At 73.1% G+C, this 57,671-nt stretch carries 11 protein-coding genes (1 of these 11 only partly in view); 2 read left to right on the forward strand and 9 right to left on the reverse strand.

The features are described from left to right. Positions 1 to 59 precede the first annotated feature (59 nt). Positions 60 to 1,292, reverse strand: coding sequence for an MFS transporter (locus tag AB0D59_RS14495; RefSeq protein WP_362564741.1), 1,233 nt, complete (start codon positions 1,290 to 1,292; stop codon positions 60 to 62). A 264-nt stretch (positions 1,293 to 1,556) separates the two neighbouring features. Between AB0D59_RS14495 and AB0D59_RS14500 the strand changes: the two genes are divergently transcribed. Further along, complete coding sequence (locus AB0D59_RS14500) at positions 1,557 to 2,543, forward strand: methyltransferase (RefSeq protein ID WP_362564743.1); 987 nt, start codon at positions 1,557 to 1,559, stop codon at positions 2,541 to 2,543. Positions 2,544 to 2,683: 140 nt separating this feature from the next. Here AB0D59_RS14500 and AB0D59_RS14505 read toward each other — a convergent pair whose 3' ends face one another. Further along, a complete protein-coding gene (locus AB0D59_RS14505; RefSeq protein WP_362564745.1) occupies positions 2,684 to 3,970 on the reverse strand; it encodes a cytochrome P450 in 1,287 nt (428 codons plus the stop codon). A gap of 746 nt (positions 3,971 to 4,716) precedes the next feature. Beyond that, entirely contained in the window at positions 4,717 to 7,680 is a 2,964-nt protein-coding gene (locus AB0D59_RS14510; protein WP_362564747.1) for an AAA family ATPase, read from the reverse strand. A 204-nt stretch (positions 7,681 to 7,884) separates the two neighbouring features. On the opposite strand from AB0D59_RS14510, the gene AB0D59_RS14515 reads away from it, so the two are divergent. Next, on the forward strand, positions 7,885 to 8,529 hold the full coding sequence (locus AB0D59_RS14515) for a sigma-70 family RNA polymerase sigma factor (RefSeq protein ID WP_362564749.1): 645 nt from the start codon (positions 7,885 to 7,887) through the stop codon (positions 8,527 to 8,529). Positions 8,530 to 8,598: 69 nt separating this feature from the next. On the opposite strand, the gene AB0D59_RS14520 is transcribed toward AB0D59_RS14515, so the two are convergent. The 6 genes from AB0D59_RS14520 to AB0D59_RS14545 form a co-directional block, all read right to left on the reverse strand. Beyond that, positions 8,599 to 11,331 carry an AAA family ATPase gene (locus AB0D59_RS14520; protein ID WP_362564750.1) on the reverse strand — a complete coding sequence of 911 codons (2,733 nt, stop codon included), beginning with the start codon at positions 11,329 to 11,331 and terminating at the stop codon, positions 8,599 to 8,601. 97 nt (positions 11,332 to 11,428) lie between these two features. Beyond that, positions 11,429 to 15,442 carry a type VII secretion protein EccCa gene (eccCa, locus tag AB0D59_RS14525; RefSeq protein ID WP_362564752.1) on the reverse strand — a complete coding sequence of 1,338 codons (4,014 nt, stop codon included), beginning with the start codon at positions 15,440 to 15,442 and terminating at the stop codon, positions 11,429 to 11,431. A gap of 40 nt (positions 15,443 to 15,482) precedes the next feature. Then, the gene (locus AB0D59_RS14530; RefSeq protein WP_351710697.1) at positions 15,483 to 15,881 is read right to left on the reverse strand and encodes a YbaB/EbfC family nucleoid-associated protein; all 399 of its coding nucleotides are present in this window, start codon (positions 15,879 to 15,881) and stop codon (positions 15,483 to 15,485) included. Positions 15,882 to 16,064: 183 nt separating this feature from the next. After that, positions 16,065 to 55,349 (reverse strand): lonely Cys domain-containing protein, encoded by a 39,285-nt coding sequence (locus tag AB0D59_RS14535; RefSeq protein WP_362564754.1) that lies wholly within the window; start codon positions 55,347 to 55,349, stop codon positions 16,065 to 16,067. Between the two features lie 13 nt (positions 55,350 to 55,362). Then, positions 55,363 to 55,893 (reverse strand): hypothetical protein, encoded by a 531-nt coding sequence (locus AB0D59_RS14540; protein WP_362564756.1) that lies wholly within the window; start codon positions 55,891 to 55,893, stop codon positions 55,363 to 55,365. Positions 55,894 to 55,907: 14 nt separating this feature from the next. Next, on the reverse strand, positions 55,908 to 57,671 hold the 3' portion of the coding sequence (locus tag AB0D59_RS14545; protein WP_362564757.1) for a WXG100 family type VII secretion target. It continues 915 nt past the right edge of the window; 1,764 of the gene's 2,679 nt are visible here — the last part of the coding sequence; its start codon lies off the right edge, out of view; its stop codon occupies positions 55,908 to 55,910.

Raw genomic sequence — 57,671 nt, forward strand, 5'->3', positions numbered from 1 at the left:
TAGAACGTGTTACAGAAATTGGGAATGGCGACGCGGGTGCGTGACCCGGTCCGTTCCGGTCAGCCGTGGCCCCCGGCCCACCCCAGGTCCGTGCGGACCTCCTTCGGCGCCAGGGCGAGGACCGACACCGAGACGGCCAGGAACACCGCGGCGAACTGGGCCGGGCGGATGCCGATGGTGGCCGCGAGCGGGCCCGCGAGCAGCGCCCCGAAGGGCGTCGCGACCACCGAGCCGAGCATGTCGTACGAGCCGACCCGGGCGAGCCGGTCCGCGGGGATGGTCCGGGCCATGACCACGTTCCACTGGACCATCATCAGTTCCACCAGCACTCCCGTCGTGAACGAGAACGCGCAGATCAGCCAGAGCGGCAGCAGCAGCGCCATGGCGAGCGTGGGGGCGGCGACCGCGGCGCCGCAGAGCGCGACGAACCGCATGGGCCGCCTGGGCGTGAAGCGGGTCGCGGCGCAGCCCCCGGCGACCAGTCCGAGCGACTCGGCGACCAGGATCTCGCCCCAGGCCGCCGGACCGCCCAGGCTCGTCCTGGCGACCACCGGGCCGAGCACGCTGTACCCCCATGAGCAGGCCATGAAGACGAGCGAGTACTGCAGGACGATGACCCACAGCCAGGTGTGGGAACGGAACTCCCGCCAGCCCTCCCGGAGTTCGCGCAGTGGTTCCGGTGACCGGGCGGGCACCGCACTGGCGGTGCGGATCAGCAGGTTGGGCACGACCGCGGCGAGCATCCCGGCCGCGTCCGCCGCCAGCGCCCAGCCGGGGCCGAAGGCCGCCACGGCCACGCCGGCGAACGCCCCGCCGCCCACCGTCGCCGCGTTCATCACCAGTCGGCTGAGCGCGTTGGCCCGCTGAAGTTCCGCGTCCGGCACCAGACGGGGAAGCAGTGCCGTCGAGGCCGGGAGGAACAGGGCCAGGGCGGTGCCGGTGCCGGCCTCCAGCAGCATGATGAGCCACACCTGGGCCTGCCCGGTCAGCAGCAGGAGGGCCAGGGAGCCTTCGCAGCACGCGGTGAGCAGACAGGACGCGGCGATGACGTACTGGGCGCCGAACCGGTCCGCGACCACTCCGCTGACCGGCATGAAGACCAGCGCCGGGGCGATCTGGGCCGCCAGCACGTGCGACAGGTCCGTGACGGAGCCGGTGAGATCGAGGACGGCGAAGGAGACGGCGACCATCGAGACGGCCGTCGCGGCGGGGGCGAGGAGCCGGTCGAGGAGCAGCATACGGAAGCCGTGCAGGTGTAACAGGCGCTGCGGTGCGACCGGTTGGAGGGACATGGCGGTGTGGATTCCTCAGGTGTCGGTCCGCGGGAACGCGACGGCCCGCACCGGGGCTCCGGTGCCGCCGTGCGGCGGGACGGGGAAGCCCGTGAACCTGGGAACGTCACGGGCCCTGGGGTGACGACGGTCGTCACCGTACGGCCGTACCACGGGGACACGGACAGATCCCCGAACGTGGACCTGTCGGGCGCGGAGCGCGCGCTCCTACGTTTCCGACGTCGATCGCACGTGCCGACCCGCCGAGTTGGAGCCCCGCCGGTCATGACACAGCAACCCCACGAGATCATCCACGCGCACATCTACAGCGCCTACACCGCACGCTGCCTCCAGGCCGTCGCCGACCTGGGCATCGCCGACCACATCGACGACGACCCGGTACCCGTCGGTGAACTCGCGGCGGCGTGCGGCGCCGACCCCGACCCGCTGCACCGCGTACTGCGGCTGCTGGCCGCGCACGACGTGTTCGAGCAGCGGCACGGCGGATACGCGCACACCCCCGCCTCCCGTCTGCTGCGTGGCGATCATCCGATGAGCGCGCGTCCCCTCGCCCGTCTGATGGGACTGCCGCTCCACTGGCACGGCCTCGCCCAGCTTCCGCACACCGTCACCACCGGGGAACCTGGCATCGACGTGCTCGACCCCGCCGGACTGTGGGCCTATCTGCAGGGCCACCCCGAGGAAGCCGAGATCTTCAACCGGGCCATGACCTCGAAGGCCGCCGCCGACATCCCGGCGATCGTCGAGGCCTACGACTTCACGCCGTTCGCCACGATCGCCGACATCGGCGGCGGCCGGGGGCACCTGCTGCGCGCCGTCCTCGACAGCGTGCCCGCCGCCAAGGGCGTCCTGTTCGACCAGCCGAGTGTCATCGACCCGCTGTCCTTCCCCGACCAGCCACGGCTGACGCCGCGGGCCGGGGACTTCTTCAGCGCCGTGCCCGCAGCCGACGCCTACATCCTGATGCACGTCCTGCACAACTGGGACGACGAACGGGTGGCGCGCATCCTCGGTACGGTCCGGGACGCCGCCGCCACCGGTGCCACACTGCTCGTCATCGAGAACGTCCTGCCCGACGAGCGGCCGGACCCCACGGCGCTCTCGATGGACGTGATCATGCTCGCCCTCACCCGCGGCCGCGAACGCACGGTGGGCGAACTGTCCGTACTCCTCGAAGGCGCCGGTTTCCGCTTGACCGGTGTGACGGAGGCTTCGGGGTCCATGCGCATAGCCGAAGCGAAGGCGGTCTGACCGACCGGCCGGCGACGGCGCCCTGCCTCGGCGGCGGTCGAAGAGGGCACCCCGCTCCGGGCGGAGGTGCCGCAGATCGAGGCGGAGGCAGAGCGCGTCCTGGAGTGGCTCGTCAAACGGGGAAGGTGCGGGTCGGCCGCTCACCGACCGCCCTCGGTGAGCGGCCGGGCGGCCACCGAGGTGCCCGAACCGGCCGGCCGGTGCGCGGCGCCCAGCACGACGGGCAGTTCCACGACGTCGTTGCCCATGAAGGAGTGCTGGGGCTCCAGTTCGCCGGGGGCGATGGAGAGGGTGAGGCGAGGGAAGCGGTCGAACAGGGCCGGCAGGGCGACTTCGGCTTCGAGCCTGGCGAGCGGGGCGCCGAGGCAGTAGTGGATACCGTGGCCGAAGGCGAGGTGCTGCTTGTCGGCGCGGTCGATGTGGAAGGCGGCCGGGTCCTCGTGGACGCCCGGGTCGCGGCCGGGGGCGCCGAAGCCGATGAGGATGGCGTCTCCGGCCCGCACGGTGACGCCCTCGCCGAGGTCGATGTCCTCGGTGGCGAACCGCAACGGCAGGTGCATGATCGGCGGGTGCAGACGCAGCGTTTCGTCGATCACGTCGGTCCAGCGGGCCGGGTCGGCGAGGACGGCGGCGAGTTGGTCGGGGTGGGTGAGGAGTTCGCGTACAGCGGCGTCGATCAGGGCGACGGTGGTCTCGGCGCCACCGCCGATCACCGCGATGAGGGTGGAGATGAGCTCCGTCTCACTGAGCCGGTCGCCGTCTTCCTCGTGGGCGGTCAGAAGCAGGCTGGTCATGTCGTCGGCGGGCGTGCGGCGCTTGGCCTCGATGAGGGTGTGCATCACGCGGTAGAGGTCCTTGCCCACGGCCTCGGACTGCTCGGGCGTGACGTCGGTGGCGAACACGGCGCCGATGACGCGGAGCATCTCGGGCCGCTGGTCGGCGGGGACACCGAACAGGTCGCAGATGACTCGGCTGGGCACGCCGTGCGCGAACTCGGCGCGCAAGTCGACGCGTTCGTCGGCGTCACGGTCCTCCAGGGCGTCCAGGAGATCGGTGACGATGCCCTCCACCGCGGGCCGCATCGCTTCGATCCTGCGGGCCGTGAACGCCCTGCCGGTCAGCTGCCTCAGCCGGGTGTGGTCGTCGCCGTCGGACGTGAACATGCTGATCACGTCGACCCACGGATACAGCCACGGTATGGCGCCGGGCCGGTGTCCGGGCCACGACTTGCGCGCGTCCTTGGAGACGTGCGGGTGGACGAGGAGCTGCTTGGCGATGTCCCCGCGGGTGACCGACCACGCGACGACGTCCTCGGGCATGCGCACACGAACAGCGGGCCCGGCGGCACGGAGTTCGTCTGCCTGCTCGTACAGTCGTGCGCCGCCGTCGCCGTCGAGGGTCACGGCCTCGTTGTGGGTGCTGGTCACGCGGTACCTCCTGTGGGTGTGGCCGCTCTGTGGGCACGCGCCGCGGACTTGGGGCACGTGGGCGTGCGCGTCGTGCGGCCCGCTCCGGATGTCGCGTCGCCGCAGCACGGGGAACCGGTCGCCCCGGAGGAGTTCGGGCCCGCACAGGGTGACACCGGAGGGGGCTGGATGAGCGCGCCGTCGGCGCATCGAGTGCAACGACACCGTAGGCGGCGCCGCGAGGACGGGCACAGATCCCCGAACGGGGACCTGTCAGACCCGGGGCCGGGTTCCTACATTTCGTCCTACGCGAACCGCGGCCGTTCGCCGATCAGCCGACGAACCGGCGAGTGGCGCCGGTTCGGCTCTCCTTCGGCTCCGGGCGGCACCTGCGCGGAGACCCCATCCGGCCCGCACGCGCCTGAACACCTCACCTGTGATGCGGACGCGAGGACGCCCCTCGGCGCTGCTTCGCCTTGCCCGGCGAAGCGAGAACTCCGGAGAGGAAGAACACGCCCTGCGACGGAAACCATCGAAAGCGCACCTTCATGATCGCTGAGTGGCCCTGGGGCTGGGAGGGACGGACAAGCCCCTGGCACTCCCCCGTCGTTCACCGACACCCCGTACGCCCACCACTCGGTGGGGCGTCCGGCGCCGGAGTCGGCCGCCCCCTTCACCGAACGGGCCCCCACGTCCCTCGGCGTCCGCGGCTGAGGCGAAAGCCCGGCCGCGTGTTCCGCGACGGCTTGACCGCCACCCTCGCCAGGTCACTCGCGCTCCGCCGCACGGGGTGGTGTTCCCGAACCGGGGCGGTGGGTTCCGCCACCGGAGGAGAACCCGGGACGGCTCGTATCCGCAGTCGCCGCTGTGGCGGCCGACGAACCGCGGTGGTCCGGCGTCCCGGATCCGGATCCCGCGACGGCGTTGACCTCGCGCCGGGAGCGGACCTGGAGCTTGGTGAGGATGTGGGAGACATGGGTCTCCACGGTGCGGCGCGAGAGCAGCAGGCGGGCGGCGATGTCAGGGTTGGACAGGCCCTGGGCGACCAGGTCGGCGACGCGCCGTTCGGTCGCGGTCAGCGCCTCCCAGCCGGAGGACGGACGCAGGTGGGCTCCACGGCTGCCGGAGCGCAGGCCCAGGGGGCGCAGGCGGGCGGCGGCACGGCGTACGTCCCAGTCCGCACCCAGCTCGGCCCAGACCGCGAGGGCCTCGTCGAACGAGGCACGGGCCGCGTCGAGGTCTCCGGACGCGGCCTGGACCGCCGCGAGGTCCTCCAGGGCGTTGCCCAGATCCGGCGACCGGTCGGCGGTGCGGTGGTAGTCGATGGCGACGAGCAGCCGGGCCGGGTCCTGATCGAGCAGTCCGGAGCACCAGTCGGCGGCGGCCAGTGCCCGCGGCATCGGCCGGCGGTCTGCCTCCTGCCGGGCGGCGAGTGCCGCGGCGCTCGCCGTCTGCCGGTCGTCGGCGGCCAGCGCCAGCCGGACCAGGGCGGGCAGCCATTCCGGGTGGTTCCCGACATCGTGCGCGTAGGGGTCGGTCAGCAGCTCCGCGAGCACATCCACGGCCTCGGGGAGCCGGCTCGCGTGCTCGGCCACGAGACTGCGCGCCAACAGCAGGTAGGCGGCTGCCACGGGTCCCCCCGACGGAACCTTTCCGCCGCCCGGGGCGTCGAGGTGACCGGCTGCCTCCTGCCACTGACCGCGGCGGGCGCCGATCAGCGCCAGCAGGCCCTGGCGGGACAGCCGCCAGAGCGGCGGGAGGTCGGTGACCTCGTCCAGCACGGCCAGCGCGTCGTCCCAGCGACCGTGCTCGTAGTACCTCTCGGCGCTCTGGACGAGGGTCATCGACAGCCGCGTCGCTCCGACCCGTTCCGCGAGCGTACGAGCCTGGACCAGCGCCTCCTCCGCCTCCTGGAGGCGGTCGACACCGTCCAGTTCGATGACCCGGTGGCCCAGCAGGATGAGCCGCAGGTCGACGAGGACCGGATCGTTGCCGATCTCCGCCAGTGCCTGGCCGTTGACGGCCAGCGCGCCGGCCTGGTCACCGTACCGGCTGCGCATGACGGAAGCGGCGAGCAGGGCGTATCCGACGGCGGTCGGATCGCCCAGCTTCCTGCCCTCCTCCAGCGCCTCGGCCATCGCCATCCGGGCCCGGCCGGTCTGGCCCAGGAGATGCCGGGCCAGCGCCACCAGGGCCAGCAGCCGGGCGCGCCAGACGGGCCCGAGCCGCGGGTCGGCGGTGGCGGCGCGCCAGTTCTCGACCACGTCCCCGTAGCGGCCGGTCCGCATCCCGATGGTGCTGAGCAGCCATCTGACCCGGCCGATCAGCTCGTAGTCGGCCGCCTGCCGCAGCACGGTTCTGGCCAGCTCCTCCGCACGGTCCAGGGGACCCATCCGGAAGTAGAGCGCGGCCAGTTGCGCGGTGAGCAGGGGGAGCCTCGGGTCGTCCGCGCGCGCCTGCCGCAGGGCGTGTTCGAGCAGTTCCGCGGCGACGACGGGGGCCCGGACGACGAGTCGCTCGGCGTTGCCGGCGAGCCATTCCCACTCCCAGTCCTCGGCCGTGCCCAGCACCGGCAGGATCAGCTCGGCCACCCGCTCCACCGGCGCCCCGGAGGCCATCAGCTCCTGCGCCGCGCGCCGGAGGAACGCCGTACGCAACGGGGTCGGCATGGCTTCGTACAGCACCTCCTTCAGCAGGCCGTGCCGGAAGCGCAGCCGGGACCCCGCGGACTCCAGGACGCCGGCGCCGAGCGCCTCCTCCACCACCCTCAGGAGGGAGCCCGCCCCGCTGCCCACCGCCGCCGCCAGATCCGTCACCGAGAACTCCGGCCCGAGCAGCGACGCGGCGCGCAGTGCCTCCTGGGCGTCGGCCGAGAGCGAGGCCAGCCGGTCCGCGATCACGTCCGTCAGCGCGTTGAGCTCCCGCACGTCCCGGCCGGTCGCCGTCAGCTCCACGTGTCCGTCCGCCGAGTCCAGCGCGCCCACGCGCGCCAGGGCGTCCAGGAGTTCGCGTACGTAGAGCGGGTTGCCCGCCGCGGACCGCAGCCGTTCGGTGAGCATCGGTCCGGGAACCCCCCGCGCCAGCACTCCGGCGAGCTCCGCCACCTGGGCTTCGGGCAACTGGTCGAGCGAGACCGACTGCCCGCCACGGGACCGCAGATCGCGGCGCAGCGCCTCCAGCTCCGGCCGGCCCGGCGCCGGCCGGCAGGTGCCGACGACCAGCAGCGGCAGCTGGACCGAGGCCCGGCACAGCCGACGCCACATCAGCAGGCTGGCGTCGTCCGCCCACTGCAGGTCCTCCACGGCCAGCACCAGCGGGCCGGACGCACACAACCGGTCGACCAGTACGAGCAGTTGTTCCGTCGCGGCCACCACCGGGTCACCGGCGAGCAGGCGCATCGTCCAGCCCGGCGCCTCCTGCGGCTGCTCCAGGGCGAGCGCGGCCTCCGCGCGGCGGGGATCGGCCGAACCGGCCTCGACCTCCAGGAGCCGCGTCATGCTCGAGAGCGGTAACCGCCGGCCCAGCTCGTCGCACTGCCCGGTCAGCACCTCGCAGCCGGTGGCATCGGCTTTGGCCAGGGCGTGCGCAAGCAAGGTCGACTTGCCGATGCCCGGTTCCCCTTCGATGAGCAGGCTTCCGCCGCGCCCCGCGGCCACGTCGGTGACCAGCCGTTCCAGAAGGGCTCGTTCCGTGTCCCGCCCGATCACCGGATGCAGTTGTTGTCCGAGCATGTTCATGACTCTAGAACCTCTCCATGAGGTGACACTCCCTTTCGGGTTACGCGTGGGGAAACTGGGTTTTCGGCCAAGCGGCCACCCCGGCTCACTGAGACGGCGCTCTCCCGTGTCTCCGGGATCTCAGTGAGGCTCACGGATGTCTCCGTATCCCCACTGGCGCAGGCTCGTCCCATCGGTCGGCAAACGATGGGGCAGCTCATGACGACGGCACTCGCACCCGAGGCAGGCACGTGCGCACCGCAGTCCGCGGAGCAGAAGATGCGGATGATCTACGACGTCAACAAGAACTCCCTGATGCGCAGTCTGCTCGGCTGGACCCAGGGGGACCGGGCGGCGGCGGAGGACCTCGTCCAGGAGACCATGCTCCGGGCGTGGCGGAACCTGGACATCCTCCCCGACGATCCGCGGGCGGTACGTCCGTGGCTGCTGACGGTGTCGCGACGGCTGGCGATCGACATGCTGCGCGCCCGCTCGGCGCGTCCCACCGAGGTGGAGGACGACCCGCTGGAGTCGATACCGGTGGCGGCGGAGCCGCTGGAGCAGGTCCTCGACCGCCAGGTGCTGCGCACCGCGCTGGCCGGGCTCTCCGCGACCCATCTCGCGGTGCTGACCCAGGTCTACTTCCTGCACCGGCCGGTCCGGCACGCGGCCGAGGCGCTCAACGTCCCGGAGGGCACCGTGAAGTCGCGCACCCACAACGCCCTGCGGGCCCTGCGTGAGGCCCTCGGCGACCGCAACGGGGCGGCCCCGCGGGCGCGTACGGCGGTAGGCGGACACACCTCGTCGGCCCCGGTCCGGTGTCATCCGGGTCAGCGCCCGGCTCCGGCCCACGCCCGGTTCTGAGCGCCGACACGTCCAGCATCGCGCCGCGCCAGGTGTGACGCGGGTGGTCACCAGGCGCCGGAGGCGCGCTCACGCCTCCTCGCGCCGGACATGCAGGGCGACCTCGCGGCGGGAGCTGATCCGGAGCTTGGTGAGGATGTGGGAGACATGGGTCTCCACCGTCCGGCGGGACAGCAGCAGTCGCCCGGCGATCTCGGGGTTCGTCAGCCCCTGACCGACGAGTTCGGCGACCCGCCGCTCGGTGCCGGTCAGCGCCTGCCAGCCGTTCTTCGGCCGCTGCCGGGCGCCCCGTACTCCCGGGCGGACACCGTAGGGCCGCAGGCGGGCGGTGGCCCGGCGCGCGTCCCACTCCGCGCCCAGCGCCACGTACACGTCCAGCGCCTCGGCGAGCGTGGCACGGGCCGCCGTGAGATCACCTCCGGCCGCCTGTACGACGGCCGCGTCCTCCAGGGCGTTGCCCAGTGCCGCCCGCCGTCCGGAGGCACGGTAGTACGACGCGGCGGCCAGCACCGGCGCCGGTTCGCCCGCCAGCATGCCGGCGCACCAGCCCAGTTCCACCCGTTGCCCGCTCTTCGCCTCCGCCGCGCACACCCGGGCGACGGCCCGTAGCGAGGCCAGGTCGCCGCACTCCTGCGCGGCCCGGACCAGGACGGGCAGGAGAGCGTTCGCATCGATCACCCGTTCCCCGGCGTCCGGGATCAGGTACGGCATGAGCACCTCGACGACCCGCTCCGGGCGAGCGGCGTGCTCGGCCTCCAGGGCCCAGGCCCGAAGGATGCCCGCGGAGTCGACCGCCCGCTCGTCCAGGACCCGGCGGTCGCCGAGGGCCGCCAGGTGCCGGGAGGCCTCCCCCCAGTCGTCGCGCTGCCCGGCGATCAGGGCCCGCAACGCCTGCCCGGCGCCGGGCAGCCGTACCGGGTCCGGGACGTCCGGGACCGGTTGCAGTTCCGCGAGGGCGTCGTCCCACCGGCCCGTGGCGTAGCGCAGTTCGGCGATCCGGGTGCGCAGCGCGCCGACAGCGCGGGGCCTCGCCGTCCGCTCGGCCGACGTGAGGGCCTCGCGCGCCGTCGCCTCGGCCTCGGTGAAGCGATCGAGCGCCATGAGTACGGCCGAACGGTCGCCCAGCACCGCGAGCCGCAGGTCGACGAGTGCCTCGTTCCCGTCGGCGAGGGCGAGGATCTCGTCCGTGGTGGCGAGGGCACCTTCGAAGTCGTGGGTGAGGGTACGCAGTACCGAGCGCGTGTACAGGGCCTGGGCCGTGCTGAGGGGGTCGGCGAGCCGCTGCCCCTCCGTGCGGGCCCGCTCGGCGGCCTGCCGCGCCTCGTCGCTGCCGGCTCGACGGACCAGGGCCGTCGATCGCAGCGCCGCGTCGCGGGCCCGCCACAGCGGTACGGCGTACTCGGCGGCGTCGGCCAGGACCGTGACGGCCTCCTCGCGCCGACCGGCGCGTAACAGGGTCGAGCCGAGGAACCACGCGGCCCGCCCGGCCCGTTCGCCACCGCTGACGACGATGTCACGGGCCATCCGCTCCGCCTGCTCGTCCAGGCCCAGACGGAAGGCCACGGCAAGGAGCCGGTCCTCGACGTCGGCGCGGCGTGGATCGGCTCCGTCGAGCCGGGCCAGGGCGTGCTCCAGCAGCCCTGCCGCGCTCTCGGGGGCACGCGCCGCCAGGGCGGCCGCGTTCTCGGCGATCCAGCCCGCCTCCCAGCCCTCGGCCTCCGCCAGTACCGGCACCACCAGGGCGGCGACGCGCTCCACCGGAGCCCCGGCGGCGATCAGCGTCTGCGCGGCGTGCTGGTGCAGGGCGGCTCGTAGGGCGGTGGGCATCGTCTCGTAGAGGGACCGCCGTATCAGCCCGTGCCGGAAGCGCAGTCCTGCGCCGTCTGCTTCCACCACGCCTGCGGCCAGGGCCTCGTCGACCGCGCCGGCCAGGGCGGCAGGCGATTCCCCCGCCACCGTCGCGAGCTCGGCCACCGAGAAGTCCGGGCCGAGGACGGCCGCCGTGCGCAGCGTGTCGCGGGTGGGTGCCGAGAGGAAGTCCAGCCGGTCCGCGATCACCCGGGCGGGCCACCCCACGGTCTCCTGTGGGGCGTCGGTGACCCGTTCCGCCCTGTCTGTCTGCGACCGGAGCACCTCCCCTATGTACAAGGGGTTGCCGGCCGTCGACGCCAGCAGCCGGGAGAGTCGCGGCCCCGGAGCGCTGCCCAGCCGCTCGGTCGCCAGCTTCACCACCTCGGGCTCCGCGATGCCGTCGAGTGCGACGACGATCCCGCCGGAGTCGATCAGTTCGTGGCGCAGCCGGTCCAGTTCGGGCCGGATCGGTACCGGGCGGCGGGTCGCCACCAGCAGCAGGGGCAAGCGGGTTGTGGCCCGGCTCAGACGCTCCCACAGCAGCAGGCTCGCCTCGTCCGCCCAGTGCAGGTCCTCGACCGCCAGTGCCAACGGGCCGGAGGCGCACAACCGGTCGACCAGACCGGCGAGTTGCCCGATCGCCGTCGTCAGCGGGTCTTCGGCGGACGGCCGCTGGTGCCAGGCGGCCAGCCCGTCCACTCCAAGCGCCTGCGCGGGCGCCCGGAGCGGGAACCGCTGTGTCACTTCCTCGCACTGCCCGCGCAGCACCCGCAAGCCGTGCGGCTCGGCGGCGGCGAGGCCGGCCGACAGGAGCGCGGACTTGCCGATCCCGGGCTCGCCCTCGATCAGCAGAGCCCGCCCGCGCCCCGCGCCGGCGTCGGCCGACAACGCGACCATGAGGGCGAGTTCGGCGTCCCTTCCGACGAAGGACGCCGTCGATTGCACCGCCATGGGGGCAGCGTAGCGATCACCGACGAGACGGAGGTTCCGCGCACGTGAACGTTTACCGTTCCGCTTCCGTCGCACGGACCCCGTCCCGCCGGTCTCCTCACGCCTCCAGGGCCACCTGGATCAGGGTCGGCGGACCCTGACGGCCGATCAGGACGCCACGCCCGGGCGGGCGTTGGGCGGCGCGCTCGCTGCCGAGCACCACACCCTCGCGCGGATCCCCGGACAGCACCAGACCGGCGGTACCCAACTCCTTCACTCTCGTGAGCAGTTGCTCGGACATCGCACCACGGGCGCTGCCGGCGACCCGGCGGGCAACCACCAGGTGCAGGCCGATCTCCCGCGCCTGCGGCAGGAAGTCCATGAGCGGATTGAGCGGCGACGTACGGCCGTTGGAGACCAGGTCGTAGTCGTCGACCACCACGTAGAACTCCGGGCCGGTCCACCAGTCACGCCGTCGCAGCCGCTCCATCGTCACGTCCCGCGGGGGCAGCCGCTCGGTGAGCTTGGCGACGACCTGCTCGACGTAGACCTGAGCCGCGTTGGCATCACCGATGTAGGCCCCGACGTACTCCTCGTCCACCGCCCCCATCAGGGCGCGCCGGTAGTCGACGACGATGAACCGGGTCTCGAACGCCGTGCGGCGCCCGGCGAGCCCCTTCATCCAGCCGCGCAGGAAGCTGGACTTGCCGGAGCCGGCGTCACCGAAGACGAGGAAGTGCGGGTCGGCGTCGGTGAGGTCGAGGTGTACCGGGGCGAGGTCGCTCTCGGCGATGCCGATCGGCACGCCCGTGGCCGTGTTCTCCTGCGGGATCCGCCTCGCCAGCTCGGCGGCGGTGAGCCGTTCGGGCAGCATCCGGATCGGCGGTGCCACGGCTCCCGACCAGGAGGCCGCGAGCTTGCCGATCGCCTCCTCCTGCGCCTCGGCGAGGCCGTCGGCGGTCTCCTTGCCGTCGAGCCGGGGCAGGGCGACCTGGAACTGTACGCCGGGGGGCGCCATGCCGCGGCCGGGGGCGGAGAGCCCGAAGGCCCGGGCCGCGCGGCGGTTGATCTCCGAGTCGCCCGGGTCGTTCAGGCGCAGTTCGAGGCGTGCCGAGATGGCGTCGCGCAGCGCCGTCCGGATGTCGGCCCAGCGGCCCGCGGTCAACACCAGATGGACGGCGACGCCGAGGCCGCGGCCCGCGATGTCCAGGACGGCCGCGTCGACGCCCTCCATCTCGCCGCGTAGCGCACCCCAGTTGTCGATCACCAGGAAGACGTCGGCGGAGCGCATGCCCTTGGGCAGCCGGTCGGTGTTGCGCAGCCGTCGGAACTCGTCGGCGGAGTCGATGCCGAGGTGGCGGAAGAGCCGCTCCCGTTCGGCGATCAGCTGGTGCACCTCGGCCAGCGCGCGCCGGGCACGGGCCGGGTCGTGCCGGCCGGCCACCCCGCTGACGTGCGGCGCCCGTTCGAAGGGCTGGAGCGAGCCGCCGCCGAAGTCCAGGCAGAGGAACTGCGCCTCGGCGGGCGTGTGGGTGAGCATCGTGGAGAGCATCAGGGTGCGCAGGAAGGTGCTCTTGCCGGTCTGCGGGGCACCGACCACCGCGAGGTGACCGGCCTTGGCGAAGTCCGGTACGAGCGGCTGCTGGAGCTGCTGGAGCGGTACGTCCAGGACGCCGACCGGGGTGCGCAGCGCACCCTTGTGCTGCCACCAGTCGGCGGACATGCCGCGCTCCGGACGGACCACGACCGGTCCGGTGAGGTCGTCCAGGGCCAGCGCGGCGGGCAGCGGGGGCAGCCACACCTGGTGGGCCAACTGGCCTGCCGTACCGAGCCGTTCGACGATCACCTGCATCTCGCTCGGCCCCTCCAGCATGGGGCGCGCCCGCTCGCGCTCCTCCTCCGGCTCCGCGTCGGGGTCAGGCGGCAGCCGCAGCGCGAAGTGCACGGGGTCGGTCGGCGGCGGTCCGGCGGCGAGGGCGCGCTGTTCTTCCGACAGGTGGACTCCGGAGACATGTGCGACCCGGAAGCGCTCCAGGACCGTCTCGGCGACCTTGAGGTAGGCGGAACCGGGGATCGGCGGCAGCCGGTAGGCGTCCGGGGTGCCGATGACGACCCGGGACTCCGCCGCCGAGAAGGTGCGCAGGCAGATCCGGTAGGAGAGGTTGGCCTCCAGTCCGCGCAGCCGCCCCTCCTCCAGGCGCTGGGTGGCCAGCAGCAGGTGGATGCCCAGGGAGCGGCCGACCCGGCCGATCTGGACGAAGAGGTCGATGAAGTCGGGCCGGGTGGCCAGCAGTTCACCGAACTCGTCGACGATGACCAGCAGATACGGCAGGGGCTCCAGCGGGCGGCCGTCCGGCCCGGTGGCTCCGGCGGCGCGGCGCAGCTGGTACTCGCGGACGTTGTCGATGTTGCCGGCGTCGCGGAGCATCTTCTGCCGCCGCTGCTGTTCGCCGACGAGGGCGTCCTTGACCCGGTCGACCAGGGCGACCTCGTCCACCAGGTTGGTGATCAGGCCCGCCACATGCGGCAGGTCGGTGACACCGGCGAAGGTCGCGCCGCCCTTGAAGTCGACCAGGACCAGGCTGAGGAGTTCCGGTGAGTGGGTCATGGTCAGACCGGTGACCAGGGTGCGCAGCAGCTCGCTCTTGCCGGAGCCGGTGGCTCCCACGATCAGGCCGTGCGGGCCCATGCCGCCCTGCGCGGACTCCTTGAGGTCCAGGACGAGTTGCTGGCCGCCGCTGTCGAAACCGATCGGCATGCGCAGCACCTCCTCGTCCTCCGCTTCGACCCACAGCGACTCGGGGTTGAAGCTCTCCAGGTCGGCGATGCCGAGCATGCTGGGCAGCGACATGGTCTGGGCGAGGATCTCCTCGCCCTCCGCGGACAGCCGCAGCGGTGCCAGCGCCCGGGCGACGGCCTCGCACAGCGGCAGCTCGGCGCGGGCCGCGACGGCCGTGTCGACCTGTGAGCGGGTGTCGGCGCGGCGGCCCTCCACAGTGACGATGCCCTGTGCGTCGAGGCGCACCCGGATGTCGGCGCGGGTCGGCTCGTCGCTCTCCTGGTCCACCAGGCAGATGACGGTGAGGGCACTCTGCGGGCCGGCCGCGGCGAGGAGTTCGGCGGCGAGCGGCGAACGGGCCCAGGCCGCCCGGGGCAGATAGCGGTCGAGGACGACGATCAGGCGGCGCCGGGTGTCCGGGCCGTCCCGGTCGGTCAGGGACAGGCGGCGGGACGGCTGCTGGGCGGCCGCCTCCAGAGCCTGCTGGAGATGGTCGGCGATGCCCTCGAAGTCCTCGGCGACCAGGGGCACCACGCCGGCTTCCCCGCCGGTGTCCGGCTCATGGGTGTGCGGCAGCCACTTGGCCCAGTTCCAGTCCTCGCCGCCGGTCGCGATGGCGATGCCCACGTCGTCCGGCGCGTGAAGGACGGCGATCTGGCAGAGCAGGGCACGCACCGCCTCGCGGGCCACCTTGGGCGGCCCGAGCACGCTGACCACACCGGCCTTCGCGAGGTCCAGTACGGCCGGCTGGTCGCCGACCACGGACATCGAGTCGACCAGCCGGTCGGCCGCCGTCTTGGCGCGCGGGTCGTACTCCACTGTCGGGTCGTTGCGGGTGGACATCCGGATGGGCGTCGACAGCGGCGCGTTGCCCGCGCCTACGGACACCTTCAGGAAGTCGGGGTCGGTGACCCGGCGTTCCCACACGCGGCGGCGCTGGGACGCGATCGCCCACAGCCGGCGCGGCGAGGGGAACTGCCAGGCCGCGAGGGTGCGCTGGCTCTCCGCGACCTGGCGGGCGGCCCGCCGCACCTCGACGAGATGGTCCAGGTAGCGGTCGCGGGCCCGCAGCTTCTGTTTGCGGGCCTGCCCGCGCATCTGCATCCGTACGCCGACGGTGACGCCGATGGACAGCACGACGAACGCGATGCCGAGCAGGACCAGCATCCGCCGGCCGCCGGACATCAGATAGGCGGCCATGCTGATGCTGGACAGCAGCGGCATCAGCAGCATCAGCCAGCTGGCGTTGCTGTCCTTGCCGACCGGCTGCGGCGGTGCGGAGAGCACCACTGGGTCGGTGGGCAGCGTGGGCGGCACCACCCTGGCGGGCCGGTGGAAGATGATCCGGGACATCAGAGCTCCTCGACGCTCACGGTCTGCTGCACGGGCGCGGTCACCGCCGGGAACGGCGCTCGGGGAAGCGCGGTGCGACGGCGGGCCTCTTCTTGTCGTTCTGCTCGCCGTTCAGCCCGGCCAGGATGTCCTGCAGGCCGCCCGTGATGCCCGACATGACCTCGGTGCGCTGCTCGGTGACGGTGTCGTGGGCGCTGTCGATGGCCTCGACGAGGAGCCGGACCAGCCGCTCCGGGTTGTCGGGGTCGATCACCGACGGGTCGATCCGCAGGTCCACCACCCGGCTCTCGGCCGAGAGGGTCGCGGTGACCATGCCGTCCGCGCTGTGGCCCGTGGCCTCGACGTTCCGCAGGTCGAGCTGTGCGTCGGCCACCGTGCCCTGCATCCGCCGGGCGTGCTTCGCGAGCTCGGAGAAGTTGATCTGCTCATACTCGGGCATCCGGCCGTCTTCCTCTGAGGGTTCCGAATGAGTTCGTGCCGACCGCGGCGGCTGCGCCGAGCGGTGTCGTTCCGGCTGCTCGGGCTTTCGACCGCGGTTGTTCCAATGAGAGATACGGATGCGAGGCCCGAACGGGTCTCTCCCGTTTCGCCGGGCCCCGCATCTCCGTGTCACGTCTCCGTGTCACCTCTCCGTGTCACCGCGACGGGTCGACGGGCAGATGTCGAACGGCTGGTGCAGGGTGCCGATGGTGAGCATGGCGCGGCGGTTCAAGGTGTTGGCGACGACTCGGGCCAGCGCCATGCCCGCCAGGGAACTGGCGCCGTCCTGCATGGTCAGATGCAGATCGACATGACCGACCGCCAGTGCCTGCCGCGCCAGCTCCGCCCTGATGTGCTCGGTCAGCCTGGCCCCCAGTGCGGGCGCGGCCCGTTCACCCGTCGCCGTGTCACCTGCGGCGAGCGACTCGTGCAGATCCCGTAGCTCGGCCGCCGACACCGCGTCCTCCACCCTGAACACCCGCTTGTCGAGCACCGGCTCGATCGGCAGCCGGAGTGCGGGCCCGGCGGGGTGCGCGGGCGCATGCGTTACGTCCGATCCGTCGTCGTAGGGCCGGTAGTGCGGGTTGGGCAGCCACTCGCCGAGGGTGTTCTCCTCGTTGCCCGTGCCGGGGACGATCGTCCAGGCGCCCTTGAGGTAGCGGGACGCGATGCCACCCGCGAAGGCGGCCTCGGCCGCTCCGGCCGCCGGGTAGGAGATCCCGAACGCGCCGAGCGTTCCGGCGACGTCGATCCCGGCGGGTGCGTCGACCTCCCAGACATGACCCGCGCCCAGCCGCTGCGCCGCCGCCGCACGCGAGGCGCCGGCGACCACGAAGCCGTGGCCGGCGGTGTCCCGGTCCCCCATCTGGGCGTAGGCGACGAGGTCCAGGCCGGTGCCGGCGGGCACCAGGCCTTCGGCGAGGACCGCTTCGGGACGACCGTCGTCCGCGACGAAGAAGTGCCGTCCCGGGGAGAGCAGCGGCGGCGGAATGATGTCGGCCGCGTGCGCCGCCACAGCGGCATTCGGCATCGGCCCCTCGACGATGGCCACGGCCGGGACGTCCACCGACGCCCTGACACCGTCCACCGCGCCGGGGGCGGTGTGGATCAACGGCTCACCCGCCGGCCGGGGCTCTGCCGTGCCGCTCTCCTGCGACGGCGCGGCGGGCGCGTCCCGGGCCGGCTCCGGCGCCCGCCCCGCGTCCGTGGCCGAGTGCCCCGCGTCCGTGGCCGAGTGCCCCGCGTCCGTGGCCGAGTGCCCCGCGTCCGTGGCCGAGTGCCCCGCGTCCGTGGCCGAGTGCCCCGCGTCTGTGACCGAGTGCCCCGCGTCTGTGACCGAGTCGGGCGTCGGCGTCGGCTCCTCCCCCTGCCCGTCCGGCCGCGAGGCGGCCGGACCCGGCTCGCCGAACACGTCGGGCAGCAGGGCCTCCAAGCCGTCCGCCACCGCGTACCGGCCGCCTGCGTCCGGCTCCTTCTCCAGCGGGAGCATGCCGTACAGACCGCCGGGCGCGATCACCCGCAGGACACCGCGCGGGCCCTGGAACTGGAACTCCACCTCGAAGCGGTACTGCCGATAGCGGCGGGTGCCGGTCCGGTTGTTCACCTCGGTCTCGTCCAGCCGCCCCGACTCCTCGACGGAGTCGTCGACCTCATGCTCGTACGGCATGAGTGCCAGGAACGCCACGTCCTCGCCGTCGGTGCCGCCGGCCTGGGGCCCGAGGCTCCACACCAGGCCGCCGCCGCGCTTGACCTCCTCCTTGGCCTCCTCGTCGTCCTGCGTGTAGTGGCGCGCCTTGAAGCGGGACCCGTCCTTCGGCCCGATCGCCTCGGCCTTGAGGATGTTCATGCCGACCAGCACGGTGCGGTCACCGACCGGCAGTGGTCCTTCCCCGGGGCCGCGGCTGATCAGTCGGTCGCCGCCCACCGGCACCTGGTAGGCGTGGTCCAGCAGGTCACCGATGTTGGACAGCAGCATGTCGGCGCCGGTGAAGTGCTGGTACCGCATTCCGGTGGGGTGGCTGAAGTCGAGGCCGGGCACCTGCCAGGCGCCGGGCGCCGAGAGGTCCTTCGGCGGCCGGAAGGGGGACCCCGAGGTCGCCGCCCAGCGGGCCACGGCAGCGGCTCCGGGCAGCGCCCATGGGTGCAGTGCCTGGGCGAGGATGTCGTACGGGCTCTGCTCCCTGGCGGCATGGACCTGCGACGCCTGCGGTGCCGGGTACCAGGCGGCTCCGGTGCCGTGGACCGGGGTGAGGTCGGGGGCGGGACCGTCCCAGACCAGGCCGGCGGGGACCAAGGCGCGTACGTAGCCGGTCGTCTTCTCTTCATGGGTCCAGACGAAGGGACGGCGCGAGTGCCACAGCTCGGCCGCCTTCCTGCCCTGCCGGACGGCCCGCCCCGCGCCCAGCACCGCCGCCTTCGCTCCGCGCAGCGGAACGTCGAGGATCTCGGGCGGTTCGGTGCTGACGCCCATCTCCAGGGTGAAGGTCAGCGGGTACTCGAACTCGTGCGAGGCGTCCTCGGGGGCGGCCCGGTAGATGTCGAGATACCGCTCGGCCTTGTCGGTCGTGCGGTGCCCGCCGCCCTGGTAGCCGACGCCGCCTTCCAGGCCGCCGCCACCGTGCTGGTCGCCGCCGACGGCATGGCCCTCGACCCCGCCGCCGTAGCGGGAGCCCCGGGTGACTGCCGCACTCTCCTCGTCCTGCGTCTGTGAGCGCACGGTCAGCTTCACATCCGGCCGGGGCCGGTCGGAGACGGCCTGGCCGGGCTGGGCGGTGACCCTGATCCACAGGTACTGGGTGGCGCCGAAGGCGCGCGGCAGCGGGAGCCAGCGGATCACGCCGGTGCCGCCGGTCAACGGCCGGTACTGGTTGCGCAGCGCCTCGCCGGAGTAGGACGCCACCAGTTCGCGCAGCAGCAGATTCGGCCGCTCGGCGTCCTGGTCGTCTCCGGTGCGCAGGATTCCGCGGGCCCGCAGCCGGTTCTTGATCCGGTCCAGGACGTCGTCGGCGTGCATCCGCTCCGCGTAGCCGGTGCCGGGCAGCAGCGCCGGGTGGACGTGGTGTTCCGCGCCGTCGCTCGGGGCCGCCTGCGGCGCGAGGCCCGCCAGTTCGGCCAGACCGAGGTCGGCGACCAGCCGCTCGGGAACCTGGGTGTCCAGGGCGTCCCGGACCCGCAGATAGCGGGTGCTGCTACTGGTCTTGTCGCCCTTCCAGCGGAGCAGGGTGACCTCGAAGACGGGATCCATCCGGAAACCGTGCGAGGCGCCGCTGTAGACGGCCTGGGCGATGTCCATCTGCGACCGCTGGAGGCCCTTGCGATGCTTGCGCTCCGGGCGGGCGCTGCCATGGATGTGGAAGCCCGCGGTGACGAACGGCTTGTCGCCCTTGCCGTGTTCCGCCCCGGCCTCCGGCGTCGGCTGGGCACCCCTGCTGGCGAAGCCGTGACCGACATGGAACTGCGGGCCCAGCGAGCCCTCGGGACCACCGCGCCAGCCGTGTTCCTTGCTCCGCTTCAGGCCGCTGTCCCCCTGCATGTACTGCGCCAGCTCGGCGCTGTCGACGGGCGACTGGTGCCGCGGCCGGTAACCGCGCACCCGCAGCCGTACGACCTGCTTCCAGCCGTCCTTGCCGTCGGGCAGCGCGACCAGACGGCCGGACGTGCCGGTCTCGGCGGCGAAGTGCGCGGCGAGTTCGGCCGGCGAGGCCAGGTCCTTGATCTCGCCGGGCCAGTTGAACCGGTCGTCGAGCCGGCTCTCGGGCAGGCCGTTGGCCCGTGCGTACATCCCCGCGGTCATCCGTGCCAGTTCGGGCAGGGCGAAGAAGGCGGGGAAGACGCCGGAGGTGCCGCCGTGCGCGAAGTCGACGTGTTCGTCGTCCGGCCAGAAGAGCAACTCCTCGGCCCGTCCGGCCAGTTCGAGGGTCTCCGCGTCAAGGGGCTGTGCGGGCACGAACTCGTGCGGGACCACGATCCTCGCGGCGGTGTCGCTCGGCTGCCTGATCCACCAGGCGTCCGAGTCCTTGGGGGCCGGCCGGTCGATCCACCAGCGGTGCGTACGGCCGCCGGCGACGGGGCGCACCGCCAGTTCGTAGACGACGTCGTAGAGGTGCTCGTCCACCTCGCCCTTGGTGACGGCACGCCGGAACGACTTGACCGTGCCGTCGAACTCATGACCGCCGCCCTGTTCGTAGCGGGCGTCGGCACCGAAGTGGCCGAGTTGGAAGCGCACCCAGTCCTCGACGTCGAACCGGGCTCCGGCCCCCGCGCCCGCCTTCGCCGTCCAGCGTCCGCCGCGGTGGCCTGCCACCTGCGCGGACTCCTGGGCCCGGGAGTCGACCTTCATCGGGTACGTCGTGGGCGTGTCACTGCCCCGTTCACGCAGGTGCGCCTGGGCGAAGAGCTGGTACTCACGCCCGCCGACCCGCACGGTGTGCTCCACGCCGTACATGGCCTGGGTCAGGTCGTTCTCCAGCGCGGGCCTGCCGTACCAGACGGACAGATCGAGGTCGGTCTTCGACCAGTCGGTCTTCCTGCCGCGCGTGGCGGCGGTGTGCAGTTCCACCAGTTTGGCGCGCAGTTGGTCGTGGACGAGTTCCGCGCCGGGCAGCGACACCTGCTTGCCGAAGCCCAGTCCGCGCCGCGCTGCCAGGGCCAGCGGCTCCCGCGGATGCGGCGCGGGCAGCGGGTCGTCGAGGTGGGCGGGACGCCGGTACGCGGACTCGGGCAGCGTGAGCGCGGCCTCCCGCAGCAGTGCCCGCACATACGGCCGGGCCGCCACCGGTCCGTCCTCGGGCCGGGCGGTCTGGCGCAGCGCCGGGGTGTGCACCCGGCCCAGCAACCGCCGTTCGAAGCCCGGGGCGTCCTCGCGCGGCACGGCGACCTCGCTGTCGACGACCTCTCGCACCGGTTGGACGGTGTGCCCCGGCCAGCGGATCTCCACCGTGATCCGCTGGCTCGCCAGATAGCGGCTCACCTGGCCCTTGAGTTCCAGCCGGGTGCGGCTGCCCGTCTGCCCGGTCAGGCTGTGTCCGGTGTCGCGCTCATAGCCGAAGGTGACGCCGAGCCCCGGCGCGGCACCCGTGACCCGGCCGCCCTGGGCGTGCGGGGTGCCCGCGGCCGCTCCGCCGGAGTGGCCGGAGTCCGGGTGGTGCAGACCCACCACGTCGACGCCGAAGCCGGTCGCCGCCTTGCTGACGGCCTGCCTGCCCTGCCCCACGGAGGTGACGGTGCCGGTGTCCTCACGGGTCTTCGCCTTGGTGTCACCGAGGTACTGGACCCGGTCGATCGAGGCGCTGATGACGAAGTGGCCCTCGAACCACTCCGTCAGCCCGGCGGAGTTGCGCCGGAGCGGGACCTGCACCTTCTTGGAGACGACGCCGTTGCTGCCGAGCGTGCGGCTGCGGTTGCGCGCCGACTGCTCGTTCAGTACTTCGAGTACCTCTTTCGTGATCGCCTCGACGGCCGTGGCGGGCAACCCGGCGGCGAGCAGCCGTCGTTGCAGCGAGGCGACGACCGGGATCAGGTCGATCGCGTTCAGCACCTCGCGGGCCGCGGACGACCGCCGGGTACGAGTCCCACCGCCGACGAGGGGCGCCTCGGTGTCCGGGCGCGGGCCGCCCTCGGCGGAGAACTGCTTCGGGAGGTCGAGGGCGAGGCGGTCGGGGGCCACCGCGCCGTGCGGGCGCTCGACGCCGTCGACGAAGACCAGCACCTTCACCCCGCTGTCGAAGCGGGTGTACTTCTTCACCAGCAGCTTGCGGCCCGCGGTGAGGGTCCGCTTCCAGGACTCGGCCCAGGAGTTGGCGGTCTTCGCCTCGAGCCTGGGCAGGCCCGGCAGCACCGCCGACGCGGCCTGGGCACCCAGCGTCAGGACGGAGAGCATCATGGCGTCCAGACCCCGGGTGACCTCGTGCTCCGTCTGTCCACCGGTCGTGGTGGACGCGAACGCGTCCCCGTAGACCCGTACTTCGCCCTTCGGCGGTTGCGTGCCCGGTACGACCCCGGCCGGCACCGGCCGCAGCCAGACCAGCCGGCCGTCCACCACCAGCGTGCGGCCATTGCGCAGCAGCCGCTCCCAGTCGTGCTCGGACGGGTTCAGCAGGAGCTCCCGTACGGCACGTTCGATGCCCCGTCCCAGCTCCGGGCTGTCCCCCTCCGCCCGTACCGCGTCGGCGACCTGCCGGGCGGCGACCTCGCGCCCGCCGTCGTCCTCCCACGGCTTCACGGCGGCCACGGCGGCCTGACCGAGCGCCCGCCGCTCCAGATACCAGGGCGCCTCGAAGGCGGCCGCGTTCTTCGGCTGCTTGTCCTTCCTCGGCTGCCGCACCGGCTCCGGCTGCGCGTCCAGGACGGGTGACGGCGGGGTGACACGGATCGTGGGAACGGGCAGAACGGCCCCGCCCTCCGGCCCGGCCACGGTGCCGGGGCGGTGCTCCTCCGCCTTGGACACCTGATCGCCCACGGCGGGCAACGCACCGGCGCCGACCGGCTCTTGGGCGGTGGACGGCTCGACAGCAGCGGGTGCGAAGACCGTCCATGCCAGGACATCGTCCAACTCGCCGGCCGTCGCGAGGACCGGCGCCTCCAGGTGTGCCGCGACCTGGTCGGCGAACGGCGCCGCCCCGGTCGTCCCCGGTGCCCCGGCGCCGGGCAGCAGCAGCGCGGCCGGCTCCCCGGGCTCCCACTCGGTGTTGTCGCGGATCCACCGTGCCGTCCCCGCGGCATCCCGCGCCTCGCCGTCGATGACGGCGGAGGACGACCCGGGCTCGTACCGTCCGTGCACCGCGCTGAGGTTGGGCGGTGCTTCGCCGGCGGTGAGGTCGAGCGGCTCCCCGGCCGGATCCGGGTCGGTCGCCCTCGACCGGTCCGGCGCCGCGGAAGCCGGCGTCGCGTCCGGTGCCTGCTCGGCCTCCGCATGGGGTGGGACGGGGAGGACGGTGTCGTCCACCGGCATCTCCGACTCGGGACCCTGTGAGTAGACCGTGCCGGTCACCTGGCCCTGCGGGGCGGAGCCGCCGGCCAGTGACGGCAGCACGTCCCTGGGGAGGGTGGACCGCCACAGCCCCTCGGGCGGTGACTGCGGTGCCTGTTCGGGCAGTTCGGGCCGCACCGTGCCGAGCACAGTGGTCCCCTGCCCGCGGACCACGTAAGTGAGGAGGCCGTCGAAGGCCCAGCTCTTGCGGCCGGTGGCTTCGGTCACCGCGGCCCGCAGGTCGGGCGCCGCTGCCAGGCCGGGGACGACGAGTACGACGTCCCTGCCCAGATCCTCTTTGACGAACAGGGGATCGTGCGACACCAGGGCCGCGACCTCGGCGTGGGGCACCGTCCGCCGGATGCCGTCGCCGAAGTACCCGGTGACATGTCCGGGCTGCCACGAGCCGAGGATGTTCAGGACGAGCGGTGGCCTGGCGCCGGGCTGCTTCCAGGGCGCGTCGTACACGCCGGTGTCCTGGAGGTTCCCGCCGCCCGGCAGGTCGGTGTGCCCCCGGACCACATCGGTGTCCAGGTGCAGGCGTGGCCCGCCCGCGTAGTCGCGGCCCATGCTCCGGGAGCCGTCGGCATTGGCGATGAGCGTCTGCGGGCCATAGGCCCCCAGCGTCTCCAGGTGGAAGGCCGCCAGCTGGGTGAGGTCGAGGATGTCGCGCCCGGCAGCGGCGGCCTGGACGGCCAGCGTCCGCAGGGCGTCCAGGTCGTTCTCGGTGGGATGGTGGTCGTCCGGCAGGTGCAGTACCCGCCGGGCAGCGGCATCGAGGTCGACGACCTCGGCCTGCCACTCGGCGCCCTTGACGGTCGCCCAGAACACGTCGGAACGCTGGTCCTCGCCGACCGACGGGGCGGGCTGGGGCAGGCGCAGGACCGTGGCCGTGTACGACACGAACCCGTCCTGGCCGTGGTCGTCACGCAGTTCCTCGGCTGTCGACCTGAGGCGGCCGAGCTTGGGGTGACGGGTGAGCCAGGGCACGCCGTCCGGATCGTTCACCTCTTCGGCGGCCCACTCCAATGCGTTCCGGTAGTCGTCGGTGTCCAGCACACCGTGATAGCCGGCTGTCTCATCGGCGTCCGAACCGGCGTCGGATCCGTCGGACATCGAGTCGTCGTCGAGCCGTTCCCGCTCCGCGCGGGCGACGCGCTCGAACAAGCCCATGTGGAACGGACCGAAGGGAGCCAGCGAGGGGTCGGCCTGCCGCATCCGCTCCAGCGCGCCGATGCCCTGCAGGAGTTCGTCGTAGTCGTCCGCGTGCCCGATGCCATGGCCGAAGATCTGCCGCAGCGCGTACACCAGCCGCCGGGCCGTCTCGCGCACCTCCGCGGGGGCCGGGCCGTCGCCGTCGTGCAGCCGGGCGGCCCGCGCCACCGTGTCCAGCTCGTCCCCGAACGGCTCGGGCTCGTGGATCACCCACGCCTCGGGCTCCGCGCCCCGGCCGTGGATGTCGGTCACCGCGACGTAGGCCATTTCCGTCACGCCGCCTCGGACGAAGTGCGTGATGCCCATGGTCCGTTGATGGCCCCGGACCTTCACCCCGAGCCGGTTGGCGTCCTTCTGGCCCACCGGGCGTACCGCCGGCCGCAGCACATCGGCGACGAACGGGAGGGGGGCTCCCAGGTTTCCCATCCCGAGGAGCCCGCCGGGCGCCGCGGCGTAGCAGATGATGTCGTTGAGCCAGGCGTCCGGGCGGCGCTCCCGCAGGTCCTGCCAGCTCTGCCGGCGAGCGAGCCACGCCGCGTGCTCCTCGCCGGACTTGTACTCGATGCCTCCGTTCTCCAGCGGGATCAGCACGTGGCCCGGCAGTCCGTGCCCCGCGTAGTGGTACGCCGCGTCCAGTGGACCCGGGGCCGGCATGGGCCGCGCGGGCCCGTACTCTCCCGTGGCCGGGTTCTGGGGCATGTAGGTCGTGAGCTGGCCGAGCCTGCCGTAGTGCCACTCCCGCATCCAGGTGAATTCCTCGGACGGGAGCACCGCGCGCCCCATGGACCGCCCCCGGTTGTCCACGACGGGGATTGTGGAAACCCGGCGGTCCTGGTCCGACACGCTCTCCGCGGGGCGGTCCCCCGCGCGCAGACTGCTGAGGATCCAGCCACCGAGGTGGGCGTCCGGGATATGGACGATGGCGATGGTGTGCCGGGTCTCCCCCGAGGAGGCGTCCGGCGCGATCACGACCGGGACTCCGCTGGGGGCGTAGACGTCCCGCCGGTGACGGTGTGCCAGGTGGCGCGGCATGACCACATAGCCGTCGGCCGCACGGTCGACGACCAGAACGATCGGGACGTCCTTCGGTGTGCCGGCCAGAACCTGGTCCAGCGCCAGCAGTTCGACGAAGACCGCGGCGGAAACGGTACGCGCCACATCGTCGCGGCCCCGCACCACGACATGGTCCTGCCCGCCGGGGGCGATCACGACGTACGGCCGACGGCCCCCGACGGCGGACGGCCATGGTGCGGTGCCGACGTGGGGCTTCTGCCTGGAGCCGTCCGCGTTCAGGACCTGGACACCGGTGCGGCCCGGGTCCAGATCCGACACCGTCTCCGGGCCCCAGCTCCACCCGTACGCCCCCGTGCCGTCCGTGGCGTTCAGAGCGAACCGGCTGTCGAAGACGCCCTGGTTCCTGAGGTGGATCGCGGCCAGCGTGTCCAGGCTGACCGCCTGCGCGGCCGCCGGATCCTGGGCCAGCGCGAAGAGTGCTTCGTACCCGGCGCTGTCCACCGCCGTGTCGGACGCGAGGCCCAGCACCCTCCGGGCCACCGCCGCCACGTCGAACGCACCCCGGCCCGGCTCCGGATCCGCCGCACGCAGCGCGTCAAGCCGCCGTACGACCTCGGTCAGTTCCCGGTAATCGGCACGGGAGGACTCCGCGTCCGCGCCGAACGCGACCGCCAACTGTTCGCGGTAGAGGTCCGCGTTCTCCTCGTCCGCTCCGTCGCCGTCCGCTCCGTCGATCGACATGGCGTCCTCGTCGACCGGCATGGCGGTGGAACCGGTCGCGGGCATCGTCGTCGAGTTGCCGGAATGGAGGACCAGACCGGACGCCCCCGACGGCTGCCGGTCCGCGCCCGGTCCTGCACCGGGGTCCAGCAGGGGAAGGACGGACACGGTCTCATGGATGACACCGAGCGCCTGCGCACGGTCCTGGTCGCCGAGCGCACCGGGGTGCGGAGCTTGCACTCGCACGGCGGCCGACACGGCTCGCACCAGCATCCGCAGCCGCTCGTACGACGCCGTGCTGAGCGGCGTTCCGAGCGTGAACTTGCCCAGTGTCTCGGCGACGGCCTGGGCGTCGAACTCGGTCAGCGGCGCCCGGGCGCTGCCGTCGGACGTCGGCAGACGACGGGTGGCCAGCGTCAGGAAGGGCCCGAAGGCACGCACCACGGGGTGGTTCACGATCTGCCGGACGGCCCCCCGCAGATGGGCGTCGGAAAGGGGCTCCGCGAACTGCACGGACCGCTGGTATGCGGCCAGCCCCACGCCCTCCAGTTCCGCAATGGCCCGCTCGATCTCCTCCTCGCTCATGCGCCGGCCGGAGAATCCCAGGTGCCGCAGTTCCAGGAGCACCAGGGCGACCGCGAGCCTCCCCTGATCGGTGTCCAGCTGCGGGTAGCCCGTCATACCCGTGGTCCTGACGTGGATGTACTCCGCGACCAGTGCGTCGAGCGGAAGCCGGCGTTGGGGTGCGTCCTCGTCGAGCCCTTCGAGCCATTCCCTGGCTTCCGTGTACCACGGGTGGTCCTCTGGCGGCAGCCCGCGCAACGCGAGTGTCAGGTGATCCGCGTCCAGGCGCCCCCTGGTGTCCTTCGCCTCTTGGCCGTCAGCTCGCTGGTAGAAGGCCAGCAACGCCCTCATGACGTTGTCGAAGGTGTGCCGGATGGCGTCGAACCGGGCGTCGAGGAACGCGCGTGTCCGCGGCCGGAGACCATCCAGGATGCCCGGCAGCTCCTCCGTACCGGCGAACATCGTCCTGGACGTGGCCACCGGCAGGTTCTTGACCAGTATGTCCTGCGTAAAGGTGCCTTGCAGTGGATTGGCGCCGACATGGTCGAAGACGAGCCAGCCGTATCCCCACACCTCGTCGATGTCCGGAATCACCGACAGGAACGGAACATGACTCATCGTCACATCCGCACCGGTCGTGTCCCGGACGAACTGGGCGGTGAGCTCCCGCCCGAAACGCCGACCCGCGGAAGCGAACGGCTCGATGGGCCGGAAGGCGAGCCTTCGCAACGCCGTGTCCTGGGTCGTCCTCAGGCCAATGGTCGGAACCCCCAGCGTGAACTGGGCATAGGGCGGATAGTCCGCTCCCGCGGCGACGGGGAAGACCGTGAACGCACGGCCCGCGTCGGTGACCTGCCAGCCCTCCAGCACATCCAGCAAGTCCCCGAAGTTCTGCGATGTCCCCGTCGCGTCGGTCGCGCGCAGCGCCCGCCGGCCCGCCCGCAGCGACGCCAGGCCGGTACTCACGCTCTGGTGTTCCTCTTCCGGATGCTGCTTCATCGGAAGGACCAGGAACTCCGCGATGTTGAGGACCCTCACATGGGGCTTCGGCGCATCGGCGGTCGGCCGCCCGGCCCCCGGGTACCAACCGCCGTCGGCTCCCTCATGAAAGGCCTGGGCGCTCAGGACCACGCTGATGCCGGGCCCAGTGGCCAGCACCGTATCCTTCTCGATCCGGGGCAGCCCGGCTGCCGGCATGAGAATGTGCGGGTCCTCGATCTCCAGGCCCAGCGCTCGGTACGCGGGCCTGTCCACCGCCATGTCCACGATGCTGTGCGCGGTGGACGAGGACTGGGTGAACCGTGGCAGCGGCTCGCCCACGACACGGCCCGACGCGTCGATCACCACCATCCGCGCATCGCTCGCGGACAGCCCCGGCGTCGTCGACAGCCACTCATCGTCGGCCGCCTGGAGCTCCACCCAGACCGGCTCCGCCTCCTCCTCACCGGCCGCCGGGCGCGGCTGGTAGGCCGCCCAGGCGTGCCCCGGCTGATCACCCGGACGCCGGGCCAGGATCAGGGCGGTCGAGCCCGGTCCCTGGTTCCGGACCGCCGTCAGTGCCTCGTCCCATGCGCCCAGCGGCTGCCAGCCGGGGCCCAGCGCCAGCGTCGCCTCGGTCTCGGCCTGGGCCGGGCGCGGCCCGAGCACCGAGTCGTCCACGGTCCCGGCCGGGCGCACGCCGCCGGGGTACAGCGCGTCACGGAAGGAGATCAGCAGCGGCGCGCACTCCAGAGCCGCCCCGCCCTCCTCCTGCGCCGCCGCGCGTACCCGGCGCGCGACCTCCGAGAGCTCCACGACATCAAGGGCCTCAGCAGCGCCAGGTCCGGCGTGCGCGGGGTCCTCTGACGCGCCGGCCTCGGGCGGCCTGTGCCCGGTCGGCCGGTAGACGCCGAGGCGTTCGACGACGGGGAGCAGGGCGTCATCTCCCGGATGGCTCAGCTTCGTCCAGCGCTCGGCGGTGGGATCACCGTAGACCGCCTGCGCGCCGAACAGTCCGCTGTCCCACAGGTGACGCATCACCTGGGCGACGAAGTGGGGGCTGACCGAGCCGGTCCCGCCGAACGCCAGCCAGCGCAGCGGGGTGGCCGGGTTCCTGGGGTCCCAGGCCCCGTCCGCGTAGAGCAGGACGAGTTCCTTGGCGACCTCTTCCGGAAGCAGCGGCCACCCGTCCTGGTCGGCCGCAGCCCCATCGGCGCCGGGCCGCAGCGCCAGGGTGAGCGAGCCGTCGTCCGCGAGCGCGCCGTCACCGGTGAGCGCCGCGCGGGCCGACTCCTGTGCCTGCGGTTCGGTGTCGCCGAGCCAGCGGACCTTTTCACCGGCGCCGGCCAGCATCGTCAGGACCGGCGGTGCCGTGCTCGGCGTCCGTGTCCCGGGCGGCTGTTCCTCCTCGTTCGCCATGCCGATCCAGGAGTCGCTCCTGGGCGTCCCGGTGGCGCGGCGCGGATTGCCGAACAGTGTGCCGTAGTCCGACTGGGAGATCTCGTCCGGGTAGACGAGGACGGGCCGCTTCAGACCGGGCACGAAGCGGACCACGGGCTGGCCGCCGTGCTGCCGCGCATGTCCCTTGACGACCGCGGCGAAGATCATTTCTTCGAAGGCGTCGGCCGGCACCCAGTGCATGTGGTCCGGGTGCTGTACGGCCATCCTGTTGCCCATCATCACGGTGACCGCGATCCGGTGGCGCCGCGGATCCGGGCGGCTGCCGTCGGGCTCCTGGACGTCGTACAGGTCGTGGTCGCCGGTGATGTTCCGCCAGGTACCGTCCTCGTCCCGTTGCTGGACTCGTTCGCCCAGCACCTGGAACCGGCCCGAGTCGGTCAGCTCCCGCATGCCCGTGGCCAGTTGGGCGAACTCCTCCGCGCGCTGGGCATGGCGCTGCCCGATCGCGGACCAGTAGGCGTCGTCCTGGTACTCGGGCGCGGAGTCGCGGTCCGGCAGTACCGGGGAGAAGAAGCCGACCAGACCGATGTGTTCACGCCGCGCGCCCAGCGGGACGTCCCGTTCGTCGATCGTCTTGGCCTTGATCTCCGTCGGCTTCGGCAGCGCGCCCTCGCGCAGATGGCGCACCGAGGCCGGGTTGGTGCCGCGGACGTCGATGATCAGCCCGCGCTTGTCGGCGACCTCCTGGAACTTCTCCTGGTTCTCCTCCGCTATCCCGTAGATCCGCTCCACCGTCAGCGGGGACACGTTCGGGACGCGCACGGCCCCCAGCGTCCGGCTGACGACCTCCGCGGGTACCTCGCTCTCCAGTCCCCGCCCCGAGGAGACCCGGCGCACCCGCGACGGCCGGGCCGTCGCGCGCGCCGCGGACCGACGGCGACCGGCGGCGGGGTCGGCCGGGTCGGCCAGGGCCGGCACCACGGCCGTACCGTCCGGCTGGAACAGCACGGGGGTGATGTCCAGGGCCTCCGCCATGGGCACCGCTTCCAGGCCCCAGAAGACGCTGCCGAGTTCCACGGCGGTGACGGAGCTGAGGATCTCGTGGACCTCCGCGATCCGCTGCTCCGCGACGGGCAGGTCCGCCGCGGTCTCCGAGCCGACCAGGACCAGGATCTCGATCGGGCCGTGCCCGGCCGTGTGCCGCTCGCCGTGGTGGGCGCGGGCGTCCTGGGCCAGCTTGGTCGCGTAGTCGAAGAGCACCCTCCTGGCATCGGCGTCGAGTGCCGTCTCGCCCTCGCCGAACGCCAGGACCAGCGGGTCGAGCCGGTACCGCTCCTCCAGCGCGGGGTCGGTCACCACGACTTCCACCGTGTCCGGCAGCGGCACCAGGAACGTCGAGGCGGCGGCCGGGACGGGCTGTTCGGGGGCGGCGGCACCGAGCTCGGTCCCGTCCATGGCGTCCAGGGACTGCAGGGCCGCACCGAACTCCAGGTTGGCCTGGAAGAGGGCGCCCTGGTCGCCGGTCGTCAGAACCTGGGTGAACGTCTGTCGCCAGGACCGGGCCTCCGCCGGGTCCATGCCGGACGCGAGCGCGCGCTGTTCCAGGCTCGCCGCGCGTTTCTCGGCGGTCTCATCCGTCCAGGTGGCCGTGGCGACGGCTGTCGTGCCGGTGAGCGAGGCGAGCCCGGTTCCGGTGCCGATCGCGGCGTGCGTGCGGGCCGCCGTCAGCAGGTCGTCGAGCCGGTCGGCGAACGCCCGGTCCGACGAGCCGCGTCCGGCGCGGTGGTTGTCGACGAGAGCTGTCAGCTCGCTCCAGGTGAGCGGCCCGGTGACGCCGTCGGCGGCGCGCATCTCGTCGAGCGCGGCGAGCCCGCGCAGCCGCTCCATATAGGTGTTCTCGTCATCGCCGACAGCGGCCCCGTACACCTCGCGCAGGGCCCGCACCCAGCGGAGCACCCGTGTCGCGAGTTCGTCGTCCCCGGCCGTACCCGTGGCGCCGAGGCGACGGCCCAGCGCGGCCAGTTCCGCCGCACCGGGCTCCGGGCGGAAGTGCGTCCAGGAGGTGCTCGGGTCGTGGACGTCCTCGGCGTACAGCAGGAAGCGCGGCGGGCGGCCGCCGCCGGTGCCGAAGCGGGTCCGCTCGTCGGCGGACCACAGCGTGCGGCCCATCGCGTTCGCCATGGTCTGTCCGGCACGCGGCACGGCCAGCCGGTCGCCGAGCGGCTCGGCCGCGATGTAGCAGGCGTTCACGACCACCGGCCGCTGGGCCGGCAACGCCCGCACGCTGCCGCGGCGGCCGAAGTACGCCCCGGTCTCCCGCGCGTCCACGCGGACGGTCGTGCCGTCCATGAGCTGGAACTTGGCGTGGCCCTCCAGGCCGTCGGCCGGCCGTATCCCGTGGAAGCCGATGTGGTGGGCGTCCGCCGGCCACGGCAGCTCGTGGAGGCCGCTCTCCTCCCAGTCGTCCTCGCCGGGGCCGGTCCGGCGGGCGTAGACGAATCCCCGGGCCTCGGACAGTGCCCGGCCGGTCTCCTCGGCCGCGCCGCCCGTCTGCTCCGGCGGTACGGTCGTCCGGCCCGTGGAGCGCTGTCCGTCGAGGCTCACCTCGGTGACGGAGTACACCATGCCGTCCGGGATCACCCTGCCGTCCAGGGTGCGGATCACGCCTTCCGGGCCGGTACGGCCGAGACCGGGCGGGTTGGGAATCCAGTTCCCGAGCCGCTCCCCCGCGTCCTCGGGACGGACCAGGGCGAGTCCCAGGGCGCCGTCACCGGTCCGGGCCAGCTTGACCTGGCCGTCCGCAGCCCAGACGGCCGCGCCGACGGCGTCCGCGACGGCCCGCGGTCCCTCGGGCACGCCCTCGCCCGCGAACGGCACACCCAGCACCACCGGCCGGGCCGACCTGGCCGACTCCGCCGTCAGGTCCTGGCGGACCAGCTCGGCCACGTCCGGCCAGGGCACCTCCAGGGTGCCGCCGTCCCGGGCGGGCAGGTCCAGATACGAGGAGTCGCCCGCGGCCAGCAGGACGTACGGGTTCGTGCCACGCCACCCGGCGTCCTGCTCCGAGCCGGCCACCGCCGAACCGTCCGCGTCCACCACCCGGACCGTGTCCAGGTCCAGGGCGGGCCGGCCGGCCCTGCCGGTCCAGTTGCGGCCCTGCACCGAGCCGTCCGGCGTGCGCAGCAGCGTCTCGGGCCGCAGCGCGTCCTGGTGACGCACCAGGTAGAAGACACCGAGCGCTGTCAGGCTCCCCGTCTGTCCCTCGTCGGCCGCCTCGGCTGCCAGCGAGAGCAGCGACCGCCGTTGCTCCGGCGTCACTTCGGCGTCCGTACCCAGATACAGCACGCGCCGCGCCACCGCGTCCACGGCCGCGGGCACCGGCCGGTCACCCAGCCGCTCCACGACACCGACGGCCCCGAGCAGCGCGTCGTGGTCCGGCCGTTCGGCCGCGTCGGGGCCGAACACCTGCCGTACGAAGGCCGCCGCTTCCTCCGCCGACGACGGCGAGAAGGCCGGCGCCGACGGGGACTGCGGCTGCTCGGTGGCCGGGCGCGGTCCGGCCGTCGTCTCGTCTCCCGTGGCGGGTACGAAGGCGTCCGGGCCCGCGACGCTGCCGGAGCGCCAGGACTGCGTCCTGGACGCGTCCTGGGACGTGCCCTCGCCGGGGCCCTCGACAGTGGGGACCCTGCGCGGCCGGCGTTCGGGCCGCTGCAGGGCGCTGAGCCGGGTGGGCGGCAGCAGGGAGGTGCGGAAGGAACGCGGGTCGGTGGACTCGACGACCACCTCCCATTCCCTGGGCTGCTCGTTCGCGGCCTGGGTCCGGCTCCGGGTGACGACCTGGATCAGGAACGCCTGCGCGGTCAGCGGGTTCGGGGTGTCGGGGAGCTGCTGCTCCGTCAGCGCCCGGGCCAGCTCCCGCTCCAGCTCCGCCCGGATCTCGGCGGCCCGCTGCCCGGCCCGCTGCCCGGCCTGCTTGGCGGTGGCGGACCTGGCCCGGTTGGCCAGGGGGTTCCTCGAGGACCGCTGTGCCGGCGGCTCCATGACGTTCAGGGTCAGCGTCACCGCCGGCATGGGGATGTTCTCCCGCGCGTTCCACACCCCGACCTTGGCCAGAGTCCTCGCCAGGTTCCGGATGTTCGTGGCCACCGTCTGCTGCGGCGCCGTCGAGGTGATGGTGTACGGATTCGGCAGCTTGTGACCGTGCGTGACCACATAGGTCAGCGGGTTGGCGACCCCGGAGACCTCCGCGGACAGCAGCCCGCTGTGGACGTCGTGCGCGCTCTCCCCGGGGCGCCTGCCGTACATCGTGAAGTACCAGCCGTCCTGGCTGGCGATACCGCCCTCCAGCGCGCTCAGCTTCGTCCTCAGCGCCAGGACGGCGTCGTGCGCGGCGTTCCTGGCCTCCCCGAACTCGGCACTCGTCGGCTCGGCGCCGAACTCCTGCAGCTGCGCGAACTCCAGCTCCAACCGGTTCACGTCCCGTACCAGCCGGATCACATCCAGCAGATCGGCGAGCCGCCGCTCCTGCTCCGGCGCCTCCGGCTCGGCCGACCGACCCCGCAGATGCGACTCGAGGGCGTCGAGCTGTTCCGTCGTCAGCGCCAGGTTGCGGCCGCGGGCCGCGTCCCGCAGCCGGGTCAGCGCGGGCCTGCGGGTGTGGTTCGTCAGCGCCACCTGGTTGCGGCCGTCCTCGCTGACCAGCAGCACCGTGGCGACCACGTTGCCCATCCGGTCCGCGGTCTCCGCCTCGTCCGGCTTGGCGAAGTTGGTCTGCCTGCCGGGCTCGCTCCGCTGGCCCGGAGCGGTCTCGGACTGGATCGTCTGGACGACGTACGCCTCAAGGATCCGCTCGGCCCAGGCGTGCTCGTTCAGTCCGGCCTGGGCCGCCGCCTGCGACAGCGTGTCGGGCAGCCAGCGCTTCCGTTCGTCCAGCACCTGGGCCGACCCGTAGTCCTGGCCCGGAGTGGGCAACGTCTCGCCCCGGGCCTGGTCCAGCCGGGACCCTTCGGCCATCTGGTCCACCGCCCACTGCGGTCCGACCTGGTCCAGGTTCAGCGGATAGTGGGCCACTTCGGCCAGCGCCTGTGCCAGCTGCGCCGAACCCTGGTACCCGACGTTGTTCGCGCTGATCTCCGCCGTAAAGGCCCTGCCGCTGTCCGGATCCCGGAACACCGCGTGCGACGCCCGGCTTTCTCCTCCCGCGATCAGCTGGGCCAGCAGATGCGCCCCGTCCTCCTTCGCCCGTCCGTTGCCGGTGAGGAACGCGGCCGTCACCTGGTGCAGCACGACGGTTCCGCCGTCCGCCCGGTCGAGCACCACAGACAGCTCCGGGTCGGCCTTCAGCCTGACCTTGGCGCCGCCGGCCGTCAGCTCCGCGTTCGCCCGGTCCACCACCCGCTGGGTCGCGAAGAACACCTGGGGCCGGGGCTCCGTGCCGAAGGCGATCGTGCGGTCCGCCGAGACCCACAACGGCGGCCTGTCCACCGCGGGTACCGACTTGAGCTCCAGGCCGACGGTCTCGATGCCCGGAAGGCCTGCGGAACCCTCCTCGTAGCGAACCGAGCCCGGCTCCCCGACATAGCTGAACAGCGGATCCGTCGCGGCCCGGGCGCCGGTCACCTCGTAGTCGTGGACCAACTCGGGCCGCGGGCGGCGCGCCGCGAAGGGGTCCTCCTCCTGGGCGGACTCCTCCTGTCCTTCCTCCTCCGGGTGTTCCGAGTAGACCGACGACGCCTCCGAGTCGTCGTCCGGCTCCTGTGCCGGCTCCGGCTGCTCCGAGTACACCGAGGAGGCTGCCGCGTCATCGTCGTCGAAGATCGACGTCTCGTCCCACCAGCCGGTGGCCCTCTCGTCCGACATCGGGTCCGCCGGGGCTTCGTCCATCCCCCGCGCCCGGTGGGCCGCCCTACCGGCGGCGTTCAGGAGGGAGGCCGCCAAGGTGCCTTCCTCGTCGGAATACCACGCGGTCTCCGCTTCCTCTGCCTCCTCGTCGCGGGAAGGGAGCAGCGGGGCACCGCCGCGCGGGCCATGGATGGGCCGCGGCTTCGACGCGTTGTCCGCGAGGATCTGCCCGACGTCGACGCCGAGTTCACGCAGGCGATCTTCGGCCGCCTGGAACCGGGCCGCGGCGGCGCCCTCGCGTTGGCGGGCCGCCACCCGTGGGTCGGGGGCACTGGCCGAACCGGTACCGGAACGCCAGGCCGCTTCCGCCGCCCTGAGCAGGGCATCCGCCTGGCGCCAGTCCGCGGAAGCCTCCGAACGCTCTTCCATCGCCTCCTGCACGTCCTGCGCCTGCTGCTCGGGGTCAGCCGGCACGGCCGCGGGCCGGGAGGGAACGGGACGCTGCGCTCCGGCGCCGGGGGCATCGGACCGCTGCGCGGCAGCCGGGCGCGGCACTCCGGCACCAGCAGCGGCGTCACCGGGCGCGGCACCACCAGGCCGCTGCGCCCCGGCAGCAGGGGCTCCTGCGGCAGCCCCCTGCGCGGCGACCGGAGGGCGGCCCGGCTGGAGGCCCGCAGGTCCCGCGGCCGGGGGCTGGGCGAGCGGCCGGCCCGGCTGGGGCGGCCGGAGGCCGCCCGCCCGGTGGTTGAGGGGCGGGGCGGGGTTGAAGGGGGCGACCGGTACGGCGGCGAGGTACTCGTCGCCGCGTTCGTACACCGTCACCGTGTTCGCGCCACGGGTGGTCGCGGTGCCGAAGGTGTCGACGGTGCCGTCCTCGTGGACGAGCGTCAGATGGATCCCGTTGGCGCGCGCGGTCAGCTCGGCGGCCAGCAGCGCGCTCGCCCGGTCCCAGCGCCGCGCCTCGCTCAACTGGGTCCGGATCAGGGCCTCTTCCTGTGCGCGGGTGAGCGTCAGGGAGGCGGGGAGCCGACCGCCGCGCTGCCGGAACTCACGGTCCTGCGCCGGGGTGAGCGCCACCCCGGCGGCCGTCAGCTCGGGCAGACGGAACGTCGCCCGGGGGGCGAGCCGGGCGGCGGCGGGCAGCGGCAGGCCCGGTCCCGGGGTGGTCACGGTGACCGTGCCGGGGGCCTCCTCCCGGGCGGCCGCCAGCGCGGTCGCCACGGCCGTGTAGAAGCGGTTGCCGTCGCCGGAGGGCTCCAGCAGGTCCAGGACATGGCCGTCGGGGTCGGTCAGCCGTGCCGGGTGGGTTCCCGCGTCGAACCGGGGACCGGCCGCGTGGACCGTGCCGGCCAGGCCCTCCCAGGTCCAGGGGCGGGCGGTGTGCGCGGGCAGGGCGCCCGTGGGGACGGGGGCCGGGGGTGCCGGAGGTGCGGCCGGCTTCCCGGCCGTGCCCTGCGTCGGCCTCCGGTCCACGGCACGGAAGTGCCGGTCCGCGAGGTGGAGCTCCACCCGTTCTGCGGCCGGGGCGGCCGGGGCGTCGGGGTCGGGGCCGTAGTCCTGGAAGGTGCCGTCCGCTCCGACGACCCGGACCACGACGCCGAACCGCTGCGCGGCGAGCGGCGCGAGCAGGTCGGCGGCGCTGTGGTCCCAGCCGGTCTCGCCGTCCGCGTCGGCCGGGCGGCGCAGCTGTGCCACGGCGACGGCGCGGCGCTGGGCGGCGGTCAGCGGCCGATGGCGCTGGTCGCGGGTGGGCCGCGGTCCGGCCGAGTGCGGGAGCACACCCAGGGCGTCGAACTCCCGCCGCTGCGGGGTGTCGTCGCCGAGGTCGATCCCGGCGGTGTTCAGCTCGGCGGCGGTGAAGGTGTCCTTCGTGTCCGGGGTGACATAGGCGAGCAGTGGTGAGTCGTCCGGCAGGGCGGCCACCTGGCCGGCGAACTCGCGGCGAAGGGTGTCCGCGTCACCGGGCAGGTCCAGGCCGGCGGAGAGCGCGTGGAAGAAGGACCTGCCGTCGTTGGGCACATCCACGAGCCGGTGGATCGTGCCGGTTCCGGGCGCGATCAGCGCGGCCGAGCCGTCGGCCGCGATGGCGTCGGCGTAGCGGGGACGCGGCGCCGCCTGGGGTCGTACGGCCGTGGGGGCGGCGGGTGTCAGTACCGGCTCGGGCACTCCGGCCCGGGTGCGGACCGCGGACTGCGGATCGTCGTCTTCCAGCCGGTGCCAGCGGGTCAGCCGGTCGGTCTCGGCCCGGGTCCGGTGCAGGACGCCGGCCGCGGCCTCGGCGGCGGTCTGCTGGGAGGGCACCTCCCGGACGCGGGCGTCGAGGGCGGCCTGCGCCGCGTCCCGGGCGGCGACCGCGATGCGTACGTTCTCGTCGGCGACGAGCACCGACTGATCCGCAGCGGCCCGCCGCTCGTCGGCCGTGTCCCTGGCCGCCCCCACGGTCCGGTCCCATGCGTTCTGGCGGACCTCCCGTTCGCTCTGCCGGGCCCGCTGTTCGGTCTGGTGGAGTTCGGCGAGCCACTCCTCCGCCCCGTGCTGGTCCTCGCGGGCGCTGGTGAGCTGTCGGTCGAGGGCGTCGAGCTGCTCGCGCTCGACCTCCGCCCAGCCCTCGTGCTCGGCCTGCGACGAGCTCTGAGCCTCCCGCTCGGCTGCCAGCGCGTCGCGGGCGGCCGCCACCTCCGCCTGGGCGGTGGCCAGGGCGGTCCGGGCCTGCCGAAGCGCGTCCAGGTAGGCGGCGGGCGGCGGATCGACCGGGCGGTCGCGGTGGGCGTCGGCGGCCGTGATCGCGGCGTCCAGGTCGGCCTGTGCGGCGGCGTACTCCCGCTGCGCGGCGGCCCGCGCCTCGTCGGCGGCGCGGCGGGCGACGGCCGCCGCCGGGGCGGCCGCGTCGAGCGCTTCCTGGAGGTCGGCGAGACCGCGGCGCAGGCTCCAGTACTTCTGGTCGGCGTCGGCCCACGCCTTGCCGGCGTCCCGTACCCGGTCCCAGGCCTCGGCGACCTGCGAGGGGAAGTTGGCGTCGGTGATCAGTCCGAGGTCACGGGCGATGTCCTCGCGGACCCAGGCGACGACGTAGGTGGCGGACTCGACCGCCTGCCGGCCGGGCTTGACCGCGCCGAAGGTGCCGCTCATGTGGTCACGGGTCCACACGCCGATCGAGCTGTCCTTGAAGTGCCGGGCCACTTCGGCGACGCTCAGCCAGACGACCGGGATCGCGAACGCCATCGCGCGGCCCGTCTTCGGCTTGACCAGGTCCTGCCTCACCAGGTCGTCGGCGGTGACCTCGCCGTCGGTCTCACTGGTGTCGAAGCCCGTGCCGCTCGCCCCGGGGCCGGCCACACCGACGGCGTCGGACCTGATCGCCGGGAAGAAGCCGACCGCCGAGTCCTGGGTGCCACCCTGGGAGGGGGTCACGTTCCTGTTCTCGGCGTACCGGTCGGGCGCCTCCATGCGGATGCCGTCGGCGACCGTCAGCAGCTCCGCATGGGCGAAGGCGGGCCGCGAGTAGATGGTCAGCGACCCGTCGGACCGGTCCGCGAACAGGTCCTCGGTCAGCCCCGCCACCGGATAGCCCTCCGCGCTCGCGCTCTGGTGGTAGAACGCGGACAGCGCACTGGTGCCGGTGCCGTCCTCCAGTGCCTGCGCGGAGCCGGTGCCCGGTGCCGTCAGACCGCTGGACGTCGCCTTGCCCAGAGCCAGGTCCAGCGCGTCGTCGGTCAGGGCGCCCGCGGCGTCGGCGAGCGCGTTGTCGTACGCCTTCGCCAGCGCGATGGTGTTGGCCGTCTGCACCCGGTGCGCCTCGATCACCGTGCGGACCTGGAATCCGTCGGCCGGCATGGTGAACGGCCTTCGCGTGCCGTCGGGGTGCGGGGTGGCGCGCCAGGCCTCGATCTGTGCGGGTGTGGTGGGGATCCGGGCTCCCGTCAGCACGTTCACGCGCGACTGACCGAGGGCCAGGTCCGGCGGGCGCAGCGGGTCGTCGTCGGCGTCCGGATCGTCGTCCGCTCCGGTGTCCGGCAGCATCAGGCTGGCCGGCACCAGTTCCCGCAGTGTGCCGATGTCGCCCTCGGTGAAGACCCCCTGGGCCTTCTTCGCCTTCCGCTTGCTCCTGAGGGTGTCCTCCCCCGTGTCGCCCTCGATCTCCAGGTCGAGCTGGAGCCGGTACCCGGTGGTGAACTCGGCGTGCGGCTCACTGGTGTACACCGACCACAGCTTCGTATGGGTGGCCGACCGGGTGGCGGATGTCGTCTGCCGGTTGGCGCCCGTCTCGAGGTACGTCGGACCGGCCGCCGTCAGCACCGGGTCGCTGGTGTGCACACCCTCGGTGACCTGCCCACCGATGTCGCGGCCCTTCGCCACGCTGAAGCCCTCGGTGACGGTCTCGACCGCCCAGCGGTGGTCCTCCAGCTCCATGGCCGGCCACAGGCCCTCGAACTCCTGGGCGCCCGGCACCAGCACGGCCCGCACCCGCACGGTCCGGGTGCCGATCCGGTACCGCTTCCAGCCGACGACGCCGATCCTGGCCGGCGCCGAGGTACCGATGCCCACCATCTCGCGACGCAGCGCGCGGACCACCCGGGACGAGACGAGCTGCCGGATGGCCTCCCGGCTCTCGTCGTCCATCCCCAGGTCACGGACCTTCTGGTCGAATTCGTCCAGTACCCGGCTGGTGTTCAGGGAGTTCACCGGATAGGTGGCGAACGGGCTGTTCCTGAACCACTCCGGCTGCATCCACACATGGATCGCGTACGTCGGCACCGCGCCCTGGGCGTCCGCCGCGTCCGTGAGGACGCGCAGCAGATGGGCACTGCGCTCGGGAAGATGCCCGAGCCAGCCACCGCGGACCCGCAGGCGCTCCCCGCCCCAGCCGCGCACCCCGCCCGGCAGCAGCCGGCGCAGCGGCGACAGCAGCCCGAACACCCGTATTTCCGCCGCGACCTCGTGTTCCGCGTCACCGGCGACCAGCACCTGGTACCCCGCGTCGACCCGGTTGATGTCCGAGACGATGGTCCGGGCGATCTGGACCGACTCCCCCCGGGAGGTCCACCAGGGACGCACCGTCACTCCATAGCCGCCGGTGATTTCCGGACCGACCGGGTGGGAGTGGTTGTAGACGAAGGTGCCACCGAAGGACTGGGTGAACGACTTGCCCCGCGACCCCGACGCCTGGGTGCTGCCGGTGACCGTCAGCTCGGTCTCCAGCGGGGCCGGCCGGGCCAGCGCCCGCAGCACGCTCACCCGCACCCGGTGGACCACGGTCCCCATGTCGTCCAGGTAGGGCCCCTTGCCGAACAGCCCGGTGGTGCGCGAGCCCAGCGGGCCGGAACTCTGGTCGAAGTCCGCCGTCAGGTACTGCGGCCGCTGCGGGCGCACCGCCGCGTCATGCGCGGGCGAGCCCAGCGTGGTGAGGTGCCACGCCCCCCGGGACGCCTGCTTCAGAACCCGGTCCACGATGCCGGGCTCGCCGCCCAGCGCCACGACGGACACGGTCTGGTAGGGGTGTTCGGAGAGCGGCCCCGGCCGGTGGTCGTCGATCGCCGAGAGCGCGCCCTCCGTCAGCGCCTTGGCCTCGTCGGAGTCCATGGGCTCCTGGGTGATCCGGACGTCGTCCGGGAGCGCGTACGGGTTGTCGGCGCCCGGCGCGTGCGGGTCCCGGCTCGGCATGTGCTCCGAGGGCACGCTGATCAGCACCCGGGCCGCCACGGCGGGGTCGGGCGCGGTGTCGCCGACGACCTCGGTCTTGCTCTGCGTGAAGACGAAGAGCCGGGTGCCCAGGATGCCGAGCGAGGCGATGCCCCGGAACAGGCTGCGCAGACGCCAGTAGCCGCCGGTACTCGCCGAGAACGTGATGCCGTAGCTGAACAGATGGGAGGGCCTGGTGCTGACCGCCATCGGCTCGAACGCCGCGCCCGGGCCGTAGCCGATCCCGTGCTGGGTCCGGCCGTCCGCCTGGTAGCCCACCTGGCCCGTGCCGCCGTGCTTTGCGGAGCCGATGTTGTCGACGTGGCTGTCACGCACCGACACCTGCAGTTCGAACCCGGCTCCGGAGCTCACCGACATGTTCTGCTGGCCGCTGAGGGAGGTGGATCCGGGGGTGCTGTAGCGCATCTTGAGGTCGTTCTGGGTGCCCTCGTATCGGCGGTCGGTCAGTTCGGCGTCGAGCCAGATGTACCGGTAGCCACGGGTGAACCGGCCCGGCTCCACCAGTTCGACCCGGATGCCGGTGCTGGACAGCGCCTGCAGGTTCCCGGCCGTGCTGTGGTGCGACAGTGCGTTGATGACGGTCAGGGTGTTGGACAGCACCATCTGGTAGTGCGCGTGGTTCCGCCACTCGGACGGGTCACCGAGATCGACGAACGGGGCGACCAGATCGGGGAACTTCCGGTGGACCGCCTCCAGGACCTGGTCGATCAGGATGTCCAGCACGGTGCGCCCGGGTCCGCCGGCCGCCTCGCCGAGCTCGATGCCCTCGGGGCCCTCCACCGCCGGGGTGATCCCCGTGGGCCGCTCGGTGTACCGGCCGTCGGCGAAGGTGAAGCTCTCCACCCGGCTCATGCCGAGGGTGGGCGGGTGGTCCTGGGTGAGATACGCCGGGGCGAACGGCACCGCGCCGCTCTGCCGGCGCAGGGTGGTGCCGTCGTCCCAGCCGGCCAGCCGGCGCGCCTCGGTCTGCGTCATCCGGTCCAGGCTCCAGGTGACGAACGGCGTCGCCGCCGGGTCCCCGGTCTTGCGCACGTAGACGGTCTTCTCGACCAGATACAGGTCAGTGGTCGAGCCCTTCGCCCGGCCCACCGCCTTGACCCCGCCGGCACCGCCCGTCACCTGCGAACGTCCCGACATGTGCCCGTAGCGGGCGACGGGGCCGAACTGGATCCGCATGCGGAGGCTGTCGACCAGGCCGAAGAGACTCGGCAGGTTGAAGGTCGGACCCGCCACGACGGTGACGTCCTGCTGGAACGCCTTGGTCACCCGGCGCTCGTTGCGCACGGTCAGCTGACCGCTGTCCCGCAGTTCCTGGACGTCCTCCTCCGAGACGAGGAGGGCCCGCCCCGGGATCACCCGCTCGATCACGAACGCGCCCAGCGGAGTGTGCTTGTTGTCGTCGTCGAACAGCGGCGCACTGGCCACCCGGGAGCGGGACAGCCGCGCGGCCATCTCCCGGAAGCTGTCGGAGGAGAAGAGCGCGTCGAGTTCGTCGTAGGCGGAGGTGCCCTCCCGGGTGCCGATCCGGTCCACCGCCCAGTCCCGGATCTCCCGGATCGGTCCGAAGTCCTCGGTGAACACCAGCCGGTAGTCCGACTCCGCGCTGAGGTTCATCGTCCTCGGGGTCCGGCCCGGCTCCGACCCGTCCGTGAGACTGTCCGGCAGCCGCAGCGACAGACCGTCGCGCACGGCGAAGCCGACGGCGTGGTCCGGACGGGCCGCTTCCGCGGGCCTGCGCCGCCAGGGGGTGCCGAGGACGCCCCGGCGAGCGGGCCGCAGCGCCCCGTCCCTGACGGTCAACTCGTAGTACACGTCGTCGAGATGCAGATGGGAGGGGCCGGTCGAGCGGTTCTCGGCCTGGCTCAGCACCTGATCGCTCATCAGGTAGTCGAAAGCGGTGGTGTATCCGAACCGTGCGGCGATCCGGCCGAACCCGACGAACATGGCGCTCGGCGGACCGAGCGGCACACCCGGAGCGATCTGACGGGTGGTGGCGACCGTCTTGCTGGCCCCGGTGGTGGCCTGGCTGCGCCGCATGTTGTCGACCTTGGTGAGCTTGCCCTCACCGTCGCCGAACCGCTCCCACTCGCCGTAGTTGCGCACCCTGATCTGCAGCGTGCGGATCCGTCCCTCGACGGTGCGGTACACGAAGTCACGCCCGTCGGCGGCGAAGGTCCGGGGCTCGCCCTCCAGGGCCCGCCCCACCCGGTCGAGCAGGGCCGCGATCCCGTTGCGGCGCGGACGCCTTCCGCGTGGTCGCGGGTCCTGCGGCCGGGTCGCCGGGTCCTGTCCCAGCAGCCGCTCGATCTCCGCCATCACCTGGTCGGTGCCGCGCAGCACCACCGCGCTCTGCCCGAAGACGGCGGCGTCGTCGAGCACGGCCAGCCGGTCCGGGTCGGTGAGCACATCCGGGTCGTCCTCGGCCAGGAGCGTCAGCAGGTTGAGGTAGTCCGGCATCCTGCTGCCGTCCTCGAACCGGTTGGGGCCCTGATGGACGGGCGGCGGCAGCAGCGCCCGGTCCAGCCGGGCCGGCCGGTGCAGCTCCAGTTCCTCCTCGATCCGCGCCCCAGGGAACCTGGGCCGCTGGACCGGGGCGGACGGGGCGTCGGGGGACGGGGTGACGACGATCTCCGGGAGCCGGCCCTGGTCCTGCCCCGGCTCCTGGGCCTGGCCCTGTCCCCGGTTCGCGGGACCGGCGGCACCCACGCGAGGGGCTCCGCCGGGTGCAGTGCCGAGCCTCAGGCGTATGAGGTCGGTTTCCTTGGCGTTCTTCCTCATGGCGATGACCACGCGAGCGGTCACGTCCGCGGTCGACTTCAGGTCCTTCTTCCAGTACGACGGCAGCGCTGCGTACGCCTTCGCCACGTCCCCGGCGGTCGCGGGGCCCTTGTTCCACTTCAGCCGCTCCAGCTCCCTGTTCACGGAGGCCTTGAGCTCGGAGAAGTAGGAACCGGACACCGCCCTGTCCGTGTCCACGGGGCCCGCGCCGGCGTCCGACTGGGACTGCGACGGCGACTGCGACAGCCGCTGCGGGGCGGCCGGGGGCTGGATCGTGGTGGGCGGTGCGGTGTGGCGGGCGATGCCGGACGGGGCCTCGGGGCCGAAGGTCCAGATCACCGGCTCGGACGGGGGTGCCGTGCCGGGTTCCAGGGTGGCGCCCACGAGGCCCAGGGCCGTACCCAGATCGTGGCCGACCGGGACGGCGCGGCGCTGTCCCGGCACGTTCAGGGCGAAGCCCTCGCCGGTGTCCACGCGCAGGTCCACACTGCCCGCGTCGTGCGGGACTGGGGTTCCGGCGACAATCTCCGTGGGGCCGGTCTGGACCGGCAGTCCCACCGGCGCGAGCACCAGGGCGTTCAGCTCGTCGGCGACCTGAGCGCCGAAGGACGGGAGACCGGCCTGTACGCGCCCGGCCTGGCCCGCCAGGATGACGACGGGCAGCCGGGTGCCCGGTTCCCAGGCCGTCCGGCGCTCGACGTACTGCGCGACCTCCGCCGCCGTCCGCCACCGTCCGGCCAGGTACATGCGGTTGTCGCTGGCCCGGTACTGACCGCCCACAACGACCGCGCGGTCGCTCGTCGGCAGCAGCGGGGAGGGATGGTCGCGGGTGGGCAGCTCGTGCCGGCCCACGAACCGCGCCCCGGTGAAGCCGCCGTTCAGGGCGACCTTCGCGGTCCGGGCGCCGGTTCCGCCGCCCGAGGCGTCGGCCGACGGTACGGCGGTGCCCTCGGCGGTGGTGGCGGCCCGGGAGGTCTCCGGCGCCGGACGCCCGAACGCCTGCTCCTGGGCCGCGTGCTGCCACTGCTCGTCCCAGCGGGCGGCCTCGGCGCGGGCGGCCTGTTCGGCGGCCTCGTCGGCGGCGGCCTGACGCTCCACAGCCCGCGAGGCCGTGCCGCCCTTCGCCCCGGCCTGCGCCTCGCGCAGCGCGTCGGCGGAGGCCTGCGCGGCCGAGGCCGACTCCTCGACGCGTTGCCGGTTCCAGTCCGAGACCAACTGGTAGATCTCGTCCCGGGTCTGCCACGTGTCGCCCGCCCGGTCCGTGGGTCCGGAGGGCTCGGAGGGCTTGGCGGAGCTGAGCGCCGGCTCGTTGTGCACGGTCTCGGACGGCGTCGCGGTCTCAGACGGCGTCGCGGTCTCAGACGGCGTCGCGGTCTCGGACGGCGTCGCGGTTTCGTGGATCTGCGTCTGTGTCCGCGTCTGCGTCTCCGCCGTGCGGGCGGACTGCTCCCCTGCGGCGGCGGGGGTGTTCTCGGCCGCCGCCTTGGGCTGCGTGGCCGCCGGCCGGGCTGTGGTCGGCTCCGCGGCCTTGGCCGCCGCGTCTGCCGCCCTGTTCATCCCGACTTCGGTCTCCAGGCGCCACTGGGCCGCCGCCCGATCGGTCTCCGCCTCCTGACGATTCCGCTCAGCATCCGCCCTCGCCTGCTCGGCGGCCTGCACATCCGACTCCGCCTTGCGCGCCGTCTCCTGGAGGTCCGCCTTGTAACGGGCCACCGCCTCCGCCACGCGCGCCTGTTCGGCCTTCGCGGCGGCCGGCGAGGGGGTCTTGGTCTCTGCCGACGCGGAAGACCTGGTTTCCGCGGGCGCGGAGGTCTTGGCCTCGGCGGACGCCGAGGTCCTGGCCTCCGCCGACGCTGCGGACTCGGCCTCCGCCGACGCCGCCGTCCTGGTCTCCACAGACGTCGTCCTGGTTTCCGCACCCGCGGCGCGCCCGGCCTCACCCTGCCGGGTGCCCACGGTGTCGGAACGCCCGGTCTCACCCGTCCGCGGACCGTCCGTCTCGGCGCTGGCGCGCCCCGACTCGCCGGCACTGCCCCGGCCTACGGCCGGATCCGTGCGTGTCGGCGGTGCGGCGCTCGCGGCGTCGTGCTCCGTGCGGGCGGTCTCGGCTGCGGGTGCCTTCTCGTCCAGCGTCTTCAGGAAATCGGCGAGGGCCGCCGCGTACGGCGACTGCGGCAACTGCACCTCGGGCCGCTCCAGCACCGCGGCCTGCGCCGATGGATTCGCGTCGGACTTCGCGGCGTCCGTACCCTCCCCCTGCCGGTCGGCGGAGGTCGCGTCGGCGCTTTCGCCCGGCTGCGACGTCCCGGACTTCTCGGTCCGGGCACCGTCCGCGTCGTCGCGCGTGCCGGACGCGCGCCCGTCGCCGATCGGCGTCACCTTTCCCGTCAGCGGGTCCTCGACGGCGGCGGCTCGTACGCCCTTGCCCTGCAGGAAGCCCGCCAACGCGGCCTGGTAGTCGGCCAGCGCCTCCGTCATCGTCTTCTCGCTGCCCGACTCCCACGCCTGGCGAAGTTCGCTCGCCCACGCCCGCGCGGCCTCCTCGGACATTCCGACCCTGGACGCCTGCTGGAACACAGCTTCCTGCTGGCTCTCCGCCCCCTTCCGGAAGTTCGCCTCCCCCTGTGCCTGCCGCATGTCGGAGATGTGCGTCCGCAGAGTGTCCAGCACCCGCTGCACCCCGCCCGGGCCGCTCTCCTGGTACTCGCGCACGGCCCAGTCGCCCCACGCCCTGGCCTGCCCGAGAAGTCCGTCCTTGGTGGGCAGGGTGCGCAGCGCGTAGTCGGCCATCAGGGTGCCGATGCGCTCCGTCGGCATATGGGACTGCGGCAGCTCACCCTTGCTGCCTGTCAGCACCTTCTGCCAGGGCTCCTGCTTCGCCACGCCGTCCCGCATCGGTTCCGGCCGCCTGCCGCCGGCCACATCCGCGCGCTCGGTGAGGTGGTCGGCCCGGATCTGGGCCACCTGGGCTCGGCCCGCGGTGTCCCCGGCACCCTGCTCCGCCTCGGCCAGCCGGGTCCGCAGCTCGCTGATCTCGGCGGCATGGACATCCCCGCGCTCCTGGGCCGCCTTCAGCTCCGTCTTCGCCGTCTCCAGCCGTGTCTGCCGCGCGGGCTCCCCGAGGGTCTCGGCCCGCCGGGCCTCGACGAACTGAGCCCGCGCCTCGGCCACCGCGGCGTCGTCGGACTGCTTGCGCTCCACGGCCTGCTGACGGCGCGTCACCGTCTGCACGTCCGCCCGCGCCACGTCGGCCAGAGCGCGCCCCGTGTCCTGCGTCGCCGCCCTGGCCTCCGCCACCTTGGCCTGTGCGGCCTGGATCCCCGGGTCGTCGGCCTTCTGCGCCGCCCGGAGGTCCGCCCGCGCCCCCTCCAGCCGCGCCTGCTCGGAGGCCACCGCGTCCCGGGCCTCAGACAGCCACTCCCGCGCCGACTGGATGGCGGCCGGGTCGGCGTCCGCACGTTGCTCCGCCGCCCGCAGTTCCGCCTGAGACAGCTGCTCCTCGTGGAGCCTGCTCCGTACGGACTGCTCGGCCTCCAGCACCTGGGTACGTGCCGCGTCGACGGCCGCCGGGTCGACGCCCGCGCGCTCCTGCGCCGTCGACAGACCCGCCCAGGCCTCGTCCAGCCTCTGCAGTGCGGCCCGGTCGGCGGCGAGCGTCTCGGAGGCCCGCGCCTCTCCCTGCGTCGGCGCCGTCTGTTCCGGCCGGTTCTTGTTCTGGGTCCGCAGCGCGGACTGCAGTTTCTGCCGGGCCGCCGCGGTGTTCTCCGGCGCCTCGCGCACGGCCGTCCGGGCCTCGTTGACCCGTGTCTCGGCCGCCTGCACCGTCTGATCCAGCAGTTCGTCCAGCTTCGGCCGTGCCTCCGCGACCACCTGGTCCCGGTGTACGGCGGCCGCCTCCGCCTCCTGCCGTGCGGTCGCGGCCTCCAGCCGCGCCTGAACCGCCTGTTCCGTCAGATGCACCGGGTCCGCCGCGCCGGACCGCCCGCCCGTCGCCTCGGACCGGTCGTTCATCAGGTGCTGGACCAGCGCGTCGTCCTGCACCTGGGTACGTGGCCGGTCCGCGCGCTTGCCGGCGCCGTCCGCGAGGATTCGCGTGACCTGCGCCTCCCGCGCCGCGGGGTTGTCCCGGGGCAGCGACCGCGCGGTCAGGTCGCCCTGCGCGAACCGCCGCTCCAACTGCGCGACGTGTACGGCGTCCTCGGCCTTGTGGACCTGGTCGAGCGCGGCCTCGCGGAGCGACACATCCGCCCCGGGGCGTTGCAGGACCGACCGGAATTCGGCCTGGGCCTGCGCCAGCTTCCGCTGTTCCGTCCTCAGCACGCTCTCGGTCTCGGTGAGCCGCGTCTGCGCGGCCTTCCGGTCCGCGGCGTCCGCCGCGCGGTGCGTGATCGACTCCAGGTCCGCCCGCGCGGCCGCGTCCTTGGCCTCGGCCTCGTACAGGGCACGTCCGTCCGCCGGCCGTGCCTCGGCGGCCTCCGGAGCGGTCCGGTCGCCGCCCTCGCTCCGGCGCGCCGTCTCCAGATCGGCGAGCTGGGCCGCCAGGTCCTCCCGTGCCGCGCGCCCTTTCTGGTAGGACTCGGCGGTCCGGGTCTGAGCCGCCTGGAGTTCCGCGGTGTCGGACTCGCGCCGCTGTGCCGTCGCCAGATCGGCCCGCTCCACCGGCAGTTCCCACCGCGCGGCCCGTGCCTCGTGCCGTGCGGCCACCTGGGCGTCCTGGGCCTGGTAGGCCCGGTCGAGCGCGTCCGCGCGGCGCTCCCCGTCCGCCGCGGAGCCGGTCCTGTCCCGGAGCATCGAGGTGAGTTCCGCCAGCGCCTCCCGCACCTCCCGGCCCCTGGCGGCCAGCGCCTCCTGGGCCTTCGCTACCCGCGTCTGGGCGGTCCCGAGCGCTTCGGGATCCGCCTGGCTGAGATGCGCCGCCTCCCACTCCGCGCGTACCGCCGCCTCGTGCTCGACGGCCTCGCGCTGCGCACGCTCCGTGGCCGCCAGGCGGGCCTGTGCGGCCTGCACCGCCGGGTCGGCGGCGTCGCTGCGCCGGGCCGACGGTTCCGCCTGTGCCCCGTCCAGTTTTCCGCGCGCCGTGCCCACACCGTCCCGGGTCTCGGCGGCCCGGGTCAGGGCGGCCGCCAGCTCGGCGGCGTCGGCCTGGCGCTGCCGCACGGCCGCCAGATCGGCTCGCGCCGCCGTCAGCTCCCGCGCCGACGCCGACTCCACGGACTCGGACTCGGCCAGCCGCGACCGCGCGGCCTGCATGGCCGCCGACTCGGTCTTCTGGCCACGCCCCGCGACCGACTCGGCGCTCTCGCTCCGCCATGTCGCCACGAGGTCCGCCCTCGCTCCCACCACTTCCTGCCGGGAGGCCCGTCGCGACTCGTAGGACTCGAAGACGCGGGTCTGTGCCGCCTCGAGTTCCGCGGTGTCGGCCTGGCGTCGCTGTGCCGACTCCAGAGCGGCCCGCGCGGACTCCGCGGTCCCCCGCAGCTCGGCGGTCCGCGTTTGCGTGGACTCCAGGGAGTCACGGATCTCGGAGACCCGGCTCTGCGCCGCCTCCGCCGCCTCCCGCTGCTCGGAGGCCCGGATCTGGGCAGTCTCCACCGCCACACGCTTCTCCGCGAGCCGAGCCTGCGCGGCTTCCGCGGCCTCCGGCGTCGTCGGCTCGGCGCTCTCGCTCCGCCGTGCCGTCTCCCGCTCCAGGTCCGCCCGCGCCCCCGCCAAGTCCCGCTCCGCGGAGGCCGCCGCGGACTCGGTCTCCGACGCCCGCTGCTGCGCGGACTCCAGGTCCGCCTGGTTCCCCGCCAGCTCCCGCTCCGTCGAGAGCGCCGCGGACTCGGTCTCCGACGCCCACTTCTGCGTGGTCTCCAGGGCGTCCCGGGCCTCGGCGGCCTGGGTTCGCGCGGAGTCCAGGGCCGCGGCTTCCGCTTCCCGCTCCTGCGCGGCCATCAGGTCGGCCTGGTCCGCGTCCCTGTTCAGCCGTGCGTCGCCCAGGACGTCCCGGGTCTCGGCGAGTCGCACCTCCGCGGCCGCACGTTCGGCCTGGCGCTGCTGTACCGCCGTGAGACGGGTCTGCGCGTTCGCCAGTTCCGTCCGTTCGGTCTGTACGGCGTCCCGCGCCGAGGCGAGCTGTGCCTGCGCCGCGTCGACCGCGGCCGGATCGGTGTCCGCACTCCGCTGGGCCGCTGCCAGATCGGCCTGCGCCGCCTGCTCCTTCCGCTCGGCCGCCGACAGCGCGGACTCGGACGTCGACACGCGCGTCTGCGCGGCCTCCACGGGGCCCTCGGCCTTCGCCGGCTGCGCCTTCTGCGCCGCCTTCGGAGCGTTCCTGAGGGTGTCGGGCCGTGTGCTCGCGTCCTGCAGAGCCTCCAGCTTCTCGGCATCCGCGTGACGCTGTACCAACTCGGCCAGGTCGGTCCGCGCCGCCCGCTCCTGCACCCGCGCGGACTCCAGCGTGTGCTGGAACTTGGCGGCCTTCGTCTCCACCGCCCTGAGCTCCGCGGTGATCGTCTGACGCAGCTGCACCGCGGCCAGATCGGCCCGGGCTTCCCGCACCTCCCGCTCCGCCGCCAGGACACCGGACTCGGCCTCCGGCGCCCGCCCCCCGGTCTCCGCGTCCGCACGCTGCCGCGCGACGTCCAGCGCGTCCTGCGCCTTGCCGACCCACGTCTGCCCTGCCTCCACCGCCCGGGCGTCGGCCTGACGCCCCAGCGCCGCGTCCAGATCCGCGCGCGCCGCGCGCCACGGCTGCTGTGCGCTCTCCAGGGCGTCCCACTTCTCGGCGAGCCGCTGTTCCGCCATCTCCCGGGCCACGTCGCCGACCTGACGCTCCTGTGCCTTCGACAGGTTCTGCCGAGCCCCCTCCAGCGACTCGCGCAGGGCCGCCACAGCGGCCTGTGCCCGGGCGCTCCCCGCCTCGGGGGCCTGTGCCAACTCCCGCTCCGCCGCCGACAGCGCGGACTCGGACTCCGCCACGCGTGTCTGTGCCGCCCGCACGTCCGCGCCGATCCGTGCCTGCGCCGCCTCCAGCGCCGCGGCATCGGCCTTGCCCTCCCGCGCCGCCTTCGCGTCCGCCTCCGCCGCCTTCACCTCCGCGACCGCCACCGACACCGCGGACTCGGTCTCCGACACCCGCGCCTGCGCCGCCGTCACGGCGTCCCCGGCCTCGGCGGCCCTTGACCGTGCCGTTTCCAGAGCCGCGGCATCGGCCTGTCGCTGCTCCGCCTCCAGCTTCTGTTCCGCCGTACGCACTACGGACTCGGTCGCCGCGACCCGTGCCTGCGCGGCCTCGACCACCGCAGGCTCGGCGCCCCCGCGCTGCTGCACGGCCGTCAGCTCGGTCTGTGCCGCGTCCCGCTCCCCCCGCCTGGCGTCCAGAGCGTCCCGTGCCTCGGAAACCCGCGTCTGCGCGGCTTCCAGCGCCTCGGCGTCCGAGTGCCGCCGCTGCGCGGCCGACAGCTCCGCCCGCTCTCCTGCCAGCTGCTGCCGTGCGGACTCCACGCCCGCCTGCTCCTTGGCGACCCGCGTCTGAGCCGCCTCCAGCGCCGAGGCGTCGGCCTTGCCCTGCGTCGCCTTCAGGTCCGCACGCGCCGCCTGCTCGGCCCGCTCGGCCGCCGACAGCGCGGACTCGGACGTCGACACGCGCGTCTGCGCGGCCTCCACGGCGTCCCGGGCCTCGGCGGCCCCCACGCGCGCGGCGGCCGGCGCCACGGCATCGGCCCGACGCTGCCGGTCCGCCGCCAGTTCCGCCACCGACCGGCCTGCCGGAGCCGCCGCATCGGGTCGCTCGCCGGTCTCGCTCCGGGCGGAGCTCCGGGGTGCTTCCTGGCCCTGCCCCGGCGTACGCGTCTGCCGCCCATCGGCGTTGCGCGCCGCCGCGAGCACCTGCGCCGACTCGGACCGCAGCTGCTGTTGCACCAGCGCGTCCTCCGCGTCGAACACCTGCTGGAGCGCCTTCTCGCGCGCTTCCGCGCCGCCGGTGCCCCGGATCTCCTGGAGCACCGCGTCCTTGTTCGCCCGGGCCTCCGCCAGGCGCGCCGCCGACAGATCCGCCCGGGCCGCCGCCTCCTTCGCCGCGTCGTCGTACAGAGCGCGTTCGGCCGCCGCCACCCGCGCCTCGGCGGCTTCCACAGCCCCCGGCTCGGCGTCCGCGTCCTGCCGTACCGCCGCCAGGTCCGCGCGGGCCTCCCGTACTTCCGTCTTCCTTGCCAGTACGGCGGACTCGGCGTCGGCCAGGCGCGTCTGCGCGGTCTCCATGTCCGCCCGGACCTGGGCCCGTTCGGTCTCGGCCTGCTTGCCGGTCACCCGGTCCGCCACGCTGCGCGCGGCGTCGGCCTTCGCCGTGGCGGTCCGCGCGGTGTCCATGGCCTCGGCGAGGGCCGTCTTCAGCGTCCCGAGCTGGGCGGCGCTGTCCTGCGCGCGCAGTTCCAGCACCTCCAGATCCGCGCGTGCCGACGCGAGTTCGGCCAGCGCGTCGCCCCGGGCGGTCTGCGCCGCGGTCAGGTTCGCGCGCGCCTCTTCGAGCGCGGCGGGGTCGACGTCCTTGCCACGCTTCTGCGCGGCCTCCAGTTTCGTCAGCTTCGTGCCCACCGACCGCAGCGTCCGCTGCGTCGCCGCGTCGTTCTTCTTGGCCGTGGACAGCCGGGTCTCCCCCTGCCCGACCGCGGCGGTGTCGGTGTCATGACGGCTCTGCGCCGCCTCTACCTGCGGGCCGAGCTCCGACTTCAACCGCTCCGCCCGGGCCTGCGCCGCCTCGGCCTCCAGCCGGGTCTGCTCGGCCTGCTCCACGGCCCGCGCCGGTTCCACTGCCTCGGGCCGGCCCTCGGCCTTCGCCGCGGAGGACCGCCCCGACGCCTGCTCCCGCAGGGTGGTGATACGCGACTGCAGTGCGTCCATCACGCGCTGCACGCCGGCGGAGCCGTTGTCGCGGTACTCCTGTGCGGCCCACTCGCCCCACTCCGAGACCTCGCCCCAGCGGCTCGGCCCGTCCATCGGCAGCTTCCGCTCCGCGTACGACGCCATGTGGTACGACACGGTCTCGGGGGTCAGACGGGCCGTCTCCAGGGCGACTCCGTCCGTGTCGTCCGCGAGCGTGCTCTTCCACGGGGTTCCGGCGGCGTCCTCGGAGGTACGCGCCGGTCCCTCGCCGAACAGGCGGTCGGCCCGGTCCCGCGTCACCTTGGCCCGGATCTCCGCGACCCGCACGGCGCCTTCCGCGTGCGTTTCCTGGCGCACGGCCTCATACAGCGCGGTCTGCTTCGCGACGAGGTCCTTGGCGGCCTCGTCCGCTCCGGACAGCTTTTCGTCGGGCTTGCCGCCGACACTGCCGTCAGCCTCGCCGGTCTTGGCGCTGGCCTTGCCGTCGGTCTTGCCGGATTTGCTGTCGGCCTTGCCGGCGTTGCTGTCGGCCTTGCCGCTCTCGGCCGACGAGGACTTCGTCTCCTCGGACTTGGCCGCGAGGTCGGTCGCGTCGGTCGACTTCGCCGCGGCGGACCTGGACGTGTCGTCGGCGGACCTGGAGGCCGCCCCGGCGCGGCTCGCCTCGCCGGTCTTGACCCTGCTCGCCTCGGCCCTGGCGTTCGCCTCGGCGCGCTGTGCGTCGGCGATCTTCTCGTCGACCTCCTTGCGGACCGCGGCCTTCTCCCGGTCCCCGACCTGCTGGCGCTTGGCGGCCTCCTTGGCGTCCGCGACCCGCTGCCGTTCCGCCTGGGTGATGTTCGTACCGGTGGACGTCCGGTCCGACGCCGTCCGCCCGGATTCGGCTTCTTCGGACCTGGCGGCCGACCGTGCCTCGTCCGCACCACGCTGCGCGCGTGACGTCTCGCCCGGCGCACCCGTGCGGGTCTGCCCGGCCCCGTCCGCCTCGGACCCGGCCCTCGCCGATGCCCCGTGCGGCGTTCCGCCTGCCTGCGCGATCCCCTCGGTCGCCTCCACGGGTGTGGTCTTGTCCTTCGCCGGCCGCGCGAGCGCGGCCGCGTCGCCGCCGTCACCCGACGCGGACCTGGCATCCGCCCTGGTGCCGCTCGCCGGCCGCGCGCCCTCGGACAGGGCCGCCGCCGTGCCGGCAGGCCGCACTTGCCGACCGCCCAGTCCGGCGGCCGACTTCAGCGGCTCACGTCCCGCGTTCGGGACCGTGCGTGTCCCGTCGGTGCCGCCGGAGGCGCGCTGCCCCTGGTCCGCCCCCGAACGTACGGCCGTGTCCGCGAGGTTGGCCTGGGCGCCGGGCTCCCTCGCCGCGGCGCCGCCCGCCGTCTCCGACGTGCCCGTACGACCGCCGCCCACGATCTGCCCGACCGACGCCTCGCGCACCGGACCCGACGGATGGACGACCTGGGGCTTCGCCGACGGAACCGACCGCACCGGAGACACCGTCTCCTCGGCCCCCGCGGTGCGCACGGACGCGTCCGACGCACCATTGCGTGCCGACACGTCCAGCGCGCTGTTACGCGTGGCCGCGTTCGACGTGCCCGTACGGCTGCCGCCCTCGATCTGCCCGACCGACGCCTCCCGCACCGGACCCGACGGATGAACGACCTCCGGCTTCGCCGACGGAACCGACCGCACCGGAGACACCGTCTCCTCGGCCCCCGCGGTGCGTGCGCCCGTGTTCGGCGTCGCGGCGTGGTTGTCGTCGGCAGATCGCAGCGCGTTCTGCGCCTGCCGCACCCCGGTGTCGACCGCCTTCGCCACGCCGGGCGCCGCGTTGCCGCCTGTGTCCTGCACCCTGCCGCCGACGGCACCCGTCGTCGGGCTGGACGTCTGCGGAGCGGCCTCGTGCGGGACGCCGGTGGCCGGCTGGGCCTCCAGGTTCGTCCGCACCACACGCTCGGCGCCGGAGGCGCCCACCGACTCCTGACCGCCGGTCGAGTGTCCGACCGTCGAGGCGTCCACGGTCCGCTGCGCGGCCTGCGCCGTCCTGGCCACGCCGCTGAGGCCGGAGCCGACGTCGTGCAGGACGCTCTGGCTCGTGGAGCCGTCCGCCACGCCGCTCGTGATCCCGCTCGTGCTCCCGCCGGCCGTCGAGGCCTTCGGCGCGGTCTGTACGGACTGGGTGGCGCCGTCGGTGACGGACCTGACCGCCGAGGAGCTTCCGGGCGAGGTGCCGGCGTCCACCGGGGTCACCTTGTTCGGTACGGCCGCGCCGTCGCCGGCGCCCGGACCGTCGCCCGCGCCGGTCGTCGTCACCTTGGTCGGCGTCGGTGCCGGCGCCGTGTCCGTCGACGTGCGCACGGTGGTACCCGTGAGCGTCCGGGTCACGGCAGAGTTGACCGAGACGTCCGAGGACAGCGTCAGGTCGGACTTGGTGAGGCCCTTGGAGGAATCGGCGATCGTCCCGCTGATGGAGGAGACGGAGGTGACCGACGACGGCAGGGTCAGTCCCGTACCACCGCCCGTGCCGGTGCCCGTCGCGGTGTCGCCCACCGAGGAGCCCACGTTCGCGGTGCCGACGTTCACATCGCCGACGTTGACATCGACCTTGAGCCCGTCCAGTTTCTCCTTGGCCACCTTGGCCAGGCCCTTGGTGACAGAGGCCACGGCCATGCCGACCCCGCCCCACAGCACCAGGTTCGAGATGAAACCGGGGATCTGCTCCAGGGAGGTGGGGACGGGAATGAGCTGCTGGGCGGTCGTCGGCAGACCGGCGGCGGCGTTGCCCGACGCCACCGCGGCCGCGTTGATGGCCATGAACTCGATGCCGAACCGGGCGACCTTCCCGGTGACGCTGGCCATCGTCACCGCCCAGTCGGGCAGGGTCTCCGTGACGGCGCTGACGGCGGATCCGACGAACTTGCCGACGTTGGAGACCATGTTGCTCATCGCGCTGACGGCTGTCGCGACCATTTCGGAGACCCTGCCCAGCAGGCCGACCATGGCGCCCAGCAGTCCGAGGAGTTCCGGCGCCGCGAAAATGAGCGCGCCCAGAAAGACACCGACGAGACCGGCGATCAGTTCCGCCAGTGCCTGCTTCGCGAGCGTTTCCTCCTGCTCGGTGCGGAGCATGGCGTAGTAATTGATCATCTCGCCGGTGTCCCAGAACTCTTCGATGATGTTCATCACCGCTTCGCGCTGGTCGGAGAAGGCCTGGGTCATGTACATCTCGGCGTCGCCCTGCCACGCCCCGTTGTTCAGGTCGAACTCGGCGCTGGTCATCCTGGCAGCCTGCTCGTCCAGAAAGTCACCGAAGTCGATGAGGGCGTTACCGAGTTCGTAGACCGGGTTCGGGTCCCAGGTCTTGTTGATGCTGGGCGCGTCGTCGGACATGATCGGGGCTACCTCAGAATCCGGTTTCGTTGACCGCGGTGGTGTGATAGTTCTCGTTCGGCGTGCCGCTCGGCTGGTCCACCGTGTCGGAGGGCGGACCCGAGGGGTGCGCGGCTTGCCACTCCGAACTGTTGGCCTGCACCATCTGGGTGTGGAACTGCTGGAACATCGCCTTTACGGCGCCCTCGCAGTTGGCGTAGTTCTCCGCGGCCTTCGCAATGCCTCCGGTGAGGACGTTGATGACGCCCTGAGCTCCCGGGACGTTTTCGTAGTACGCCCCGTCGGTGGCGTTGTTACGGTCCTCGGCCTCCTGCGTGCCGTAGAACTCTTGTGTCACCGCCGTCCAGCGGGCGTTGAAGTCGTCGGCGACGTCCGCGGCGTCGCCGGTCCACGAGAGCCGCAGTTCGCCCAGGGAATTCATGATGTCGGTGAGTGCGTAACTGATGTTCTGGGCCGCCGAGTTCACTTGCTCGCAAGCCGCGTTGAGACTGTTCGGATCCACCGAGAGCGTGACGGCGTTGTAGTCACGGGGAATGGCTGACATGGCCTGATGCCTCCTCAGGAGCCCTGCGAATTGGCGGTGTTGGCGGTCTCGGCGGAGATGTAGTTCGCCCTGCTGGTCATCATGCGTTCGATCATGTCGGTGAGGAGGTCCTGGAGGTCTCTCATGGTTTTGTTGACCTCGGTGGAGACATCGCTGAACGTGGTGCCGGCGGGGCCTTTCCAGGCGTCTTCGATGACGCGGTACTGATCCTGGATGGTGTTGATGTTGTCCTCGATCACATCGGCCCGGTTCCGGACCAGGGTGATGGCCTCTCCCAACTGGCCGATGTCGACCGCCCAGGCCGCGGGAGTCATCACCGTCGAGCCGTCGGCGAGCAGATAGGAGCCGTCGCTCTGCTGGGTGGCACCTTCGATTCCGTTGTCGGTGACCATGTAGGTGGAACCGTCGGAGCCGGTGAAGAGGCCGGTCTGGGTGTCGAGAGTGCCGGTGAGTACGGTGCCGTCCGCCAGGACGACGGTCGTCCCGTCGGAGGAGTAGAAATCACCGCCGGACATATAGCCGTAGAGGACCGTGCCGTCGGGCAGGGTCTTGGTCACCCCGTCCTTCAGGAAACTGCCGTCCGGGGTACTGACGCCGTGCTCGACCTCTCCGTCGGCCGAGACATAGACGGTCCCGTCCTGGGAGATCCAGCCGCCGTCCTGGGTCGCGCTTCCCAACAGCGTCTGGCCGTCGACGGCCTGCGAGGTGAGGAACTGCCCGTCCGCCGAGGTCTGTCCGTTCAGGACCGTGCCGTCGGGCTGGATCTCGACGGTCCCGTCCTGCGACACCCACGTTCCGTCGCTCAGCACGCTTCCGTACACCTGCTGGCCGTTGACGGTCCGCACCTGGCCGTTCGGCAGGAACGAACCGTCGGGCGCGGTCAGCCCGTCCTCGACCTCACCCGTGGGGGAGACATAAACGGTGCCGTCCTGGGAGATCCAGCCGCCGTCCGGGGTGGCGGTCCCCAGCAACGTCTGCCCGCCGACGGTCCGCGAGGTCAGGGACGAAGTGTCCTCCGACGTCGACTCCTCGGACTCGCCGGAGGTGGTCTCCTCGGTCCCGCCGGACGTCGTCGTCCCCTCGTCGGCGGTGGCATCGTCCACGACCGTGGTCGTGCCGTCGTCCGCGACCGTCGTCGTGCCGTCCCCGCCCGACGCGTCGCCGTTCGCCACGAACGATCCGTCCGACGAGGTCTGCCCGTACTCGACCTGACCGTCCGCCGAGACGTAGACGGTCCCGTCCTCGGAAATCCACCCGCCGTCCTGGGTGTCCGAGCCGAACAGAGTCTGACCGTCAACAGTGCGCTCGGTCAGAAACTGCCCGTCGGACGAGGTCTCCCCATGCTCGACCACACCATCGGCGGTGACCATCGTCGTCCCGTCCTCCGACAGAAACGACCCATCATCCAACTGCGTCCCATAAACGGTCTGACCGTCGATCTGCTGAACTTCACCATTCGCCAGAAACGCACCATCAGGCGCCGTCAGACCATGCTCGACCTCACCATCCGCCGAGACATAAACCGTCCCGTCCTGCGAAACCCACCCACCATCCTGAGTATCCGAACCCCACATCGTCTGACCGTCAACGGCCCGCTCGGTCAGAAACTGCCCATCGGACGTCGTCTGCCCGTGCTCGACCACACCCCCGGCCGTGACCATCGTCGTCCCGTCCTCCGACAGAAACGACCCATCATCCAACTGCGTCCCATAAACGGCCTGGCCATCGATCTGCTGAACTTCACCATTCGCCAGAAACGCACCATCAGGCGCCGTCAG

The organism is Streptomyces sp. NPDC048417 (genome assembly GCF_040651615.1).
Taxonomy (GTDB): domain Bacteria; phylum Actinomycetota; class Actinomycetes; order Streptomycetales; family Streptomycetaceae; genus Streptomyces.

Coding starts and splice junctions, on each gene's coding strand:
- AB0D59_RS14495 (WP_362564741.1), bottom strand. CDS start 1,292: ATGTCCCTCCAACCGGTCGCACCGCAGCGCCTGTTACACCTGCACGGC.
- AB0D59_RS14500 (WP_362564743.1), top strand. CDS start 1,557: ATGACACAGCAACCCCACGAGATCATCCACGCGCACATCTACAGCGCC.
- AB0D59_RS14510 (WP_362564747.1), bottom strand. CDS start 7,680: ATGCTCGGACAACAACTGCATCCGGTGATCGGGCGGGACACGGAACGA.
- AB0D59_RS14515 (WP_362564749.1), top strand. CDS start 7,885: ATGACGACGGCACTCGCACCCGAGGCAGGCACGTGCGCACCGCAGTCC.
- AB0D59_RS14520 (WP_362564750.1), bottom strand. CDS start 11,331: ATGGCGGTGCAATCGACGGCGTCCTTCGTCGGAAGGGACGCCGAACTC.
- eccCa (WP_362564752.1), bottom strand. CDS start 15,442: ATGTCCCGGATCATCTTCCACCGGCCCGCCAGGGTGGTGCCGCCCACG.
- AB0D59_RS14530 (WP_351710697.1), bottom strand. CDS start 15,881: ATGCCCGAGTATGAGCAGATCAACTTCTCCGAGCTCGCGAAGCACGCC.
- AB0D59_RS14535 (WP_362564754.1), bottom strand. CDS start 55,349: ATGTCCGACGACGCGCCCAGCATCAACAAGACCTGGGACCCGAACCCG.
- AB0D59_RS14540 (WP_362564756.1), bottom strand. CDS start 55,893: ATGTCAGCCATTCCCCGTGACTACAACGCCGTCACGCTCTCGGTGGAT.